The following is a 56,718-nucleotide window of genomic DNA, read 5'->3' on the forward strand; positions in this document are numbered from 1 at the left end:
GATCTGGACGCCCAGGTGCACGCGACCAACCAGCTGCTGGCGCTGGCCCGCGAACGGGACATCCCGGTCATCTTCAGCACCATCGTCTACGACCCGTCACTGCGAGACGCCGGCCTGTGGGTCCGCAAGATCACCTCGAACAAGTGGCTCGTGGAGGACAGCGAGTGGATCGAGCTCGACCCCCGTCTCGACCGTCGTCCGGGCGAGACGGTGGTCGTCAAGAAGTACGCGTCCTGCTTCTTCGGCACCGACCTGGTGTCGCAGCTGCAGGCGCTCGCCGTGGACACCGTCGTGATCACCGGCTGCACCACCAGCGGCTGCGTCCGGGCGACGGCCGTTGACGCCTGCTCCTCGGGACTGCACACCATCGTCGTCGAGGAGGCCGTAGGCGACCGCGCGAGGCTCCCCCACCTCGCGGCTCTGTTCGACATCGACGCGAAGTACGGCGACGTACTGCCTCTCGCGGAGGCCCTCGCGAACCTGCGCGGGCTCACCGAACGCACCTCCCCCACCAGGCCGTCACGGTCCCTGGCCGGTTCCGACAGTCCGAGCCCCATCCCCTGAGGAGCACCATGAGAGTCCGACGTCTACTGACCACCGTCTGTGCGGGGCTGGCCCTGCTGGCCGCCGCGGGCTGCGGAGCCGATGACAGTGGAGGCGGCGGCGACGCCGACACGCTACGCATCGCCAGCAACTCCAACGCCAGCTGCCTGACCACCTGGGTCGCCATCGAGAAGGGCATCTTCAAGGAGCACGGCATCGACGCCGACTACACGAAGGTCGAGAACGTCGGCACGCTGCCGCCGGCCCTCGACAAGAGCTTCGACGTCGTCTTCGTGACACCCGTCCAGGCCATCGCCGCGGTGGCCCAAGGGATCCCCATCACGGAGATCTCCGGCTCCACGCTCGACACCACCGAGAACCCCAACAGCTACCTGATGGTCGCGAAGGACTCCCCCTACAAGGACCTCAAGGACCTCGAGGGCAAGACCATCGGCGTGCTCACCGAGGTCGGCACGCTCCACTACGCGACCTTGAACATGCTCCAGCAGGCCGGCGTCGACCCCGCGTCGATCAAGATCCAGCAGGTCGACGGTCCCACCCAGCTCGACCAACTGCAGGCGGGACGCGTCGACGCGGTGGAGACCCTCGCCCCGTTCAGCCAGCAGCTCGAGCAGGCCGGTGCGACCAGCCTCGGCACTCCGTTCGCCTCCCTGGGCGACGAGGTCAGCGTGATCTGGTGGGCGGCCAGCAACGACTGGGTCGACGAGAACCCGGACAAGGTAACGGCGTTCCAGGACTCGCTCGAGGAGGCCGAGAAGTTCATCGAGGAGAACGACGCCGAGGCGCGCGAGATCCTGCAGAAGTACTCCGGACTGCCCGCCGAGGTCGTGAAGACCTTCCCGCTGCCCGACTACGACGCGAGCGTGCGGCCCGACGACATCGACCGCTGGCTGAAGGTCATGCAGGACGTCGCCGACTTCCAGGGCCAGGTCGACACCAGTCAGCTGACCGCCACTCCCTGACCCGGGGTTCGGTCGGAGCCGGCCACAAATGCGCGTCGCGCCCCCACCCCTCTCGGGTGGGGGCGCGACGGCGTTTATCAAGCAGTGACGGAGTCCGGGACCCGGCCGCCGATCCGCTCGGTGATCCGCATGCCGCACTCGGCGAGGAGCTCGCCGGTGGCCTCCATGTTGTCCTGGGTCAGCTCGGAGGAGAACGCCAGCGTGCACAGCACCCGGCTGACCTTGCCGTGGTGGTCGAACACCGGGGCGGCGACCCCACTCTGGGCGAGGTCGTACTGCTGGAGGCTCAAGCTGTAGCCGCGCTCCCGGGTCTGCTTCATCTCGGCCAGGACCGCGTCGTGGTCGGTGATCGTGTGCGGCGTGAACGCCTTGATGCCGATGCGCTTCTCCGCCTGCTCGAACACGCCGGGCTCCTGCCAGGCGTGGAAGGCGTACATCAGTGCGGGTGCCGAGAACTGGAAGTACTCCCCCACCCCGACGGTGACCCGCACCCCGCGGCGCTGCTCGGCGCGCGCGACGACGACGTACCCACCCGACCCGTCGGGCTCGGCCACGAACACCACGAACCCGAGACGGCGGGTCAGCCGCTCGATCTCCTCGCGGACGATCCCGAGCGCCATGTCGTCGGTGACGCCGGTCAGCGTGAGCAGCTTGGGGCCGAGGGTCCAGCCGGCCCGGGCGCCCAGCGAGCGCACCCAGCCGGCGGACTGCAGGGTGGCCAGGATGTTGTAGCAGGTGCTGCGGTTGAGGTCGAGCTCGTCGACGAGGACACGAGGTGACACGGGGTCGGGCCACTCCGCCGACAGACGCTCGATGATGCGGACTGACGACGCTACGGCCGGGACAATGTTCGCCACGAAGTTCCTGCTCTCTCCTCCAGGCTGCGACTGCAGCGATTGTGTCTCAACGCGGGTCGAGATCGGGGTCAACCGACTCCTCGCCCGGCGCGCCGTCGTCGGCGGCCAGCGCCGAGGCCTCGCCCAGGTCGCCCTGCCACCGCCGATAGAGCTCGTGCTCGACGCCGCACTGGTCCAGCACGCGTCCTGCGACGAAGTCCACCATGTCCTGCAAGCTCTGCCCGCCCGCGTAGAACGCCGGGCTCGCGGGCATCACGACCGCCCCCTCGTGAGCGAGGGCGGACATGTGGTCGAGGGCGGCCGCGCGCAGCGGCGACTCACGGACCACCAGCACCAGCGTGCGCCGCTCCTTGAGGGCCACGTCTCCGGCGCGCTGGATGAGGTCCTTGCTCATCCCCGTGGCGATGCCGGCGATCACGGCGGTCGTGGCCGGGACCACGATCATCCCGCGAGACCGGTAGGAGCCGCTGGACGGGCCGGCCGAGAAGTCGGTCGCCGACCAGTAGGCCATGTCCTTCACGTCACGCCCGAGCCACGCACTCACGTCCTCACGCCACGACCGGTCGCGGACGGCGTACCCGAGCTCGTCGAGCATCGTGAGCCGGCCCGCCTTGCTCACGATGAGGTCCACGCTCTCGCCGGCGTCGATGAGGCCGCGCAGCACGCTGGTCGCATAGGCGACCCCGCTGGCGCCGGTCACTCCGACGACCCACGGGATCCGGCCGGGGCCGGTGGCGGGGGTCCTCATGTCAGCACGTGGGACCAGTCGCGAGCGACCTTGGCGAGGTAGGCCGGGTCGCCCTGGGAGACCTTCGGGAAGGTCGACCGGCGCTCGTAGGGGATGCAGGCGTCGATGATCGCCCTGCTGTTGTGGGGCGTCTCCCCGTCCGGGACCAGCGGGTCGAGCTTGCTGCCCCAGGTACGGCGCAGGATGTCGATGTCCTGGGCCGGGTCGGAGCGCGTGCACATCGCCCACACCACCTCGTCGAGCGAGGAGACGTCGATGTCGTCGTCGACGACGACGACGTAGCGGTTCATGTACGCCGCGGTGGGCAGCTGGGCGGTGAGATGGGCGACCTGGCGCGCGTGGCCGGCGTACTTCTGGGTGATGGCGACGGCGACCAGCAGCCGGCCACCGCCGGACTCGTGCGCCCAGGCCTTCTGCACGCCGTTCACCCCCGCGGCGATGAGGTCGTCCTCGATCATGGCCGACTTCATGATGGTGCGCATGTAAGAGTAGTCGTGCGGCGGCTTCCCGGGAGGCGCCCCGAGGATGATCGGGTCGTCACGGTGGTAGAGCTTGGTGATCTCCATGTTGAGGATGGGCCGCTGGCTGCCGGAGTAGTAGCCGGTCCACTCGCCGAAGGGCCCCTCGTCCCGCAGGTTGTCGGGGGTCAGCCACCCCTCGATGGCGAACTCGCTGCCGGCCGGGATGGGCAGCTCGGTGTCCGTCCCGAGGACCACGGGGACCCGCTCGCCCACGATCGCGCCCGCGTAGTCGAGCTCGGAGATGCCGCCGGGCACCTCGGTGCCGCCCGTGACGAGCAGGACCGGGTCGTGACCGAACGACACCGTCACCGGCGCCTTGCCGTGCAGCTCGAACCACTTGGCGATGTTCTGGGCGCCGTGCTTGCCGGGCACCGCGCTGATCGTGACCGACCGCCCGTCGTCCTGCACCTGCATGCGGTAGCAGCCGCCGTTGACCTGGCCGGTCTCGGGGTCGCTGGTGACGACGAAGCACCCGGTCCCGATGAACCGTCCGCCGTCGTCCTCGTGCCACATCGGCACCGGGAAGTCCAGGAGGTTGATGTCGTCGCCCTCCACGACGTTCTGCAGCAGCGGCGCGTCGTCGACGACGACGGCCGGTAGGTCCGCCGCGGCGGCCGCCCACACCGAGGGCTTGCCCCGCAGGCGGGCCACGACCTCGGCGTCGTCGAGCCCTTCGCCCAGGCGCAGCGTCCGCCCGAGGCGCTGAGCGGAGCCCGTGCTCCCCGTGAGCACCCGGAGACCGGGCCGGTAGTCGGTGATGTTGTCGAAGAGCAGCGCCTTCTGGACCAGTGCGCGGTAGCTCAGCTCGGCGATCGCCCCGAGCTCCTGGTCCCAGTGCGCCCCGTCGACGCGGGTCAGCTCGCCGGTGGCATCGACATCGTCGATCCAGGAGCGGAGACTCAAGATGGGCTCACGGTCGGTCATCGGTCACGTTCCTCACATGTCAAGATCGGGGAGAATGACCACCATATTGCACTTGTTGACCTTGTGAGAAGACATTCAGCCGCCCGATCGTGGCGCATTCAGGCGCGTGAACAGGGGCAGTAAGAACCTGAGGGGCGCCTTGACCCCAGCGGACACCACTCGTAGGCTCTTCCCCACGAGATCGGTTGTTCTCTCTAGAGGTCAATCTTCGGGGATCTCCGAAGCGCCTCACCCAACCGGGGTGCTGGTCGCGAGACGACCACATCCACCACGAGGAGTGCCTGATCACGATGCCTGTCTGGGACAGCGTGGTGCCCGCCGACGAGCTGAGCATGCTCGCCGAGCGAGGCTTCGGCGGAGACGTCGCCCTCGGGCGACGCCCCTGCCTCCTGGTCGTCGACGTCACGGAGTCCTTCCTCGGCCGTCGCCCGGGCGACACCGAGGGCGTCGACTACGCCACCGGCTGTGGCGAGGTCGGGTGGGCACGGCTCCCCCGCATCGTCGAGGTCCTCGAGGCGGCTCGCAGGGCGGGCATCCCGCGGGTCCTCACCAAGGGCTCGCCCGAGGCCGCCGCGGTCGTGGGCGGCGCCATCAAGCTCAGCGGCGACCCGGTCACCGCGCGTCGTACCCACTCGGCCGGATTCCCCGACGAGATCAAGCCGGCCGAGGACGAGTTCGTCCTCGAGAAGACGAAGGCGAGCGCCTTCTTCGGTACGCCGCTCCTGACCTTCCTGCACCAGCAGCGGGTCGACTCGATCATCGTCGTGGGCACCACCACCTCCGGCTGCATCCGGGCGACGGTGGTCGACGCCTGCTCGTACGGCTTCCCCACCATCGCGGTAGAGGACGCCTGCTTCGACCGGTCAGCGTTCGCCCACGCCGCCAACCTGTTCGACATCCAGATGAAGTACGGCAGTGTGATCGAGGCGGCTGCCATCATCGAGCGGCTGGACAACGTAGGAACACCATCATGAACGAGGAAAAGGGACACTCCATGACCATCGACCAGGACGCCGGCCGCGACGTGGGCCCGCCCAGCTTCGACTGCCGCGACCTGGAGGTGACGCTGGTAGGCGCGAGTGGCGCCGCCGTGATCCTCCAGCACGTCGACCTGCAGGTCCGCCAGGGCGAGTTCCTCTCCATCCTCGGCACCTCCGGGTCCGGGAAGACGACCCTGCTGCGGGTGCTCGGCGGCCTCCAGCAGGCCTCGTCCGGTGCGGCCGAGTCCGGCGGCAAGACCATCACGGGTCCGCCGGACGGTGTCGTCACCGTGTTCCAGAACTACGCCCACTCGCTCCTGCCTTGGCGCACGGTGCGGAAGAACGTCGCGCTCGGGATCGAGCGCAACCTGTCGAAGTCGGAGTGCGCCGAGCGCATCCAGGAGGCCCTGTCGATCGTGGGTCTCGAGGCGAGCGCCGACGAGTACCCCTGGCGACTGTCCGGCGGCATGCAGCAGCGTGTGCAGATCGCTCGCGCGCTGGCGATGCGACCCTCCGTCCTGCTCATGGACGAGCCCTTCGGTGCTCTCGACGCGATGACGAAGGCGAGCCTGCAGGACCAGCTCCAGCAGGTCCAGGAGCTCACCGGCACCACCATCGTGTTCGTCACCCACGACGTCGAGGAGGCGGTCTACCTCAGCGACCGCGTCGTCGTACTCAAGGGACGTCCTGCGAACGTGGGCGTCGAGCTCGACGTGCAGCTGGCCCGGCCGCGCCACCAGGTCACGACGAAGGAGCAGCCCGACTACCTCCAGCTGCGCCACCAGATCTACGAGGCACTCGGGCACGGTGTCGGCCATGCGTAACCTCGGCTTCTTGAAGAGGATCAACTTCCTCGGCCTGCTCACCGGCGCGGTGCTCATCGTGCTGTGGCAGCTGGCCGTCGTGTCGGGCCTGCTCGACTTCGACTACCTGCCCAAGCCCACAGAGGTGGCCTCCGGGCTCCGGGAGATCGCCGAGACCGGCGAGCTCGCGGAGAACCTCCAGCACACCCTCACCGCGTCCCTGACCGGATGGGCGCTGGCGGCGGTGGCCGGTGTCGTCGTCGGTGTCGTGCTCGGCCTCTTCCACCCCGTGTGGAAGTACTCCATGGCCAGCCTCGAGGCTCTCCGCGCCCTCCCGATCGTCGCGTTCGTGCCGGTGGCCGTGCTGCTGCTCGGCTTCACGCAGACCATGGAGATCGTGGTGGCGTTCTACGCCGCGCTGTGGCCGATCCTGCTCAACACCCAGGCCGGGGTCCGCAACGTCGACCGCCGGTTGATGGAGGTGGGCGACGTCATGGGGTTCGGCCGCATCGAGCGCCTCTGGAAGCTCGTGCTCCCGGCGAGCACCTCGCACATCGTCGTCGGCCTGCGCCTGGGCCTGTCCATCTCGCTGGTGCTCACCCTCGTCGCCGAGATGGTGGGCAACCCGGCCGGCCTCGGCTACGCACTCATCCAGAAGGGCCAGACCTTGAACCCGGACCAGATGTTCGCCTACGTCATCGTCATCGGCCTGTGCGGGATCGTCCTCAACACCGCGCTGATGCTCCTGGCTCGGATCGGCCTCCGCGGCCAGATGCTCGCGGCGGGTGACGTCGGATGAGCCTGACCAGGAGCTCCGCCACGCGCGAGCCGAACAAGACCGTCAAGCCGGCGCCCACCCAGCTGGAGATGTGGTCGGGCACTCCGGTGCGCGGCATCATCCCGCTCGTGCTCGCCCTGGTCGTCTGGCAGCTGATCGGCGACAAGGAGTCGCCGTACTTCCCGCCGCCCAGCGAGTGGTACTCCGCGACGAAGCCGCTGATGGACCAGGACCTCCTGCTCCCTGCCCTGGGCGCGACGACGCTGACCTTCCTCCTCGGACTGGCCATCGCCACCCTCATCGGCGCCGTCGTCGGCTCCCTGGTCGGCTCGAGCCGGCTCGCCGACCGAGCCCTCGGGCCGACGCTGGAGTTCCTGCGCATCCTGCCGGCCGCGTCGCTGGTGCCCATCGCGGCGCTGATCCTCGGCTACACGATGCAGATGAAGCTCGTCGTCGTCGTGATCCCCGCGCTCTGGCCCATCCTGCTGGCCTGCCGGACGGCGCGGCGCTCGATCAACCCGGTGCTGCTCGACGTGCCCCGCACCCTGGGCCTGACCCGGCTCGAGGGGCTGTTCAAGGTCACCGTGCCCTCGATGCTGCGCCCGGTTCTGCTGGGTGTCCGGGTGGCCGCCCCGCTGGCGCTGATCATCACCATCCTGGTCGAGATCGTGACTCGGATCGACGGCCTCGGCGCGCTGCTCGGCGCGGCGCAGTCCAACTACGCCTCCGCACAGGTCTACGGCCTGCTGCTGATCGCCGGGCTGCTGGGCTTCCTGGTCAACTGGGTCGTGACGAAGCTCGACTTCGCCGTCTCCCGCCGCATGGGCAACTGAGCGGTGCGGATCGTCCGGGTCGACCACGACGGACCGCGGTACGCCGAGCTCGACGAGGACGGCAGCACGCTGCGGCTGCTGCGCGGCGACCCCTTCGGCGAGCTCGACCACTCGGGCGAGACCAGCACCCTGGCGGCGTCCCCGGCCCTCGTGCCGGTGACGCCCACCAAGGTGCTCGCCGTGGGACGCAACTACGCCCGGCACGCCGAGGAGATGGGACTCGCCCTCGGTGACAACCCGTCGGTCTTCCTCAAGCCGCTCCAGACGCTGCTGGCGCACGACGGCGACGTCGTACTCCCTCCCACGGACCTCTCCGGCCACGTCGAGCACGAGGCCGAGCTGGCCGTGGTCATCGGCCGGACGGCCCGCAACGTCAAGGCCGTCGACGCGTTCGACCACATCCTCGGCTTCACCTGTGCCGACGACGTGAGCGCGCGCGACCTGCAGCGCGGCGACCCCCAGCTGACGCGCGGGAAGGGCTTCGACACCTTCTGCCCGCTGGGCATGTTCATCGAGACCGACGTCCGTGACACCGACTACGAGGTCACCTGTCACGTCAACGGCGAGGAGCGTCAGCGGGCCAGCACCGCCGAGCTGATCTACCCGATCCCGTTCCTGATCGAGTGGCTCTCTGCCTGGACGACGCTGGTGCCCGGCGACGTCGTGCTCACCGGCTCCCCCGCCGGCACCGGACACCTGCGTGCGGGCGACCGCGTCGAGATCGCCGTCTCCGGTGTCTCGTCGCTGCGGCACGGCGTCGTCTCCGCCTGACGCGGACCAGCAGGAGCGGGCCCTCAGAGTCTGCGTATAAATGTGCGAACGCCACGGGACACCGTCTCCGGCGTCCCGTGGCGTATCGCGCCCCCTCAAACGGGTCAGCCGGGCAGGCTGATCCGTACGTGCCGTGCGCCCTTGACGCGGCTCGCCTCCCGCACCAGCTCCGCGATGGACCCGGACTGCGCCATCGACAGAGGTGCGCGCTGGGCCTTCGCCCGCTCCGCTCCGCGGAGGTTCTCGATCACGTCGGGCATGAAGAGCGTGGCCATCAGCAGGTCCTCGTCGGTGTGGAACGGTCCGTGCTCGCGCCTGACGTCGTCGAGGATCGGCGGGACCAGGGCCCCGGGACGCTCGGTGACCGGCTCCTCCCCCTGCGAGACCCGGTCGAAGACGTCCGGGTCGATCGGCGCCGGAGTCCGGCCCCAGTAGCCCAGCGCGTACTTGCGGATCTCGTCGGGCACGATCTCGTAGCGACCGTGGATCACGTTGAGCAGCGCCTGGGTGCCGATGAACTGCGAGAACGGCGTCTGGACGTTGGGGTAGCCCATCTCCTGGCGCACCCTCGGCATCTCCTCCAGCACCGCGTCGAGCCGGTCGCCCATGCTGACCTGCTCGAGCTGGGCCTTGAAGTTGGCGAGCATGCCGCCGGGCATCTGGTGCACGTAGATACCGGGGTCGTACTCCGCGATCTGGCCCAGGGGTCGGCCCTCGCGGCGCGCTGCCGCGGTGAAGTACGCCGAGATCTCCTCCAGCGCCTCGTGGTCCACGCCCGTGTCGTGACCCAGCCACGCGAGGCTCCGGGCCATCGACGCGTCCGCGGGCAGGGACGGGCCGTTGGCCAGTGGCGTGGACGCCGTCCAGACGGCGCTGGCGCCGTGCTCGACCGAGGCCAGGTTCGCCGCCGGACCGAGACCCGTGATGCAGTGCGAGTGGACGTAGATGGGTACGTCGCCGGCCACCGCCTTGAGGGCGGGGATGAGGGTCGCGGCCCGCTCCGGGGTCAGCAGCCCACCGGCATCCTTGACGATGAGGGCGTCGACGCCCAGTGCGATGAAGTCACGCGATGCCTGCGCGAAGAACTCGTCGGTGTGCACCGGGCTCACCGTGAACTGGATGGAGCCCTCGGTGCGGAGGCCGGCCTCGCGGGCGGAGCGGATCCCCACCTCGGCCGTGCGCACGTCGTTGTTGGCGGCGGTGATCCACATGTGCTCGATGCCGGCCCGGGCGCACGACGCGTTGAAGAGCTCGACGACCTCGTCGGGGTACACCCGGGAGATGCTGAAGAACATCGCCATCCCCATCATCCGCAGCGGCGTCTGCCGCACCTGGCGCCGGATGAGGCGGATGCGGTCCCAGGGGTTCTCCCCCAGGAACCGGACGCAGACGTCCATGTTGACCGTCGCCATCATCTCGATGGAGTGGTAGCCGGCCCGGTCCATCACCGGCAGGATCGGCAGCATGGTGTCGGTCGTCATCCGGGTGGCCCACAGCGACTGGTTCCCGTCGCGCAGCGATGTGTCGATCAGTCCAACGTTGCTCATGATGACGTCGATCCCTTCCAGTTGCTGTCCACCCAGGTGGTGTGCAGCGTCGAGTTGATGAAGTCAGGGTGGTCCAGCAGCCACTCGTGGAACGGAAGCGTCGTGGGCACTCCGGCGGCCTTGAACTCCCGGACCGCGCGCCGCGCCCGGGCCAGGGCCTCCTCGCGCGTCCTGCCGGAGACGATCAGCTTGGCCAGGAGCGAGTCGTAGAACGGGGACACCAGGTGCCCCTGCTCCACGTGGGTGTCCACCCGGACCCAGGGCCCGGCCGGGGCCCGCCACTCGTCCACCGGGCCGGCAGCGGGGCGGAAGCCCTGGTGCGCGTCCTCGGAGTTGACCCGGAACTCGATCACGTGCCCTTGGGCCCGCACGTCGTCCTGGGTCATCGGCAGCGGCTCCCCCGCCGCGACGCGGAGCTGCAGCGTCACGAGGTCCAGGCCGGTGAGCACCTCGGTGACGGGGTGCTCGACCTGCAGGCGCGTGTTCATCTCGATGAAGAAGTGCTCGCCGGTGTTGGTGTCGTAGAGGAACTCCACGGTCCCGGCACCCTCGTAGCCCATCTTCCGCGCCAGCAGGCTGGCATCGTCGGTGATGCGCGCCCGGGTGGCCGCGTCGAGGACCGGCGACGGCGCCTCCTCCAGCAGCTTCTGGTAGCGGCGCTGAGTCGTGCAGTCGCGCTCGAAGAGGTGTACGACGTTGCCGTGCTGGTCGCCGAAGACCTGCACCTCGATGTGCCGCGCGTTGCCGAGGTAGCGCTCGACGTAGAGGGTCGCATCGCCGAACGCCGCGCGCGCCTCGGCGGCAGACTCGGCCAGCGTCGGGGCGAGCGCCTCAGCCGAGTCCACCCGGCGCAGCCCTCGACCGCCACCGCCGGCGGCGGCCTTCACCAGCAGCGGGAGGCCGACCTCGGCGATGACCGCCTGCGGGTCGACGGAGTCCGCGTCCACGGTGCCGCCCGGGACGATCGGGATGCCCGCTGCCGCCGCCGTCGTCCGGGCGGTCAGCTTGTCGCCCAGCAACCGCATCGTGTCTACCGACGGGCCCACGAAGGTGAGCCCGTTCTCGGTGCAGGCCTCCACGAAGTCGGCGTTCTCGGAGAGGAACCCGTAGCCGGGGTGCACGGCGTCGCAGCCGGTCTCGAGAGCAGCCGTGAGCAGCGCGGGGATGTTCAGGTAGCTCTGCCCCGGGCTGGCCGGTCCGACGCAGACGGTCCGGTCGGCCAGGCGGCTCGCCAAGGAGCCCCGGTCGGCCTCGGAGACGGCGAGCACCGTCTCGATGCCGAGGTCCCGACAGGCCCGCACCACGCGTACGGCGATCTCCGCGCGGTTGGCAATCAGCAGTCGTGTGATCGCCATGGCCGTCAGGAGCCTGCCGGGTCGACGTAGAACAGCGGCTGGCCGTGCTCGACGAGGACGGCGTCGTCGACGCAGATCTCGGTCACGGTGCCGGCCACGTCGGAGGTGACGGTGGTGAACATCTTCATCACCTCGATGGTGCCCACCGCGTCCCCGACGGCGACCTGGGTCCCGACCTCGACGAAGGCCGGCTGGTCGGGGGCCGGACGGCGGTAGAACGTGCCGAGGGCTGGGGAGCGGATCTCCGCCAGCCCCGCGCGATCCGGGGCTCCCGACTGGGCCGGGGCGGCTGCCGGCTCCTGCGCGGGAGCGGACTCCTGCGCCGGCGCGGCCGGGGCCAGGGCTGCCGGAGCGGGCGCCTGGTGGACGGCCGGCGCCGGCGGCGCCGCGGGACGGGCACCCGACGCCTCGACCTGCTCGTTGCGGGAGACGAGCAGCTCGACGGCTCCCACGGAGAGCCTCAGCTCCCGCATGTCCGAGTCGGCGAAGACCCGGACGATCTCCTGGAGCTCTGCGGGCGAGATGGACGTCGTGGGGGTGGGGTCAGTGGCTGACAAGGCTGTCTCCTCCGTCGTTGGGGTGGCCGGATAGTGGGGCTGCGCCCGGGTCGTCGGAGGTCACGACCTCCGCCGCAGTGGCCGCCTGGACCTCCTCGAGGGAGACCCCGTCCGCGAGCTCCAGGAGCTCGAAGCGGCCGGCGCCGGCCGGAGCCAGCACGGCGAGGTCGGTGTAGATGCGCTCGACGACGCCCGGAGCCGTCAGCGGGTAGGAGCACGTGTCGAGCAGCCGGGCCTCGCCGTTGCGGCCGGTGTGCTCCATGGCGATCCAGACGCGCTTGGCGCCGGCGGCCAGGTCGGCTGCCCCGCCCAGGGCGCCCGTGCGCTGGTGGGGCAGCTTCCAGTTGGCGAGGTCGCCCGTGGAGGACACCTGGAAGGCACCCATGACCGTGAGGTCGAGGTGGCCGCCACGGATCAGCCCGAACGACATCAGGGAGTCGAAGAAGGCGCCCCCGGGCACGACCGTCGCTGGGCGCTTCCCGGCGTTGACCAGGTCGGGGTCCACGACGACGCCGTCGGCGGGCGGTCCGCCCATGCCCAGGATGCCGTTCTCGCTGTGCACCAGGGTCTCCGGGTGCGCGACGTGATGGGCGATCAGCGTCGGGATGCCGATGCCCAGGTTGAGCACCCAGCCCCGGCCGATGTCCTGGGCGACGCGCTGGGCGATCTCGTCACGGGTGCGGCCCATCTCAGCTCTCCTCCTGTCGGGGCACTTCCACCACGGCGTCCACGAAGAGGCTCGGGATGGTCACGTCCTGGGGGTTGATCTCGCCGACCTCGACGACCCGGTCGACCTGCACCACGGTGTAGGACGCCGCCATCGCCATGAGCGGGTTGAAGTTGATGCCGGCGGAGCGGCAGACCACGTTTCCGTAGCGGTCCGCGACCGCACCCTTCACCAGGGCCACGTCGGCATGCAGGGCGGGCGCGAGCAGCCAGCGGCGGCCGTCGTGCTCGACGACCCGGTAGTCGGCGGCGAACTCCATGTCGAGTCCCGTCGGGGTGAGGACACCACCGAGCCCGGCGCCCGCGGCGCGGATCCGCTCGGCCAGCGTGCCCTGCGGGGTCAGCTGGAGATCGACCACGCCGTCCTCGATGCCCTGCTTCACCGGACCGGAGCTCGGGCCGACGGGGAAGGAGCAGACCAGGCCGGTCAGCCCGCCGTCGTACATGAAGCTGCCGAAGTCGGCGTTGTTGGCCACCAGGGTGAGGTCGCGCACCTGGCGCGCGGCCAGGGCCTCACGCATAGCGAAGGGGGTGCCGGCATCGCCGAAGCCACCGATCATCACCACCGACCCGTCCTTCACCGGGGCGAGGGCCTCCTCCATGGTGGTCACCTTGCTGAACACCTCGGAGGTGCCGGTCGCGGCGCTCACGACGTCCAGCCCAGGAGTCGGCTGGCGTTGTCGAGGAGCACCTTCTGGCGCACCTCGTCCTTGAGGTCGAGCCGCTCGAACTCCGTCATCCAGCGGTCCGGCTTCAGCCACGGGTAGTCGGACCCGAAGAGGAACTGGTCGGGGATGACGCTGTTCATGTACTGGATCACCTCGGCGGGGATGTACTTCGGCGACCAGCCTGACAGATCGACGTACACGTTGGACTTGTGGCGGGCGATCGCCATCAGGTCGAGGTGCCAGGGCCAGCCGAAGTGGGCGGCGATGATGTTGACGTTCGGGAAGTCCGCCGCCACGTCGTCGACCGACGGCAGTGGGTGGCCGTACTTCAGGTGGAAGCCGCGACCGCCCGGGGAGCCGGCACCGATGCCGGTGGTTCCGGTGTGCACCAGGATCGGCCAGTCGTGCGCGGCGCAGAACTCCCAGAGCGGGTAGAAGCGTCGGTCGCCGAAGCTGAACTGCTGGGTGATCGGCTGCAGCTTGAGACCCTTGAGCCCGAGCTCTGCGCAGCGCTCCAGCTCGGTGAGCGCGGCGGCGCCCTTCCAGGGATCCACCGACGCGAAGCCGATCAGCTGGCCGTCGGACTTGGCGACCAGGTCGGCGATCGCGGTGTTGTCGATGCGCAGGCCGGTGCTGGTCTCCTTGTCCACGTCGAAGATGACCCCGCCGATGTTGCGGCTGCGGTAGTACTCCAGGAGGTCCGAGGTGGCGGCGTCCGAGTCGAACACCTTCTTCGCGTCCTGGATCGCCGCGTCAGGCGGCGTCGTGTGCAGGTGAACGTGTACGTCGATGGCCCGCAGGGACATCAGCGCCTCCTCGGTGTCGTCGGTGGTGTTCTCGATGTTGTCAGGCCGTGTCGGCTGCGTCGGCGGGGGCCGCGGTGGTCAGGCAAGTGCCTGCCGGAGGAACGCCAGCAGGCGCAGGTCGTCCCCGGGCCTGCCGACCAGGCTCGTGCCGACCGGGACGCCCTCGGTCCGCACCCCGGGCACGGTGACCTCGGGGCTGCCCCAGAGGCCGGCGATCGCCCCGAGCGCGAAGACACCGGTCCGGCGCTCCTCGGATCCTTCGTCGAGCCGGTCGAGCGCCGGCGCCGGGGTGGGCGTCGTGGGCAGGCAGAGCACCTCGTCGGGGCCGACACGGTCCTCGAGCACCTGGCAGATCTCGTCGCGGCGACGGCGAGCGTCGTCGTACTCCGTCTGCGTGGTGTGCGCGCTGGCCTCGAGGCGGGCGCGTACGCCGCGTCCGAGCTGCGCCAGACGCGGCGCGCCCCACTCACCGTGGGCTTGCCAGGTCTCGAAGGTCTGGATCCGGTAGCGCACCGCCGCGAGGTCGTACAGGTCGAAGCCGAGGGAGCGCGGTGCGGTCACGCTGGCACCGAACGTCTCGGTCAGGCCGGCGAGGACGTCGGCGGCGACGTCGGCGCGGGCGACCTCGAAGGCCTCGGCCAGCGGCACCAGGATCAACGCGTCCGGAGCCACGGCACTCGAGGCGAGCAGCACCTCGCCGACCCGTTCCAAGGTGGCCGCGTCGCGCGCGAACCACCCGACCGTGTCGAAGGACGGCGCCAGCGGCACGACGCCGCTGGTGTCGCTTCGGGCCCAGCTCGGCCGGACCCCGAAGATCCCGCAGTAGGAGGCCGGCACGCGCACCGAGCCGCCGGTGTCGCTGCCCAGCGCGATGTCCACGTCGCCCGACGCCACGGCCGAGGCCGAGCCGGACGACGAGCCGCCGGGGATGTGGCCGGGCGCCGCGGGGTTGGGCGGCATGCCGTAGTGCGGGTTGGTGCCATGGACACTGAAGGCCAGCTCGTCGCTCACGGCCTTGCCGGCGATGATGGCGCCCGCAGTCAGGAGCGCCTGCACGGCACCTGCGTGGTTCTCGGGCACCTCATGGCTCTCCGCCCAGGCGGGGCTGCCGGCCGAGGTCGGGACGCCGGCGACGTCGATGACGTCCTTGACGGCGACCCGGAGGCCGGTCAGGGGCCCGCCCGCCGGGCCGGGGATGTCCAGTTCGTGGAGCATCCACCGGCCCGGCGGCGTGGTGGGACCGTCTTGTGCGGGTCCCGGAGTCGTCTCGGTCGAGCTCAACTCAGTTCTCGACCACCAGCGAGGCCACGTCGACGTCTCCGGTGAAGCCGCCGACCTCCTTCATGGCGTTCTCCCACTTCTCGAGGTCATCGGGGCGGACGTCGGAGGTGTAGGTCGGGAGGACCGTCTCCTCGACGACCTCCGCCGGGAGACCGGTCTGCTTCTCGAGCACGGCCTTGGCCTCCTCGTCGTTGCCCTCGATGAACTCGCGCGCCTTGTCGAGTCCCTCACGGAAGCAGTCGAGACCGTCGGCGTTCTTGTCGATCCACGTGGGGCTGGCGGTCCAGAAGATGCCCGAGACCTCGGGGGCGATGGACGACTGCGGGTCGAAGATGCTGTGGCCGAGCTTCAGGACGCTTGTCGAGAACGGCGCCAGAGTCTCCACAGCGTCGAGGCGTCCTGCCTCGAGCTGGTCCGCCTGGGCGGGCCCGTCGACCTGGACGACGTTGATGCTGTCGTAAGGGACGCCTGCCTCCTTGAGCCACATCTTGGTGCCGAGGTGCGTGCTGCCCGTGATGGTCTGCACGCCGAGGGTCTTGCCCTCGAGGTCCTTCGCGGACTTGATGTCGCTGCCCTCGGGCACGACCATGAACGTCTGCGGGTTCTCGCGGGTGTTCAGCGTGGCGCCGGCGACCTCCTTGATCCCGATGCCCTGGTCGGCAGCGGTGACCAGCAGCGGCGGAACCGACAGCGCGACGTCGAAGGACTTGCCCAGGGCAGACGGCAGCGTGCTGATGTTCTCGATGAGCGTGTACTTCGCGTCGACACCGCAGTCCTTGAAGAACCCGTGCTCGATGCCCACCCACACCGGCAGCGCGGCGGCGTTCGAGTTGCCGGCGATGCGGACGACAGTGTCGCCGCCACCCCCGCCCTCGTCGGAGCCGCCACAGCCAGCCATCAGGATCGCCGCGGTGACCAGCGAGGTCACCAGGATCGGTTTGCGCATCAAGCACTTCCTTCTTCTAAAGGCCCCAATAGAGGACTTGTAATCTCGACCACAGGACAATAGCGCAGTCCTTGGCACCTGCGTCAAGGAACTGCGCCCACGAACTTCCAGCAGAGGTGACACCGAGTCCTCTATAGCGGACACTTCGGGTTGAAATGTACGACATGGGGACAGTCCGAGACCCCCCGGTCTCACCAGGCGGGCGTCCTATAGATAGGCAGGGCGACGCCGATGCGGACGGATAGCGGTCGTCGTACGCCGGGGCCGACAGCCCGGCCGCGCGGCGCGCGCGTGCGGGTCCATGCCCGAGCACGCCGCATCGCCCTACCTACAGGTGTAGGTAGGGCGGGGTCTGCGGACTCGGCGCGAGGCCGTGGAGACCGCGCTCTCTAGTGGTCTGCCCGGACGACGCCGTGCGTGCCCGATCCCAGCAGCCACAGGGCGGTCCTCGCCTCGACCGGGACTCGGATCGGGCCCGTGCTGGTCGACGCCAGCACGCTGAAGCTCAGCTCCCGTCCGACGCCGGTGGTGACGAGGACCGACATCGGGCGCACGTCCGGCCCGAGCTCGCGACGAGCCGCGTGCTCGTCAGGAAGCTCGTCCACCTGGAGCTCGACGGCCGCCTGGTCGGGGAACTGCAGGCCGAGGATCGTCGCGCCGCTCTCGCTCGTGACGCTCTCGATGCGTGCCGTGGTGTGCGGCAACCGGTCCAGCGACTCGTGGGACCACCGCGGCACCTGCGTCATCGTTCCCAACGTCTTCCCCACCTCGGATCGGACCGGCGACCAGAAAAAACCGTCCTAGACGAGGGCCGGCTCATCCCGTGCTCTCAGCAGCGCCTGGTTGGCGCCCTCCGGAAGCTCGAGAAGGGGCTGCTTGATCTCCTCGACGGTCGGGCCGTACTGCTCCGCGAGCGGCGCCAGGGCGTCCAGGTCGAAGTCGTAGAGCTTCGCCGCGTTCCCCCCGAGGATCATCCGCAGCTCGTCCTCCGGGGTGTCGTGGAAGACCAGGCGCAGGTGTTCACGGGTGAACGGGCCGGTGCCCTCGTCGTGCGGGTAGTCGCTACCCCACATGAACCGGTCGGGCTGCATCGACGTGCGGGCCTCGGCGTCGGCGATGGACGGGAAGCTGGAGCCGACCCAGACGTTCTGGTTGAAGTAGTCGGAGGCGTTGCGCGGCAGGCTCGCCTCCGCGGCGTACCTCAGCTCGCCGATCGACCCGCTCCGGATCATCTCCATGTTCGCGTCGAGCTGCTTGAGCAGCGGCGGGAAGGCCGCGGCGGAGCTCTCGGTCACCACGAACTTCAGGCGCGGGAATCGCTCGAACACACCGGCCAGGATCAGGTGCACGAACGCGCGCAGCCCGTAGAAGCCGACCTCGCTGATCATGATCGACGGCGTGGAGGGGAAGTTCCCGTAGTTCGGGGAGCCCGTCCCCGAGTGGAGGTTCACCGGGACGTCGAGGTCCTGCAGCGCCGCCCAGAGCCGGTCGTAGTCAGGGTGGTACAACGGCTTGACCCAGGTGACGTCGGGGGCGACCGTCGGCAGCAGGACGCCGCCGCGCAGACCGTGCTCCTTGATCCAGGAGGCGTCGGAGATGGCGTCGTCGAGGTCGTTGAGGAAGAACTGGCCGATGCCGGCACGCTGGGCAGGCTTGCGTCCGCAGAAGTCCGCCATCCAGCGATTGTGCGCGTGGATCCCCGCGCGTCGCCGGGCGTAGTCCTCAGCCTTCGGCGGCCCGGCGAAGAGGACGAAGCCCGGGTAGAAGGGCGGAACCGTGTTGGGGAAGACCACCTCGCCCACGACACCGTCGGCGAGCTGGTCGGCGTCACGCCGCTCGTCGTCCCAGTTGCGGACCCGGAGATCGGTGTCGCGGAGGTCCTTCCACGGATTCTTGTAGCGCCCCCGCCAGGCGTCGAACTCCTCTCGCCAGTCTGGGTCGAGGTACTCGCGGTACTGCTCGTGGCTGCCGCCGGCGTGGGTGTCCGCCGAGATGATCGTGTAGTTGGCTGAGCTCATGTCGAGTTCCTCTCGCTGTGGCGCGCCGCGACGATGGCGATGACGCACTCTAACAAGAATCGAACCCTAATTCTAGTTCAATCAAAGATCGCCCTGCTCGTGGGCCACCGTGACGACCTTGATCCCGAGCACGTCGACGACCGTTCCCGCGTCGACGAGCGCGCGGCAGCCGGCAGCACTCCAGCTGTCACCCTCGAGCACCCCGATCCCCTCGACGCCGTGCCCCGCGGTGGTGCCTCGATGTGTCGTCAGCACGAAGTCGGCGCCCTGCTCCCAGCTGAAGCGAGTCGTCGACCACCCGTCACCCTTCTCCACCTCGGTCGCCTCGGCGCCGAGGACGTCGACGAGGACGCGACGAGCACTCCCCCACTCGGGCAGACGCCCGAAGAGGAAGGGGATGCTGGCCGGCGCCACGGTGGCCGGGGGCAGCCAGGACGGCTTGGGGACCTTGAACTGATCGCTGCTGTCGAGCTCACCGGGATCGTGCTCGGCTTCGACGAACTGGACCAGGAAGCCGAGCCCGGTGTCCTTGGGGTGCAGGAAGCCTTCGCGCCAGACCTCGTTGTCCAGGCGCAGCTGGATGGGCTCGAACCCGTTGTCACGAACCGCCGCGATCGTCTCCTCGACGTCCTTCACCTTGAAGGTGACGTGGTGCGGTCGAGCCCGGCCACCGGCCGCCGCGAGGTAGCGGCCGATGAACGACGTCTCGTCCGTGCCGGGCGCCAGGAGCTCTATCCGCATGTCGTCGGCGAAGGCGAGATGACAGGGGTTGAACTCCGGCAGGACGAAGCCGTGCCTCCACGCACCACCGAGGTGGGCGACGAGGTACTCGGTCGCGGGCTGCCACGCCGGTACGGCGATGGCGAGGTGGTCGAGCTCGTAGGCGGTCACGTGCGACTCCTGGCGATAGATTGGAATCTGATTCCATTCTTCTACCGCATCGGGACGCTTTACTCCACCCCGATGTCACCCACCACGAGATCGACCGCTCGGTTGATGATCCGCAGCGCCTCCGCCATGGGCAGCCGCCGATAGGCGTAGCTGGTCAGCACGGACGACAGCGTGGCATTGAGGATCATCACCCGGTCGTCGGCGTCGGCCCCCGTGAGCGGACGCAGGTCGCGCACGAGCGTGTCGTGGTTGCGCGCGGAGAACTCGGCGAACAGCAGCTCGGCCCGCGGGTCCGTCGTCGTCTGCAGCATCGCCTGGACCTTGTAGAACTGGGGGCGTCGCTCGAAGGCCTTGAGCGCCCGGTGAAGCCGCCGACGGATGCGGTCGGCCGCGGTGTCGTCCGGCCCGGAGTTGTCGATGGCGTAGGACGCCGACCACTCGAGCAGCACAGCCGCGTAGAGCTGCTCCTTGGAGACAAAGTAGCGATACAGGGTGCCGAGGGCGACGTCCGCCCGGTCGGCGACCACCCGCATCTGCACCTGCTCGTAGTCGGTGCTCTCGAGCAGGCGGGTCGCGACATCGATGATCCGCCGCCGACGGGCGAGCTGACCGGGCGGCAGGGTGGCGACGTCCAGGGGCGCCGGCGCCTCCACCTTGTCCGATGCCATTGGTCCCTGAGTCCCCTTCTCCGGCGGACGTGGCCACGGTGCACGGGCCACGATGATCGAATTCCAGTTGCATCGTAGCCCCAGGAGCAGCTGCGCCTCGCCGCTACCGCGGCAGTCCGAGCACCCTCTCGGCGATGATGTTGAGCTGGATCTCGACCGTCCCGCCACCGACGAGCGAGCTGGGCAGTGCCAGCACGTCGTGGACGAGCCCACCGGGAGCGTCGTCGAGGCACCCCTCTGCGCCGAGCAGCCCGAGGGCGGCGGTGTGGGTCTGCCGGGCCGCCAGTGCGCTGGCCACCTTCGCCACACTGGAGCCCGCGCCGGGTTCGAGCCCCGAGAGCCGCCGGAGCAGCGCACGCTGGTTGAGGGCGAGCAGTGCGAGGTCGTGTGCCACCGCCCTCCCGAGTACGGCGAGCGCCTGGTCGCGTCCCACCGCGACGGGCTCCTTGCGCAGGAGGCCGAGCAGGGTGTCAGCCGTCCGGTGCCCACCCATTCCCGAGCCGATGCTGAGACGCTCGTTGGCGAGCGTCGTCGCCGTGAGCCGCCACCCCTCGCCCGGCTCTCCGACGACGAGGTCGTCCGGGACGAACACCTCGGTCAGAAACACCTCGTTGAACTCCGCCGCACCGGTGGCCTGCCGCAGCGGCCGCACCTCCACGCCCGGTGAGTGCATGTCGACCAGGAAGTAGGTGAGGCCACGATGCTTGGGCACGGTGGGGTCGGTCCGGGCCAGGCAGATGCCCCAGTCCGCCTCGTGAGCCGACGACGTCCACACCTTCTGGCCGTCGAGGACCCATCCACCGTCCGTCTTCACGGCTCGGGTTGACAGCCCGGCAAGGTCGGAGCCGGCCCCCGGCTCGCTGAACAGCTGGCACCAGACGATGTCGCCGAGCAGCGTCGGCATCGCGAACCGCTCGCGTTGGGCGTCGGTGCCGTGGGCGAGGATCGTGGGCATCGCCCACTCGCCGATCACGGTGCTCGGCTGCGGCAGGTCGCGACGGGCGTACTCCTCGGCGATGACGATCTGCTCCACAGGTGTCGCGAGCAGCCCCCAGGGCTTGGGCCAGTGCGAGGACACGAGCCCGTGCTCGGCCAGGAAGCTGCGTCGAGGCCCGGGTGCCGCTCCCCCGGCCCAGCCCTCCCGGCCGCCGTCGCCGTCCGCATCGATCGTGAGGGCCTCGTCCAACAGGCCGGCCACCCACTCCCGGAAGGCCGGATCCTCCTCCGCCAGCTCGAGCGTGACGTCTCGCTCGTGCCGCAGCGCCACCTCCCCGAGGTGGCGCTCCCATCCGCCGGGCGGGCGGCTCGCCGCGGCGATGCTCATCGCCCGGCGCAGGTAGAGGTGGATGTCGTGCTCCCAGGTGAAGCCGATGCCGCCGAACATGGTGGTCGCCTCGACGACGGTGTTCACGACTGCATCGAGCGCGACCACGCCCGCCGATCCGACCGCGAGCGCCTGTTGGCTGGCCGACTGGGTCAGGCTGCGGGCGGCGTCCCAGGCGGCCGCCGCGGCGAGCTCGCTGTCGATGAACAGGCGGGCGGCCTTGTGCTTGACCGCCTGGAACGAGCCGACAGGCACCCCGAACTGCTCACGGACCTTCACGTACTCGACTGCCGACTCGCGCACCCATCGCGCGACGCCGCTGGCCTCCGCGGCGTAGAGGGCGGCGATCGTCGACTCGGCGGTCGCGGTGTCGATCCCGCTCACGAGCGCGGCGTCCGGGACCTCGAGGTCGCAGAGCTCCAGGCGGCCGAGGTCGCGCGTCAGGTCCGTGCCCTGCTCGGCGACGCGGGTCAGCGTGGCGGCCTCGAGCGCGAACCAGCGCACTGCATCGGCGCCATCGGGCTCCGTCGCGCCCACGAGCACGACCTCGGCGCAGAGCAGCCCCAGCACCGGGACGCTGCGCCCGGTGAGGACCCACCCGTCGTCGAGCCGCCGGACCGACAACCCGGGGCGGGGCGGCACCACCGCCGCGGGAGTACCGTGGGCGAGCCGCACCAGCACCTCGCGCCCGTCGCCCGGAGCTGCCGTCGCGAGCACGGCACTGGCGGTCACCGTCGGCGTGAACGGTCCTGGGAGGAGCGAGTGTCCGGCCTCCTCCACCACGACGGCGAGGTCGACGACGGTGCCGCCCTGGCCGCCGACCGCTTCCTCGAGGTGGATCGCGTGCAGGCCCTGCGCCACCAGCGCGTCCCAGAACGGGGGGCGCTCGCCCCGCGCGAGCAGGTCGAACGCGCCGCGCGTCCAGCTCGTCGCGGCGTGCCGCTCAACGAAGCCGCGGGTGGCCCCGGCGAGCTCATGGTGGTCCTCGGAGATGGGGATGGGCATGGGTCGCCTCCGTCGTGGTTGAGTCGTGTGCTCCGGGCGCGTCACCCGGTCAGGCGCCGCCCTGGGTGAGCAGGCGCCCGTCGCCGAAGGCGCCGTCGCGCGCAGTCAGCGCCTGGGTGAGCCCCTGCTCCCGGGCCGACTCGATGAACGCCTTGAACCCGTCGGTGTGCACGGCGACCGCCGAGAGCTCGGTGCCCGCCCGGATCGCGTCGCGGAAGCCCATGCGGTCCATGGCACGGTGCACGGTGCGCTTGTTAATCTGCAGCACGTCGGCCGGGATCTGCGCGATGCGCCGGGCCATCTCGAGCACCTTCTCCTCGAGCTCCTCAGCCGGGAACGACCGGGTGGCGAAGCCGTACTGGGCGGCCTCGACGCCGGAGAGCGAGTCGCCGGTCAGCATCAGCTCCATGCCCTTGCGCATGCCGACGAGCCAGGCGTGGTACTGCATGTCGGGCGTGCCGAACCGGACCGCCGGATAGCCGATCTTGGCGTCGTCCGCGGCGTAGACGAGGTCGCAGCCGGTGGCCAGCTCCGACCCGCCGGCCAGGCAGTGACCGTGTACCTGCGCGACGACCGGCTTCTTCAGGTCCCAGATGCTGATCCATCCGTCGACGACCGACCGCTGGAACGAGCCCTCGGTGGCGTCGACGCCGTACTCCTCACCGCTTGCGGCGAGGTCGTAGCCGGCGCAGAAGGAGGGGCCGTTTCCACGCAGGATGGTCACCCGCACGTCGGGGTCCGCGTCGGCCTCGCGCAGCGCCGCGAGAATCTCGCGACGCAGTGTCGCGTTCAGCGCGTTGCGCTTCTCCGGTCGGTTGAGGGTCACCCGCCGCACGAAGGGCGCAGGGTCGTCGGTGAGGACGAGCGTGTAGCCCATCAGAACTCCCCTCGGGTGGAGGGGACGAGGTCCGGGGTCGGGTCGACGGCGTTGCTGGGGCGAACGGGAGCCTCGCTCATGCGGGGTGCCAGGTCGCGTTGCTCGAAGATCACCCGGAGCAACCAGAACCGCATGAACCGCTGGGCGCTCATGACGGCGTAGACGACGCCGCCGACGATCGCCAGGGCCGTCCCGAAGCCTCCGAGGATCACCATCTCCAGCTGGTCGCGTACGTCGGTCATGGACGCGGCCTGGTTGAAGGCCACCAGGATGACGACGAGACCGATGACGACCAGGCCGACGCCGAAGGCACCGATGGCCTTGTCCCTCGGGCCCGGACCCGAGTTGGCGCGCAGTCTCTCCAGCTCGGCGCGGAAACCGGTCTCGGCCTGCTCGCTCATCTGGAGAGCACCGCTGCTCGTGGGTGCGGTGTCGGACATGTGGACCTCCAACTGTTGGTTGCGTGCGGATTCTCTTGCGGGCTCAGCCATGCGGGCCGTTCGCGAGGTAGAGGCTCTCGAGCTGCTCGCTGATGTCGCCGGGCAGGCCGCGGGCGACGACCACGCCGTGGTTGAGCACGACGGCCTCGTCGGCGAGTCCGAGGACGTCATGGATGAACTGCTCGATGATGACGATCGCGACGCCGTCGGCGGCGAGGGCGCCGAGATGCCGGTAGAGGTCCTCGACCACCCGGGGAGCGAGCCCCATGGAGAGCTCGTCGACGATCACGAGCCTGCTGTCGAGCGCCACGGCCCGGGCCATCGCGACCATCTGCTGCTCACCGCCCGACATGGTGCCGACGAGCTGGGCGCGGCGGTCTCCGAGGGCCGGGAAGCGAGCGAAGAACCTCTCCTGGACCCCCTTCAACGCGCGGGGGTTCGGGGCGATCAGCCGCAGGTGCTCGTCGACCGAGAGTCGAGGGAAGATGCCGCGACCCTCCGGCACGATGCAGACACCTGCGCGCGCCAGGCCGTCCGGGGAGGCGCCGGTGACATCGACGCCCTCGATGCGCACCTGCCCGTGAGTCGGTGGGACGAGCCCGCTGACCGCACGCACGGTCGTCGTCTTCCCAGCCCCGTTCGGTCCCAGGACGGCGAGGACCCCGCCCCGGCGCACACTCAGCGAGACACCGTGCAGGACCTCCACCACGCCGTAGCCGGCATGGAGGTCGACCACCTGCAGGGCGGGGGGTTCGTCGCTCGCGGCGGGGCGCGCATGTGTTCCGGCAACGGAGGTCATGACGAGGCTCCTGTCGTGTGCTCGGCCCCGAGGTAGGCCTCGATGACCGCGGGCATGTGGCTGACCTCGTCGGGGGTGCCGTCGGCCACCAGCCGCCCCTGCTCGAGCATCGCTATCCGGTCGCACAGCCCCATCACGAAGGACATGTCGTGCTCGACCAGCACGATGGTGAGGCCGTCGTCGGCGAGCTGACGCAGCGTCGCGGCCACCTCCTCGGTCTCGAAGGAGGTCAGCCCCGAGGACGCCTCGTCCAGGAGCAGGAGACGGGGCCCGGTCGCGAGGGCACGCGCGATCTCCACGAGCCGTTGGGTGCCGGTGGCCAAGGAGTCGGCGCGATGCTCGGCGAGCTGCCCCAGGTTGAAGCGAGCGCAGAGCTCGTCGGCCAGGTCCTGGGCACGGCCGGCCCCGCCGCGGCGACCGCGTGCCTCAGCACCGACCAGCACGTTCTCCCGCACGGTGAGCGTCCCGAAGGTCTCCAGTCGCTGGAACGTCCGCGCGATGCCCCGGTGCGCCCGCACGTGCGGTGGCCGGTGCGTGATGTCGCGCCCCTCGAAGAGCACCGAACCCGCGGCCGCGCGCTGGATCCCGGCGATCACGTTGAAGAGCGTCGTCTTGCCGGCGCCGTTCGGGCCGATCAGCCCCACGATCGTCCCGGGCTCGATGTCGAGCGAGACGTCGTCGACCGCGGTGTTGGCACCGAACCTGACGGAGACGTTCCGGACCTGCAGCAGGGCGGTCATCGCGCCGCCACCTCCCTCACGCCAAGGACGCGGTCGAGCGCGGAGAGGCTCGCCGGGTCGAAGGGCCTGTCGACCCCGGTCGCGGGGGCCAGGTCGGACTGCGCGGCGGGGTCCTGGTGGGGCACCGGGAGCTGCCCCTTCCCCCAACCGGTGAGGACGAGTACGGCGAGCCAGCCGAGCGCCACCCCCATCGCGGTCGGGACCAGACCCGGCAGACCCGCGACCACGCCGACGGTGATGCCGCCGGCGACTCCTCCCAGCACCGACAGGACGTGCCACGGTCGGTGGCGGACCAGCTCGACCAGCAGGGGGATCTGGCCGCGCGGGTAGTCGCCGAGCGCGAGGACCGCCAGGGCGGGGCCGAGGAGCTCGATCCCGTGCGTCAGCGTTCCCGGGGCGATGTCCTTGGCGAGCGTGGTGAATACGACGGCCATCAGACCGGCGACGAGCGGGCCGCTGACCGTGCCGACGCCCCAGATGGTCAGGGCGAGCACCACTCCAAGCCCGGCGACCATCGAGAACTGGTCGACGCTGCCGACCCTGGCGCCCTGGACGAGCACGCCGCCGCCCACGCCCGAGATGCCGCCGGCGATCGCGAACACGAAGGCCTTCTGCCGGGCGACGTTGACACCGACGCAGGCCGCGGCGGCCTCGCTGTCGCGCAGCGCCACCAGGCGGCGGCCGACGGCGGTGCGACGCATCCACACCAGTCCGAGTGCGACAAGCAGGTACATCGAGGCCGCATAGATGAGGAACGCCTGGGGCGAGGAGAGATCGATCCCTGCGACCGAGATCGGCGGCAGGCTGCGCATCTCCGCGAAGAACTCCGGTTGGACGAGGATCAGTCCGGTGGCGATCAGCGCCAGCGCGATCGAGCTCAGCGCGAGATAGAGCTCGCGCAGGCGCAGGGCCGGCAGCGCGAAGACCACGCCGAAGGCCGCCGTGCCGAGCGCGGCCGGGATGAGCGCCAAGATCGACCCGCCGGCGTAGTAGGTGATCGCCGCCCCCACCCCGCCCAGCGCGTAGGGGGCCAGCACGGGGATCCCCGCCCAACCCATCAGCGGCACCAGGCCGAGCAGGATCACGCCGATCGACAGAGCGGTGATGAGCCGCGACTGGATCGTCGTGCTGGCCACGAACCCGGCCAGCGTCGCCAGCGCGAGCAGGATGACCGCCCAGCCGAGCACACTCCGGTTGGAGGGGAGTCGCTCCAGGGCGTAGGTGCGTGCCGCCCCGGCCATCTTCACCGTCGGCTGGGGCAGGAAGAGCAGCACCACGAAGAGCGCCAGCGCCGGGATCGCGTTGGGGACGAGGTTCCACCGTCCGCCGAACTCCAGGAACGTCGAGGTGAAGGTGACCAGGAGCCCGAGCAGCAGGGCACCCAGGTAGGTCATGGACAGGCTGCGAAGCCGGCCGAACACCGCAGCGGCGAACGCGTTGACGATGAGCAGGGACAGCGTCTCCGCGCCCATGTTCCCGACCTCGGGCGCGATGAGGATGCCGGCCAGGGCGGCACTCACCGCCCCGATGATCCATGCGGTGGCCGACACGCGGCCCGGCCGTACGCCGTACAGCGCTGCGACGTCCTCGTTGTCGACGACCGCGCGCATCGAGATGCCGAGCCGGGTCCGGCGGAGCAGCACCTGGACCGAAACGGCGAGGACCACGGCCGTCGCGATGGTGATCACCCGGTGCCAGGTCAGGGTCACGTCGGCGATCTCGATGCCGCCCGAGCCACCCAGACCCTGGATTGGGTACGGGTTGTTCGGGTTCCAGATCAAGGTGGCGATCCCGAGGAGCGCGATGAGCACTCCGACCGAGCCGACCAGCTGGGCGACCAGCGGCGCGTGCTTGAGATGGCGCATGACATAGCGCTCGAGCAGGTAGCCGAAGAGCGGCGCGAAGACCCCGATGACCAGGATGAGTGCGAGCGGGACCGGGACGCCCCGGTTCACGCTGATCTCCCAGAAGACGAAGGCGCACACCATGCCCATGGCGCCCTGCGCGAAGTTGAAGATTCCCGTGGCGCTGTGGACGACCACCAGCCCGGTCGCGCTGATCGCGTAGATGCCCGCCACAGGGAGCGCGAACACCAGCAGCTGGATCAGTGACTCGACGGTCACCGGGCGGCCGGCCCAGGTGGATCGAGCGATCAGTCCGAAGACGGTGACCAGGACGACGGCGAGCGCTCCATGGCGCCACGGGATCTTCCTCATGGGTGCTCAGCCCTTGAAGTCAGCGACAGGGTCGACCGTGATCGTGGTCGTGTCGGAGCAGTGGAACGTTCCGGGCTCCTCGGGGAAGGCGCGCTTCCACGAGCCGTCCTCCTGGAGCTGGACCGCGACCACGCACGTGGCGGGGGTCGCCGCGTCGTTGGGGTTGAAGGGAGCCACCATGCCGTCGTTGTCGAACTCCGTGATCGCCTTCAACGCCGCGATGATCGACTCGCGGGTGACCGCGTTGGGCCCTCCCGAGGCAACGACGTCCTCCACCGCCTTCTGGAACAGCCGGGCTGCGACCCAGGACGGCTGCGAGAAGGTGTTGTGGGTCTTGACCTTCTCCGTGAACGTCTGCAGCTCCTCGTTCGTGGACGCCTCCTCGTAGGGCAGGCCGTTCAGCATCGCGACCACGCCCGTCGCTGCGGGGCCGGCGGCCTTCGGGAACGCCGGGTCGTAGCAGGTCGTCTGGCAGACCCACTGGACGCCCTCGAGACCCTGCGCCTGGGCCTCCTTCAGCGCGACGATCATGCTGGGGAACGTGGCGGAGGTGATGGCGAACGTGGAGCCTGCCTCCTTCATGTCCTGGATGAGGGGCGTGTAGTGGCTCTGGGTGTCGGTGCCCTTCGACCCGATCTCGCCGTCCGAGGTGAAGCCTTGGACGGTCTGCAGGGTGCGCCACAACGGGAGGATCGAGCCGATGGTGACCGGTGAGGTGTTGGCGACCATGTACCCGCCGCTCGCGCCCTTGCCGACGAGGGACTCGAGCGCCTCGCCGAACGCGAGGCCCTGGGTGATCTCACGCTCGCCCTGCTTCGGGGGGCAGGCGTCTCCGCTCCCTGGCCCGGCACGGAAGGTGGTGGCGTTGCAGCCGTGCACGGGATTGAGGATGGCGGCCGGGATGTCGGGCAGACCCGTCTTCGCACCGTTCTTGTCGACGCAGTCGGCCACCGCGGTCGCGTCGGCCACGGCGAGCATGAAGCTGCCGACCATCGCGACGCTGTTCTGACAGGCGTCGAGCATGGCGTTGCGCGACTCCGTCGGGTCGATCTTCGTGTCGTAGGTCCTCACCTCGACCTGCCTGCACGCCAGGCCTCCCTCGGCGTTGACCAGGTCGGCCCAGGCCTGGACGGCCTCGACGGAGCCGTTCGCCATGCCCGGGATGGCCTGCGACCCCGTGTCGGCGCCGATGGTCACCGTGAGGGTGTCCTCGGTGACTCCGATCTCGGTCGCCTCGACCGTCTCGCCCTCGCAGGCGCTCGCCGCGGCGGGCTCACCGCCGGCGGACCCGTCATTGCCGAGGCCTCCGTCGGAGTCGTTCCGCTCAGCGCCTCCGCAGCCAGCGAGCAACAACGCCGTCGCGACGACGACTGCTGAAAACCTGGACCCAGCACGCATACTCTGTCTCCCTCTGAAGTGACGGTGGTCACACGTCGTTGGGAAGTGAAACAGGATTCTTATCCTCTGTCTAGCCCCAGTTCGGCTAGGACGCCGGATGAACCCTGGCAGGGCGCCTTGGAGCCTCGTGAAAGAACTAGATTCTAGTATAAGATGAAGCCTCTGGGTAGCGAGGAGGCGAGACGTCATGGGCCTGATGGGCGTGGCAGCGATCGCGGGGATGTTCGAGCTCCCCCCACGGCGGAGACCTGTTGGGGGCTCCGAGTTCACGATCGAGCAGTACGCCCGGCTCGCCGGGGCGGTGGTCGCCGACGCCGGTCTCGACGGCAGGGTGGTCGACGGGCTGGTCACCGGCCATCTCGGCGAGTCCAGCACGTTCGTGCCCTCGACGATCGCCGAGTACCTGGGCATCCCCGCCAACTTCGCCGAGATCGTCGACCTCGGTGGCGCCAATGCCGTGGGCATGGTGTGGCGGGCGGCTGCTGCCGTGGAGCTCGGCATCTGTCAGGCGGTCCTGTGCGTGATCCCCGGCAGCTGGGACGTGCCGACGTCACCCCGAAAACCCGTGCCGGGGCTCGAGGAACGCTCCTGGTTCGGTGCCTCCAGCAACCTCTACGGTTCGCCGCAGGCGGAGTTCGACGTGCCCTTCGGCAATCTCGGTCAGAACGCGCCGTACGCGCAGATCGCCCGGCGCTACGGCGAGGTCTACGGCTACGACGACAGGGCCATGGCCAAGATCGCGGTCGACCAGCGCACCAACGCCTGCGCGATGCCGGACGCGGTCTTCCACGGTCAGCCGATCACGGTCGAGGACGTCCTGGCCAGTCCGCTGATCGCCGACCCCCTGCACAGGCTGGAGATCGTGATGCCCTGCCAGGGCGGCGCGGCCGTGCTGGTGACGAACGCCGACCTGGCCCGGAGGTCCCGCAACCGACCGGTGTGGATCAAGGGCTTCGGGGAGCGGGTCCCCTACAAGACTCCGACGTACGCCGACGACCTGCTCGTCTCCCCCATCAAGCACGCCGCCGCGCAGGCGTTCGCGATGGCCGGCCTGGCCCCGGACGACGTCGACATGGTCTCCCTCTACGACTGCTACACGATCACGGTCCTGATGAGCCTCGAGGATGCCGGCTTCTGTGAGAAGGGCAAGGGCATGCAGTTCGTGCGGGACCACGACCTGACCTTTCGCGGGGACTTCCCGATGAACACCGCCGGGGGTCAGCTGTCGTTCGGTCAGGCCGGGTCCGCCGGCGGCATGCACCACGTGTGCGACGCGACCCGACAGCTGACCGGACGCGCCGGCGAGGCCCAGGTGGCCGACTGCGACATCGCCTTCGTCTCGGGCAACGGCGGCATCATGAGCGAGCAGGGCGCGCTCGTCCTGCAGGGCGACTGACGACCTTCGAGAAGGAGAACGATCAATGACGACAGGACGCCCCCCGAAGCCGATGCCGGTGCCGACGCCCACCAGCCGGCCGTACTGGGACGCCCTCGCGGAGCACCGCGTGCGCATCCAGTACTCCCCCTCACTCGAGGAGTACGTCTTCTACCCGCGCGTGGTCTCGCCGGGCACCCTGGCCGACGACCTGGAGTGGCGCGAGATCTCGGGTCTCGGACGTCTCTACACCTACACCGTGGCGGAGCGGCCGGTCTCACCGCACTTCGCCGACGACGTCCCCCAGTTGCTCGCCGTGGTGCAGTGGGACGAGGGCCCCCGATGCACGACCGAGCTCGTGGACACGACCGTCCACGAGCTCGAGATCGGGATGAGGGTGGAGCCGGTGTTCTGCGACTACCCCGAGGACGGCGTCACGATGCTGCGCTACCGGCCGCAGCGCTGACGTCCGTGCGGCCCGGCCGCCAGAACACGGCCAGCAGCAGCACTCCCCCGCCACCTCCCAGCGCCACGGTGCCCAGGATCTGCCACCAGCCGCCGGCCAGGATGCCGAGCACGTGGTCGAGCGAGAGGCTGCCCGCGCCGAACCCGCCGATCACCACGCTGCACATCGACAGCACCAGGACGTACTCGTAGCCCTCCCCGGGCCTGAAGACGAAGAACCCGTTCCTCAGATGGTTGGTGATCAATGCGACGACCATCGTCCCCAGCAGCGCCGCGGCCGCCAGTGGTGTGAGCAGGCCGACCGCGAGCATGGCGCCGGCGCCCAGCTCGGTGATGCTGGCCAGCCAGGCGTGCAGCCGGCCGGGGCGCATCCCCATCGACTCGAACCATCGAGCGGTGCCGTCGATCCTGCCACCGCCGAAGACGTGGTTCCATCCGTGCGCGATGAACACCCCGGCGATGGTGAGGCGGAACAGGAGCAGCAGGAAGTCGGCCCACTGACCGGGGTCGCCGTCCATGACGTGATCCTTTCTGTAGGTCTGTGGCTAGTCGCGAGGAAGACCGAGCACGTGCTCGGCGATGACGTTCAGCTGGATCTCCGACGTCCCGCCGCCGATGAGGCCGGGGGGAACCGACAGGTAGGCCTGGGCCGCTCCGCCGTCCGCGCCCGTCAGCACGGCTCCTTCCGCACCGGCCCACGACAGCGCGGACCGCCGTACGTCGACCGCCACCCACGACGAGACGAGCTTGAGCACGCTGGACTCCGCTCCTGGCTGCAAGCCGTTCAGCTGCCGCAGGAGAACTCGGGCGGTCAGCGCCTCGTAGGCGTTGGCCTCGGCCGTCAGCCGCCCCACGTCACGGCACACCGCGCCTCCGTCCGCCTCGACCCCTCGCGCCAGCTCGGCCGGGTTGTCGCGGAACCCCGACGAGCCCGAGCCGATGCTCACCCGCTCGTTGCCGAGGGTGGTGCGCGCCAGGCGCCAGCCTTCGCCCGACTCCCCGACCTGCATCTCGTCGGGGATGAAGACGTCGTCGAAGAAGACCTCGTTGAAGAGGTAGCCGCCGTTCGCCTCGCGCAGAGGCCGCACCTCCAGTCCTGGGGAGTGCATGTCGACCAGGAAGTAGCCGAGACCACGGTGCTTGGGGGCGTCGGGCTCGGTGCGCGCGAGGCAGATCGCCCAGTCGGCGGACGCCGCACCGGAGGTCCACACCTTCTGGCCGTTGAGCAGCCAGCCGCCCTCGGTCCTGACCGCCGTGCTGCGCAGCGAGGCCAGGTCTGAGCCTGCCCCTGGCTCGCTGAACAGCTGGCACCACTCGATCTCGCCACGCAGCGTGGCAGCGACGAAGCGCTCGCGCTGCAGGTCGGTGCCGTGGGCGAGGATGGTCGGCAGCGCCCATTCGCCGATCACGGTGCTCGGTTGCGGGATGCCGACCCGGTCGAACTCCTGCTTGATGATCACCTGCGAGACCGCGTCCGCAGAGCGGCCATACGGCGGCGGGTAGTGCGGGGCGACCAGGCCGGCGGCGGCGAGCAGCCCACGGCGTTCAGTCTCCGGCTCGGCACGGACCCGGTCGAGCACGGCCGACACCTCGGCGCGGAGCCCGTCGGGCTCCTCGCCCAGGTCGACCACCCGGGACCGCACGAGGTGCGAGGCGATCTCGCCGAGCCGTTCCTCCCAGCCGTGCGAGGGCCCGAGCAGGCTGTCCAGGGAGATGGCGCGTCGCCAGTAGAGATGGGTGTCGTGCTCCCAGGTGTAGCCGATGCCGCCGAAGAGGGTGACCGTCTCCAGGGCCACGTCGACCGCGCTCGGCAGGCACACGGCCACCGCGGCCGCGCCGGCGAATTCGGCCTGCGCGTCGTCCTGGTCGGCCGCGACAGCGGCGTCCCACGCAGCCGCTGAGAGCAGCTCCACCTGGCTGAACAGCCGGGCACACTTGTGCTTGATGGACTGGAAGGATCCGATGGTCCGACCGAACTGCTCGCGCACCTTCGCGTACTGCAGCCCGGACTCCTGGCACCACCTCGCGACGCCGGCCGCCTCGGCCGCGAAGAGCGCCGCCATCAGCGAGCGCAGCTGCGACGTCGTAGCGAGCAGCACCTGGTCGTCGGTCACGTGGTGCCCGCCGAGCACGACGCGACCGATGTCCCTGGTCAGGTCCACGCCCTCCGCCGGCTTCACACTGAGCGACTCGGCAGCGTCGCTGTCACTGAGGAACCACACGTCGCCGTCGGCGGCTCGGGCACACAGCAGCAGGACCTGCCCACTGAGCGCACCGAGCGCCGGTGCGCTGACGCCGTCCACCAGCCACCCGTCATCGGTCCGCACTGCGGTCAGGCCGTCGGGAGTGGAGAGCAGTCCGGCCGGCATGCCTTCCACGAAGCGCGGCAGCACCCGGTCGGTGAGGGCGGGTGCGCCGTACCGCGCGACCGCCGCGCTGACGACGCAGGTCGGGAGCACGGGTCCCGGGACGAGGGCCCGGGCCATCTCCTCGAGGACGACAGCGAGGTCCAGTACGTCGCCGCCCCCGCCGCCGACCTCCTCGGGGAGGTGCACGGTGAGGTATCCCTGGGAGCAGACCGCCTTCCAGACCGTCGGCAGGTCGCCCGCGGCCAGCGCGTCGAACTGGTCGCGGGTCCCCTGGCTGTCGACGTCACGGGTGGAGAAGCCGCGGACGGCTTCGGCAAGCGCGAGGTGGTCCTCCGTCAGTGCGATGCCCATCCCGACCCCCTAGGCGTCGAGCTTGAGCACGCGGCGGGCGTTCTCACCGAGGAACTTGGGCCAGACCTCGTCCTTGAAGGGCACGTGAGGCATGTCGGTGAAGATGCGCTCCAGGCTCAGCCCCATCGGGAAGTAGCCGGCGTAGATGATCTTGTCGGCGCCCCGGGTGTTGGCGTAGTTGATGATCTCCTCGGGGTAGTGCTTGGGGGCGAACGCCGAGGTGGAGTAGTAGAGGTTGGGCCACTTGAGCATGAGCTTCCACGCCAGCTTCTCCCACGGCTCGCAGCCGTGCCGGGTGACGAAGACCAGGTCTGGGAAGTCGTACATGACGGTGTCGATCCGGGAGACCTCCTGGACCGCGAACTTCAGGCGGGGTCCGGGGATGCCCGCGGTGCAGAAGATCGGGATGTCGAGGTCGACGCAGGTCTGGTAGACGGGGTACATCTGCGGGGCGTCGATGGCGACCTGCGGGAAGGTGCCGGCCGGGAAGACCCCGGTCGCCTTGATGCCGAACTCCTCGTAGTCGCGGCGCAGCTGGCGCACGGAGCCGGTGACGTCGTTGGGGTCGCTGATGTCGCTGGACGGGATGAACCTGTCGGGGTGCTTCTTCAGCGCGAGCCGCGAGGTCTCGTCCGACACGCCGACGAGGCCCCGCTCGATGCCGTACTTGTCCATCTCCCGGAGCGTGACCGCGACCGGGTCGCCGTCCGGCAGGTCCTTCGGCACCTGCTTGAACATGTACTCGGCCGGGAACTCCATCTCCTCGGAGCCCTTGTCGCGGGTCTGCTTCCGGATGAAGTCGTACTGGGCGAATCCCTCGTGGGGGAACCCGATCATCGTGTCGATGATGGGGATTCCGGCTGGCATGGGCATGCGGTGCCTCCTTGAGATGGGGGACGTCCGAGCACCCGGACATCCCGCATGACTATGAAACCAGATTACAGTTTCGTCAAGCATGGGAGGGGGTCTGACCCTCCTCAGCGGCGCTCCGGGCCTGATAGAACTGCGTTCCACACACCAAGGAGGAGACATGTCAGCAGCGGGAATGCTCGACCATCTGGCGATCGGTGTCGTCGACTGGAGCGACGGCTTCGACGTCTACGCCGCCGAGCTGGGCGGCGCCTGGTCGCACGGCGGCGACGCCGGCGAGTTCGCGCCGTACCAGCTCGTCTACCGGCACGGCTTCCGGCTGGAGTTCATCGCCCCCGGCTCCCAGCAGGGCTTCATGCACCGGTTCATCGATCGCGACGGTCCCGGCGCGCACCACATCACCTTCAAGGTGCCGTCCCTCGAGCGAGCACTCGACGAGGTCGCAGAGCTCGGGATCGAGCCGCTGGGCGGGCGGACCGACGTCCCGTTCTGGCAGGAGGCCTTCCTGCACCCGAAGACCAGCGCGCTCGGCACGCTCATCCAGCTGGCCGAGGTCGACGACGAGCTGCTCAGGTCCCAGATCAGGGACTCCCCGCGCCCGCCCGGGTTCCCCGAGGAGCAGCGGCCACAGCGGACGATCGCCTGGGTCGGCCTCACCACCTCCGACATGGCCGTCGCGCGAGCACTCCTGCTGGACACCCTCGACGGCACGGTCGAGGCGTTCGGAGACGACTGGATGCTCGCGAGCTGGGGGCCCGGCCGACGACTCCTGGTCCGCAGCGGCTCCGCCACCCCGGGCGGCGCGGCCCTGTGGGCGGACGCCCCGCTCCTCGGCGTCGCGCACGTGGTGGTCGAACCGTCGGAGACGACGCCCGACCAGCTCTCCAGCGGCTCGGCGCCGGCGCGACGACTCCCCCACGACCCCCGCACCCGGGTGCCCGTCTGGATGGCGACCGACAGATTGGATGCTCCAGGACCCTTGTAAGATCGGGAATTCAGTTCTAGTTTGTCGCCATGACCGCACTCTCCTTCAAGTTCTTCGACTGCGACAACCACTACTACGAGGCACGTGACGCGTTCACGCGCCACATGGAGCCCGAGTTCCGCAAGCGCGCGATCCAGTGGGCCCAGATCGACGGCAAGACCCGCCTCCTCGTCGGCGGCAAGGTCAACAAGTTCATCCCCAACCCGACCTTCGACCCGGTCGCCGCCCCCGGCGTCATGGACGAGTACTTCCGCGGCCGCAACCCCAAGAACGCCGACCCCGGCCAGCTCTTCGGCGAGCTCGAGCCGACCCGGCCGGAGTACCAGGACCGCGACGCCCGCATCAAGCTGATGGACGAGCAGGGCATGGAGGGCTGCCTCATGCTCCCGACGCTGGGAGTCGGCATGGAGCAGGCCCTCGTGCACGACCTGCCGGCGCTCCAGGCCGCCGTGCGCGCCTTCAACCGCTGGATGGACGACGACTGGGGCTTCGCCTACCAGGGCAGGATCTTCACGGCGCCGTACATCACCCTCTCGGACCCGGTCGGTGCCGCGAAGGAGCTCGAGTGGGCCCTCGAGCGTGACGCCAGGTTCATCGTGATGACGCCCGGTCCCGTCATGACGGCCACCGGCTGGAAGGCTCCGGCCGACGAGTACTTCGACCCCTTCTGGCAGCTGGCCAACGACTCCGGCATCACGGTCTCGTACCACAGCGGCGAGACGCCGTACACGAAGTACCTCTCCGCCTGGGGCGAGAGCGAGTTCACCGAGGCGTTCCGGGCGAACGCCTTCCGCAGCCTGGTGTCGGCGGACCCGATGCAGGACACCATCGCCAACCACCTGGCCCACGGCCTGTTCCACCGGTTCCCCAACCTTCGGATCGCCACGATCGAGGTGGGCTCCGCGTGGGTGTTCCACCTGTTCGAGAAGCTCCACAAGACCTACGGTCAGGTGCCGCACCTGTTCCCCGAGGACCCTCGCGAGACGTTCAAGCGCCACCTGTGGGTCTCGCCGTTCTACGAGGACGAGCTGGCGAGCCTGCTCCGGCTGCTCGGTCCGGACCACATCCTCATGGGGTCCGACTACCCGCACGTCGAGGGCCTCGCCGAACCCGCCTCCTACATCAAGGATCTGAAGAACTTCGACTACACCGACGAGGAGTGCGAGAAGGTCATGCGCACCAACGGCACGTTCCTCGCGACTCGTCGACCCGCCTGAGGGAGAGCCACACCATGCTGCTCACCAAGGCAAGCCTGTGCGGTCTGCTGCTCGAGGAGGGCGAGGAGGACCTGGCGGTCCTCCTCGCCCGCTCGGGCATTCCCGAGCTCCTCGACACGGAGCGGGACGCCCAGGCCCTGGCGACGATCGGTCTCACCCCGGAGGACCTGATCCCCCTGCTCCCCGCGATCGACGTCGACCCCGCGCGTGCCGCCGTCCTCTCTGACGAGGAGGCCGCGGCGATCAAGCGCACCATCTCCCACCGGTGGGCGTCCCTGGTGGACGTCTGGCTGGGCGGGACCCCCGGAGCCGCCCAGTCACCCCAGCAATGAAGGCGTCCACACGAGCCGAGTCGGACACAACGCATAGAAGTGGATGTCGTGACATGTCCCAGCCCACACCCTCACACCTCGACTGGCGGGGAGCCGAGCTGCTCCCCCAGGACGTCCGCACGGCCCTGCTCGGGCCGGGCGCGCCGTTCGAGCTGGTCACCGAGCAGGTGCTCGGCCACGACCACCTGGTGTTCAAGGAACGTCCCCGGACCCTGCGAGGCATGCTCGATGAGCAGGCATCGGCCTCCGCGGACCTCCCGCTCCTGATCTCGCCCGACCGCGCCTGGACCTACGCGGAGGCCCTGCAGGACATCGATGCGATGGCCCTCCTGCTGCAGCGGCGGTACGGCATCGGCGTCGGCGACAGGGTCGCCATCGTGGCCACGAACTCCGCCGAGTACGCGATCCTCATCTGGGCGATCGTGACCTCCGGGGCCATCGTCTCCAGCCTCAACGGCTGGTGGACCACGCCCGAGCTCGAGTACGGCATCGAGCTCAGCAAGCCGGCCCTGGTCGCCGGCGACGAGCGCCGCCTCGCCCGGCTCGAGCCGGGCTCGGTGCCGGACGGCGTACCGGTCAAGCTCCTCGACGACCTCCACTCGGAGGCGATGGAGTACCGCGGGAGCGCCCCGGCGCCCCCGGACATGACGGAGGACACCCCGGCGGTCATCCTGTTCACCAGCGGGACGACCGGGCGCCCCAAGGGTGCGACGCTCTCGCACCGCAACATCATCAACTTCGCGATGGTCAACCGGCTCGGGGCGGCGATGGCTGTGGCGGTGACGCCGGCCCCACCGGCGCCCGCCGGAACCCCCAGGCCGCAGGGGGCGACCATCGTCTCCAGCCCGATGTTCCACGTGTCGGGCATGGTGGCCACGTTGATCACAGCGGCCGCCTTCCCGTCGAAGCTGGTCTTCCCGCCCCCTGGCGCGTGGGAACCCGAGACCTGGCTCGCCCTCACCAGCCGGCACCAGGTGACGATGTGGTCCGGAGTGCCGACCCAGTTCCTGCGGCTGCTGCGCCATCCCGACCTGGGGTCCTACGACATCTCCTCGGTGCGCACCATCGGAGGCGGGGGCGCGGTCTTCGCGCCGGAGCTGGTTCGGGAGATGCACGCCAAGCTCCCCGACGTCAGGCTGAGCTGCGGGTTCGGCATGAGCGAGACGGTCGGTCTCGGCACGCTCACCGGCGGGGACCTGTTCGTGAACACCCCCGAGTCGGTCGGCGCGGCTCAGCCCACGACGCAGATCGAGGTGCGCGATCCCATGGGCTCGATCCTCCCCGAGGGGAGCATCGGTGAGATCCACATCCGCACGCCGTCGGTCTTCGTCGGCTACTGGGACAACCCCGTCGCCACCGCGGACGCCCTCGACGAGAACCGGTGGTACCGCACCGGGGACTTCGGCCGCATCCAGGACGGGCTGCTCTTCCTCGAGAGCCGGCGCAGCGACATGATCCTGCGCGGCGGGGAGAACATCTACCCGATCGAGATCGAGAACCGGCTCGTCGAGCACCCCGACATCGAGGACGCGGCGGTCATCGGCATCGAGCACCCGGAGCTGGGGCACGAGCCCAAGGCGTTCGTCGTACCCCGGGCGGGCTCCGACGTCTCGGCCCAGGACATCGTCGAGTGGTGTGCCGCCGCGCTCGCGCGGTTCAAGGTGCCTGCGGAGGTCGAGTTCCGCGCCGCACTCCCCTATACGCAGACCGGCAAGGTGATGAAGCACCAGCTGGCCCGCGAGCAGCGGGCGAACGCCGGCTCCTGATGGCGTCGGACGCCTCGGCCCGGGTCGGGGCCCCGGCCCTGCGACCTGCGGCGGCGCAGCACCCCCGCTCGACCCGGGGACGACTGGTCACGCCGGTGCTCGCCACCGGGAGCCTGGTCGTGTCGCTGACGCAGACGCTGGTGGTTCCGGTCCTCCCGACCCTGCCTGCGACATTGCAGGTCAACGCCAGCACGGCCAGCTGGCTGGTGACCGTCACCGTGGTGGTGGCGGCCGCCTGCAACCCGGTGCTCGGCCGGCTGGGCGACCAGTTCGGCGTACGCCGGATGATCCTCACCGCTCAGGCCATGTTCGTCATCGGGTCGCTCATCTGCGCCCTCACCTCGAACATCGCGGTGCTCATCGTCGGTCGCGGTCTGCAAGGGGTCTCGACGGCGGCGATCCCGCTGTCGATCAGCCTCATCGCGCGGTTGCTGCCTCCCGAGGCACGGACCGCGGGCATCGCGCTGGTCAGCGCCATGCTGGGCATCGGCGGCGCGATCGGCCTCCCCCTCGCCGGCGTCATCGCGCAGGCGTGGGGATTCCACGGCCTCTTCTGGGTCGCCGCCGCGATCGGCCTGCCGACCATGGTCGCCACCCGGCTTCTCGTGCCGGAGGTCCGTGCGGCCGGCGCCCGGTCACCCGTCGACATCGCCGGCGGGGTGCTGCTGCTGGTCAGCGTCACCTGCCTGCTCGTGCCGCTGAGCCGCGGCACCCAGTGGGGCTGGACGGCGCCGGAGACGCTCGGCCTTCTCGGCGTCGGGGTGCTGGGGGCCGTCGTCTTCGTGTGGTTCGAGCTGCGCCGGCGCTTCCCGATGGTCGACGTCCGGCTCGCCAGGAGCCGGTCCGTCGCGCTGACCAATGCAGCCTCCGTCCTGGTCGGCTTCGGCCTCTTCGTCAGCTTCCTCGGCACGACGGCAGTCCTGCAGGCGCCCCGCTCGACCGGCTACGGCTTCGGGATGTCGGTGCTCGAGGCAGGGCTCTACCAGCTGCCCGGCGGCCTGGTGATGGCGCTGCTGTCACCGGTCGCGGCTCGGATCATCGGCTCCCGGGGCGCCCGGGAGGCCATGCTGGCCGGCACGCTGATCCTCAGCCTCGGCTTCTGCCTGCGCGTCTTCCTCGACGAGAGACTGTGGGAGGTCGTCGGCTGCGCCGTCGTGATCGCGTGCGGCACCGCGATCGCCTATGCGGCGATGCCGTCGCTGATCCTGGCGGCCACACCGGCGGGCCAGCAGGCCGCGGCGACCGGACTCAACGCCCTCGCCCGGCTGCTCGGCACGAGCCTGTGCAGCGCGGTCTTCGGTGCGCTGACGGTCGGCTCGGCCGTAACCGACCTGCCCACAGGGGCGGCGTACACCCTGTTCTTCGTGCTGGGCGCGATCACCTCGCTGGTGGCGGTGGCCGCCGTCTTGGCGATCGACGCGGCACCCGCCAAGACATCAACCTGAGAGGACGAGCGTGACCACCACCCTCATCACCGACGAGATGCTCGGCGCGGTCGGCACCGAGCTCGGCCGGCAGGTCAGCCATCCGGTCTCCAACTCCGACATCCGGCGCTGGGCCATCGCCGTCTACTGGCCCGAGCCGCCCCCAGCCCGCTTCCTCGCCACGGAGGAGGACCTGGTCGCCCCGGAGGAGTTCAACCCGTTCGCGTGGTCCGTCGCCTCCTCCTCGCACTCCCGCTCCGGCAGCCTCACCGACGGCGTCGAGGGCGCGCTCGGCATCCCTGGCCCCAGCCTCGCCAACATCCTCAACGGCGGGATGGAAGTCGCCTACGGGACCCCGATCCGCTGCGGGGACGTGATCACGTCGGTCAACCGCCTCGCGGCGTACTCCGAACGGTCCGGAAAGCTCGGCAGCATGCTCTTCACCTACACCGAGGACGTCTGGACCAACCAGGCCGGCGAGCACGTCAGGACGCTCCGCTCCACCACGATCCGCTACTAGGAGGACCGCATGCTCCACGACGTGAAGGCCGGCGACGAGCTGCCCCGCTTCGTACGGCGTACCGGCTTCGAGAACTGGAACCGCTACGCCGCAGTCAACGACGAGTTCGTCCCGATCCACATGGACGACGCCGCCGGGCGCGCGGCCGGCTACCCCGGGGCGTTCGGGATGGGGAACCTGCAGTGGGCCTACCTCCACAGCATGCTTCGAGACTGGCTCGACGGCGAGGGCAGGATTCGCAGGATCGCCTGCCAGTTCCGCAACCCCAACATGCAGGGACAGGTGGTCACCGCCCGCGGCGTGGTCGAGTCCGTCTCCGCGAGCGACGGTGGCACCGCCGTCGCGCTCCGGGTGTGGACCGAGGACCAGGACGGGACGGTGCTGGCCCCGGGCACCGCGGAGGTGTGGCTCCCGACGGCCTGACGGCAGCTGCTACGCGCCAGGACGATACGTCTCGGGCCTGCTGAAGGCCCTGAGCATGTGGTGTGGCGGCATGCGTCCGGGGACGTCCTTGCCGGCCTGCACGTCGCGGAAGAAGGTCGAGAAGCCCTCGATCTCCTCGGCGGTCCCGTCAGCGAGATCACGGAAGCCCATCGACCAGTCCGGGAAGGTCCGGTCGTCGACCGTGTCCTCGAGCTCGACGACGACACTGTGATGACGGTCGTCCGCGCAGATCCTGTCGAAGGTTGCGCGGACCGCGTGTTCGTCGCCCTCGAGCACCTGGGCGAAGTTGCCGCGGTGGAAGATGAGCATGCCCGTGATGCTGTCGTCTGTGTTCCGAGCACGGCTCTTGGAGAGCAGCTCACGCAACGCCTGGTCATCGAAGGCCACGGCCGCGGAGCTGAAGTAGGTGATCGTGAGCAAGGCATCCTCCAAGGGATCCGATGCGGTACGACGCCAGTCGGCAGCCGTCCACCCCACCCATCATGCCTAGCCGCGGCCTGCAATGTGTGCAGTCGGAGGAACTGCGCCGATTTCAGCGGCGCAGCGGCGGCGAGACAGTCGTAACGCGCCGTGCTACTTCGCGGTCAACCCAGCAGATCACACTTCACCTGTCCGTGCAGCAGACCCGATCCCGCGTACGTGCCAGTCGCGTGACGTGTGGTCAGTGGCATTCAGCTACGAGTGCGCGTGAGATTTAGGTCAACCAGATGGTCAGGATAAGGATCACGACACCCACGAACAAAGCCGATCCGGTAGCGACCGTCCACGGGTGATTCCACCAAGGCGCCGAGTTGACTTCTACCGACGACGCGGCTGGCGTGGGCGCCACAGGCGCGGGCAACGCGGCCTCCACGGCTGAGGCGTGCGCAACACTTGGATTCGACTGAGCGTGAGTGATCTCGGCTAACAGCAACTCTGCTAACCCAATCGATTCTGACTCATCCTCGGACTCCACAGAGATGACGATGTTCGGATGCCATATGCCAGTGTCCGCTTTGTCGAGGTAGGTGGCCCAAACAGACACCGAGCGAATACGCGCCCCCTTGGTGGTCTGACTGCGGGCCGACATCCACACGGACTCGAGCTCGTAGCGGGAAGCGCCTGCGGCCTGTCGAGCCAACGCGACGGTGTCCTCTGTGGACGTACCACCCTCGTCATGCACATCTACGTCCCAGGTAGTGCGAACTCCCGACTCGCTGGTGAAGCGAGAACGGAAGACAGCTTCGGCGCTCGTGAACATTGCCCAAAGGTCGTCTTCGGGGTTCAGGAGCACCTGACGTGTTTGCTTGTGAACTCGGGGCATCAGGCGAGTAAGCCTACTTTCAACCACCGATGCGCAACGGGATCGACACCAGTTCTGCTGGGACGACCAGGACCGTGCCGATTGTCGACGTGTGTCAAGACTGTGTCAGAGAACGAAGCGACCCCCGCACCGATGAACGGGGCGGGGGTCGTTTTGTGCCGCTGACCTGCGGAAACTCGGTGGGCGATACTGGGTTCGAACCAGTGACCTCTTCGGTGTGAACGAAGCGCGCTACCACTGCGCCAATCGCCCCTACTGTGCGGTGCAAAACCTTAGCCCATGCCCGCCGCGAACTCACATCCCGGGCGGTTCCAGCCACGCAATGCGGGGATCTCCGCAAGAAGTCTTCAGAAAGCCGCGTCATGGACCGATGTTGACGGCGTCTCGCCTTCGTCAGGGGGACTTCGAACAAGGGGAACGGCCGTGGGACATCTCTTCGAGCGACGCGCGACGGGAGCCGTCGAGCAGGACATCACTATGGAGTGCGTCGACTCGCGTGGACGCGCGCAGGCACTCGACACCGTCTTCTCCTATGAGCAGTCCGATCCGTACGCCGTCACGATCAGGTTCCTGACCCGCGCGGGCGACCTGCCCTGGACGTTCAGCCGCGACCTGCTCAGCCACGGCCTCACCGGCCCGGCCGGCGAGGGCGACGTCCGCATCGCTCCCGGCATCGGTGACGACGGCCGCGCGCTCGTCAACATCGAGCTCAGCTCCCCCGACGGGCGGCTGACCACCCAGGCCCGCACCCACGACGTACACCGCTTCGTCACCCGGTCGCTCACGCTCGTGCCGCCCGGCACCGAGAGCCAGCACCTGGACCTCGACGACGCGATCAACAGACTTCTGGCCCGCTGAGTCGGTGGGCGCGTCTCCCGTCATGGGGTCCGGAGACGCGCTCACCGCCCCTGGTCAGGGATCGACGTCCTCGCGCTCCTTGCGGAGCCACACCTCGCGCGCCTCGCGGGTGACCGGACCGGGAGCCTCGAGGTCCCTGTCGTCCCAGCGGTGCACTCCCTGCACGTCGCGGGTCGTCGACACGAGGAACACCTCGCTCGCCCGGTCGATCACGTCCATCGGCTCGTCGACCTCGCGGCCGCCGTACCACTCGAGGACGAGCTGGCGCGTCACCCCGGCCAGGCAGCCGCTCTCGAGGGTCGGCGTGCGGAGCTCGCCGTCGACGACGTAGAAGACGTTGGAGCCCGTGCCCTCGCACAGGTGTCCGGCCAGGTTGCCGAAGATGGCCTCGGTAGCCCCCTGCTCGGCCGCGTGCGCGAGCGCGACGACGTTCTCGCCGTACGACGTCGTCTTGAGGCCCGCCAGGGCCCCTCGCTCGTTGCGCGGCCAGGGCACGGTGGCCACCGCCGTCGTGGCCGGCCACTCCTTCATCGGGGCGGCGACGATCGCGACGGTCGGCGGTGCGTCCCCACGGCCGCTGCCCAGGGGCGCGGGCCCGCCGGTGTAGGTGATGCGGATCCGGCCCAGCGGCAGGTCCTGCCCGTCGAGGACTTCGGCGACGCCGCGGCGTACGGCGTCCAGGTCGGGCTCCGGGAGCCCCAGACCGGCGGCGGACCGCTGGAGGCGCCGGAGGTGCCTCGTGAGGGCGAACGGCTGCCCGTCGAGCACCTTGATCGCCTCGAACACACCGTCGCCCACGGTGAGCCCGTGATCGGTGACGGCGACCGCCGGAGCGCTCGCATCGGCCAGCAACTTCCCGTTGACCCAAGCCCGCATGAAGCCACCTTAGGGAACGACACTGGTCGAACACGCCCGCATAGGGGTGATTTTGGTGCCCGGTTGGCCATCGGCTACTGTTCTGCTCGCACCAACGGCCGGGAAACCGGTCGGGAAGCGCAGGCGGACATAGCTCAGTTGGTAGAGCGCAACCTTGCCAAGGTTGAGGTCGCGAGTTCGAGTCTCGTTGTCCGCTCGGAGAGGTCTCTCCCGCAGGTGGCCTTCCTTGGAGGGCTTGCACGGTGGGTTGGCCGAGAGGCGAGGCAACGGACTGCAAATCCGTGTACACGGGTTCAAATCCCGTACCCACCTCGATGAAACTGTAAGACCTGGGCGATTGGCGCAGCGGTAGCGCGCTTCCCTGACACGGAAGAGGTCACTGGTTCAATCCCAGTATCGCCCACACTATAACCGCAGGTCAGAGGCGGTTTTCTGAAATCGAAACTGACGCGAGGAACATACGAGGAACAAGGAGCGGCCAGTTCTGGCCGCTCCTGTCCTGGTTTGGCGCCACTACCTGGCAGTTGAGAAGCGAGCGCGGCAGGGCCTCGAACCCAAGATCTCGTCAGCACCGGTATCGTCTTGGCCGCTAGAGGGATCGGCTGTACTCGAGGCAGAAGACACCGACCCTGCATGGCAGTCGCGATTATGATCAATGGCTGAACCCAAGCTCAAGCCGACCGCCTTTTCCGGGACGAGGCCTTCAGTTGGACCGTTGGGGGCCACTGGCACCGACAGTGCGTTTACCTCCCAGATGCGGCGCGACGGAGCTTCCTGTCGTCGGCGGGGACCTCGCGGCACAACTCGGCCAGATCGCACTTGGTGCACTTGTCATCCCAGATCGGGAGCCTGGGCAAGTCGTTCTCACGGAGTGAGTCGCCGGCGTCTTTGATGCGCCCGCGGACAGCAGTGAGGAGCGGATCCTCGACGAGCTCGCGGATCGTCTTGCCTTGCTCGTCAAGGTTCAGCACCTCGATCAGATCAGCTCGCTGACCGGTGAGCTCTTCATACCCGACTGCGTAGACGTGCAACTGATCCCGGGTGACGTCTTCGTCCTGAGCGCGAGCGGTGGACTTGAAGTCAACGATGGCCAACTCATCACTGTCGAGGCGCCTGACCAAGTCGATCCTGCCGTCTACCGTGATGCCCGGAGCAACGTGCACCTGGATCTGCTTTTCGCTGTGGACGGTGCGTTCGAGGTCGGCCCCGTGCTCATTGAGATACCGCTCCACAGCCTTGATGGCAGCAGCCCTTAACGTCGCCTTCAACGCTGGATAGGCGTATGGCGCATGCAGGTGTCGGTCCACTAGTTCCTCGGCCGCGGCCGCAGTCAGCAGGTCCCCCTCCAGCGCGCGCTTATGGGCCTCGGCGAGAGCGTCGTGGAGTCCCTTCCCGTACCCGAGCGCCTCATGTAGCGGCGGGTTGAAGCCGTAGAGGAACCTGAGCTTGAACTGGTAAGGGCACTCGAAGAGGTACTTCAACTCCGAGAACGACAACGTGACGTTCGCGATCTCTCGCTTCGCATGCGGCTCCAGCGATGGGGCCGGCGCTCCCGGATCCCGGGTTAGGAACCAGCTCTGCCTTGCGCAGTGATCGAAGAACGCCGATCGCCGCCCATAGAGGCGGTTGCCCGGAACCGGCGAGTACGACACAAACAGGTACTTCTGCGCACGGGTTACCGCAACGTAGAACAGACGAGTCTCGTCCTCGATGGTTCCCCTGTAGCGATCCGGACCCGCGACTGCAGTGTCAGGAATGACGTGGAACAGGCCGAGACCGCCTTGGCGTTTCGCGGGAAATCGGTTGCTACGAAGGCACGGGACGAACACGACCGGCCACTGCATGCCCTTGGCCTGGTGGACCGTCGAAATGACGACGGCGTCAGGCGCGGCATACCCCACGTCGGCATCGGCGTCGGCGTAGTAATCGGGTGCTTGGAACTCCAGCCAAGCAGCAAACGACTTGTACTTCTGGGCGGGGTCGGTGTTAAAGTAGATCGCCTCGAAGTCCGAAATTGCCTGGCTGAACTTCCCGAGTTGATAGAAGACAAGTTCGGCGCGAGCGGGGTCCCCAGGCACGGTGTCCTCGCGGAGCCGCAGTGCTTCGAGAAACTCGAGGTAGAGCCGCTGGATGTTGTAGACGCCCCACCTCTCACCGCGATCGAAGTCGCGGCCCTCGTTCAAGACCCTCATCGCCGCTGCCCAATCGCCAGTGGCTGGGACCAAGTCGGCGTCCTCAAAGAGGCTGCGAAGTGCCGCTGCGTCGATCTCGGCCACCACATAGCGGAAGACCCCGACGATCGCATGGATCTCGGGGCTGTCGAAGAGACGATTCAGACCCTTGATGACGTAGGGGATCTGCCTGCTTCTCATCTCGTCGACGAGGGGGCCGGCGTCCCGAGCTACCGAGCGAAACAGCACGGCACAGTCGGACCATGAAAGTCCTCGGGGCTCGGCGTCAGGCCCGTCCGTGAACGCGACTCCGCGCATTGCCTGAAGGCGATCGCAGATCGACGCAGCCTCGGCCTCGGGATCCGTGAACTCGAGGGCCAGTAGGTCACCGCGGTCGAACCCTTGGTGCCCAGACGCGACCATCGCCTTCGGGAGGCGGGCGCCGATTGGGATGAGCTCGGCTACCGATCGACCAACCTCGACGACACCCTCGCTAGATCGAAAGTTGTCGTCCAGCGTGACCTGTCGGACCCCGGCGTATCGGTCCTTGAACGTCACGATGTTGCCGACGTCACTCCCGCGCCACTGGTAGATCGTTTGGTCATCGTCTCCGACCACGCAGAGGTTGGCGCCAAACTGTGTCATGCCCTTGACGACGCGCTCCTGAAGCGGGTTGACGTCTTGGTACTCGTCGACGACTACGTAGCGAATGTCATCGCTGATGTGTTTCTGAACAAGTCGCGCTGCATCATCCTCGTCCGGGTCACCCTCTAGGAATTGCACTGCAAGGTTGATCATCTCGGTGAAGTCGAAGTACAAGTTGTCATAGAGGAGATTCATGTAGTCCCAGTGCGACTTGAGAACGCCCGCCGGAACGAGTGACTCGTCGACGGTGTCTTCTCTGAGCACGCTGGTCGCCTGCATGTATAATTTCGAGTGCACGAATCTGCGCAACCGTGGCGTCCCCGCCGAGAGAGTCGGACATTCGGCGAGACCCGACTTGCGACTGTTGCGGTCGACGAGGAGCCGGTTTGTGATGTCTGTCAGGACCGAAAACTTGAAGGTCTCGGGTACTAGTCGTTGCACCAGATCAAGGGCGTAGCCGTGCATGGTTCCGAGGTACATCTCCGCCATGCCCTGCGTGCTGACGCCCTCGGCTTCCAGCACCGTATGGATGCGCTCCTTGAGTTCAGCCGCCGCCTTCTCTGTGAATGTGAAGGCGATGACGTTCCGCGGCTCAACGCCGGGCTGCTTCAGGATTTCGGCAACGCGTTGCGAGATGACCTGCGTCTTGCCGGACCCGGCACAGGCAATGATCTGCAGGGGCTCGTCCAAACAAGCGATGGCAGCGGCCTGTGCAGCGGTGTACGCCGTCATTTCGGCACCTTGGCCAGGTGCTGAGCCGCCGACTCGTTCGCAGCCTGAACCTTCCCGAGTCGTTCGTTCAACTGTTCGGCGAGCCAAACTAGGTCGGCGCTGTCATGCGCCTTCATGAGCGTTGGCAACTCCTCGAGCGCACGTTGCTTCCAGGCCTCGCTGAACTCGTAATGCCACACGCCATCGCACTGTCGCTTCGCCGTCACAGCGATGGGCTCCCCGAGTTGATCGATGATCTTCGCCGCGATGCTATGAGGAATCAGGTCTTCAATCTCAGCCTGATGGTTGTGTTTACACCTGCCGGCCCACGTGCCAAGGCTCACGATTTCCCGAGTCTTCGACCAGCCGAAAGCCTCAAGTTGCCCCTGAGCACGCTTGCCCTCGTCATCGAAATCGAGCACTGCGACGACAGGCAAGTCGGTTGCCGCACGCGCGAGCACAGCCTGGACGATGATCCGTTTCGCACCTCCTGCATCGATGATGTGGAGACCGTCCATCAATTCCGACCGGCCGGCGGCCTCGCACGCGGTACGTATGAAGACCCCGTCGGTGTAGCCCTCAGTGATTACGACGCCCCTGCATCCAACTGGGATATTCAATGATCGGTCGAGAACCGCAGCCATGCCTGCGTCGCGGTACAGAGAACCGAGTACCTGAGCGTGACTGCTATCTCCCGCGGCAGTACGGATCCGGCTCGATCCACCGTCCGTCGCCTTCCCTACTTCTGTCACGAGTGCCTCTGCATCGCGCGAGATGACGTATGGCGAATGAGTGGTCACCAAGAGCGTCACATCAGCGCGCTTTGCCAGAGCCCCAAGTTCGTCACGGATCGCCTCCTGCGCTCCAGGGTGAAGGAACGCCTCCGGCTCCTCGACCGCGAGCACGAGCGAGCGTCTACTTTGCTCGGCAAGGTACTGCAGCATGGCGACGAGCACCCCACCACGCAGGCCGGTGCCCTTGTCGGAGAGCCCGGTCATGATGACGTCGCCCAAGCGGACGTCCACCGACGAGAGTGTTCGTTCAACCGTAGGAACATCGGGAACGAGTTCGGCGAGTGTCACCTCGGGGAAGATGACTGAGACCCGGTCGCGCACCTGCATACGCAGCGGCTCCAGAAGCTTCGTTTGGAGGTGCTGCAGGTACTTGCTGCGCGCCTCCTCCGCCTCGGCCAGCGCGTCACCAAGATGATCGCCAATTACTAGCTGCAAGATGTCGCGGAACTTGCCACTCAGTAGAGACTCCAAGTCTTCTCCACTGTGGATGACCGCGAAACGAACGACGCTCCGCATCTGCTCTTCGAGCTTCTTGTGCTCGTCACTGTCCGCCGGAAGTGACGCAGCTCCAGCGCCTCGAGCGCCGAACGTTGTCTGGCGAACGCCACCGGCGAACGAGGCCACGATCCTGACCTCGCGATCAACGGCATACGTCTTGCCGGCCTTCCCCCTTTTGACCGCAAGCTCATACTTCTTGGCCCGTCGAAGCAGTGTCGACTCCGGAGCAGTCGTACCGATATGGAAGGTGAGGGTGATTCGCGTGACGCGAGGTTGACCTACGCCCACGGTCGACGCGGGTCGATCGCGGTCTGCCATGTACTCAGCGTCAGGATCCAGCACCAGCTCAATGGCCCGGATCAGATTCGACTTCCCGCTGTTGTTAGGCCCGACGAAGTAGTTCACGCCAGACGTCAGGTCGAAATCGTGTTCACCGACGAAGCTTCGAAAGTCCTTGATGCGGACATGGGTCAGTTTCATACCTCGAAGACCTTCATGACTTCGTCGCCGTAGTCGTTGATGACCTTCACTGCGATCTTGTTGCCCTCGGAGGGCGTTGGGAAGGGCCGCGAGACTGTCTGATACATCGACTCCCACGCGTCCTCGTCGACGTCGGCCTTGAGCGCCGTCTTCAGCCTTCTGTAAGGATCGTTGCCACCCGTGAAGTAACAGTGGCGGACGAAGAACGACTCACCGTTGTAGTCGGTGTCGATCATCCAGAGGGCGATCTGGCTGGTGTCGTTGCTCCGCACCTCACCCGTCGTCGGGTCGTAGATGTCAACACCCTTGAGATCGACGACGTAGCCGTCGGTGGTCTTGCTGATGTCGATGTCTGGCTCACCGAAGACCGTAAAGAGGTTGCCCGCTCCCGTCTTCTTGAGTTCCTCCCCCATGAGAAGGTCAGCGTTCATCCGCACCATCAGCACCGGAAGCTTGCCCAGCAGGCGTGCTCCCTCGACCTGGGCGAAGCCCTCGTCGGACGCCTCTACGGTCACACCATCGGACTCGGTCACGTTCATGACATTCGGGTCAAACGCGAAGCCGAGGATGCACAGGAGGTCGACATCGTCAGCCCTGATGGCTTCCTTGGCAGCGTTCTTCACGTAGGACGAGCTGACCGTGCCGTACTGCGGACCCACCGCGATGGCCACACGCGCGGGCTTCGCGTGATCGCCTGTCGGAACCTGTTCGCCGATGGCTTGGATGTACGAGCCGGCGTAGGTCTCGAATGCGGCAAATTTGATCCGCTCGGCCTTGGTGCCGTTCTGGATGCCGGCCTTGGCTAGGTTGTCGAGGATGGATTGCTCGAAGTTCGGCGCATCGGCGTCCTTCGCCGCCTCGGTCTCGGAAATCGGCTCATCCCAGTCCTTGAAGGAGAGCGCCCGGTGGGGGCTTAGCGATTCGACGCTGAAGGGTCCAGCGACCCGGACCTTCTTCGTGTCCTCAAATGGTTTGTCGTACAACACCTCAAATTCAGCGTGGCGCTTGATCGCCGCGTCGATTTCCTCGCGCTTCATCCCCTCCTTGATGTCAGGGTTGTTCGTAATCGACTTGAGCATGATGTGAGGAACTCGCTCATAGACGAAACCGTGTCGAATGTCGTTGCTGAACTCCACCCGAGGAAGAACCTGAGCAGTCAGGGTCTGCTCCTTCTTGTGACCTTCAGCTGAATCGGACAGGAGGTACCACGGGTAGCGCGAGCCCATGATCCGTTGACGGGCAAGCGCCAACGCCACTCGTGAAGTATCGACGGTGATCCACCGGCGTCCCCATTGTTCAGCCACGATGGCCGTTGTTCCCGACCCGCAGGTTGGGTCGAGCACGAGGTCTCCCGGGTCGGTGCACATGAGCATGCATCGCTCGACGATCGTTGTGCCGGTCTGAACCACGTAGATCTTGTCCGAACCGCTGCCCTGCTGAACGTCTTCCCAAAGATTGGTTACCGCGACGGCCGGAAAATCGTCTACGTATCGAACGTAGCGAATATTGTTTCCTGCGATTCCAACGCGACCGGCCGCGAGGAGTCGGTTCATCCCAACCTCGCTGGTCTTCCATCGCGCAGTCATCGACGGGCGGAATGTGCGCCCGTCGACCTCGACCGGGAACCACGACGCCGCGCCATCGCCCTTTTCGCGTCCCGCGCTTTGGCTCGTGAGAATCGTCATCTGAAGTCGCCTGCCTGGTGCCTCGCCCCGGGCGAGCCCAGCCCTTTCCTCGGCAGTCATTCGTCGACGCGTTCCGTCTGCCAACTCGACGATGTCGTACCCGGGGACTTCCTGCGACAGGTTCTTCACCTTGTAGAGCTGCCGAAACTTCGCAACCTCGCGGTTCTTTGCGTACCAGATCACGAAGTCCGTAGTGGCGCCCAGGAACTCCGTCGTCGCACCGCTCGCCTTCTTCAGTGTGATGATGCTGATGAAGTTCTCTGGCCCAAAGACTTCATCCATAAGTGATCTGACGAGGTGGACGTTGTCGTCACCGATCTGCAGGAAGCAGCTACCACTTTCGCTCAGGATCTCGTGGCTCGCGAGTAGCCGGTCTCTCAAGTAGGCGAGGTACGAATGGATCCCCAACGCCCAGGTATCCCGGAAGGCCTTGATCTGCTCGACCTCGCGGGCCGCGTCCTCAAGTTTCCCGTCACGGACATCCCTGTTTCGCACGGAAATCTGCCAGTTGGAGTTGAATTTGATGCCGTATGGCGGATCGATGTAGACCATTTGGACCTTGCCACGGAGCTTCTCCCGTTCGGCTAGCGAGGCCATGACCTGAAGGCTGTCACCGAGGATCATTCGATTCGACCAGTTGGCGTCGTGCTCATAGAACTCAACCTGTTGGAGGTCGTCGAGGCCGTCGAAGGAGTCGAATAGGGCGAGTTCGGGCTCGTCCTCGGGCCTCGCGGCAGTGCGCCGGAGATTCTCGATCAAGACCCGCGGGTCGATCTTCTCCTGGATGTAGATCGGCGGGGCGTCCGTGACGAGGTCCTCGTCGTAGTTCCCTAGGTCATCAGCAGCCGGGTACTTCCCGCGCCACACGAGCTGAGGGTCAAGCGACTCGTCCCGGGTGTAGCGGACCTGGCGGATCTCCTCGAGCACCGGGCTGTCGTGGAAATCAATCGCGTCGGCGGTGGGGATGTTGGTCCGCTTCTCGTCGTGGGTGATCGAACTGACGGGGGTCTGGCCCTTGGGGACGTTACGCGCCACGAGCGCTCCTATCTGCGTGCGTCTCGTTGAAGTCAAGAAGGTCAGGGTCGCCGATGATCGGCGCGTCGTCGTACAAGGCCTGGATGGCGTCAGCGATCCGGACCTTGAAGCTATTGGGGTCTGTCATCTCGATGTATCCCCATCGTCCGAAGCCGCCGTGGTTGTTCACGGCGACGCACCAGGAGTCGCGAGCCGTTGTGGCCTTCTGCTGCGTCGGACCGGGGCTCTTCTGGCTGCCGGAGACTTCGATGATGAGGGTGCGCTCGACGTCTGAGTCACCGTGCTTGTTAAGTCGTACGAGGAAGTCGGGAATGTAGGAGTGACTGCGGCCCTTGTGGACGTACGGGATCGTGAAGCCGAGGTGGTCGTTCTTGACGAAGGCGTGAACGTTCTTGTTCAGCTCAAGCTCGCTGGCCATGAGCTGCTCCCAGGTGTTGCCGTCCTTGCCATCGAGGGTGACGTGGGAGACCTCGGACTTTTCAACTCTGACCACTCGCTTCCGGGTGATGAAGTCGACTTCGCCCGTGGACCCCTCCGGATCGAAACGGTTGATCATCGGGCGGAGCCGCTCACGTCGGTTGCCGACGTGCCGAGTGATGGCGTTCCACACCTGCTCGGCCGCCAGCACCCGGGCCTCGGTGATCGTCATCAGGTAGCCCAAGGTGTAGTCGCCCTTTAGTTCAACTCGCTGCTCGATCCAGTCCTGACAGATCTGCACCAGCTTCGGAAAGAGCCACGGTCGCTTGTCGCCAGCCGACGTGAACTGCTCGTCCAGGATGCGCTTTGCCAGCGCGAACGCCACCTGCTGGGGTCGGTACGTTGTCGGGTCGCCGTCCTCGAACTCGCGTTGTCCGACCACGCCACCCATTTCTACCCATGTGGGCACGGTGTTCGGGCCAATCTCGAAGACCGGAGCCTTCTCCAGATCGAGCCAAATGTCCTGGTCTGGCAGTTCCACCCGATACCCGTCAAGCTTCGGGAAGCTGATCCGCAAGTGCTCGCGGCCCTCGAGTGCACACACTTCGATCGATGGCTTGGGCGGAGCTGGGTCAACGGTGGGCTTGTCGCTCGAGATGAACTGAAATGGGATGCCGTAGACGTTGGCGTACTCCGGTTCGAAGTACCCCTCGTCGTTGGTCGCATAGTTGCGGCGCCGCAAGCCACGGCCGACGACCTGCTCGCACAGCAGCTGGCTGCCGAACGCTCGGACTCCGAGGATGTGGGTGACCGTGTTGGCGTCCCAGCCTTCGGTGAGCATCGAGACACTGACGACGCAGCGGACGTCTGCGCCGAGCTTGCCCTGCTTTCCGACGGTGTTCATGACCTCGCGGAGGAGGTCTTCATCGGTGAGCTTCTCGGCATCAGCGCCAGGGTTGCGCTGGCGGTACTCGGCCTTGAATTTTGTGATTTCGAGACCGGCTGCCTTCTTGAAGTCGTCCTTGAGCGCCTCGCCAGACTCAAGCTGCGCTGAGTCAATAAGGATGCTGAAAGGACGTGCGACCGGTTGGCCATCGACGACGTTGCTGAACAGCGGAAGGTTGCCTGCCCTGTGCGCCAGGATCTCGCCGTCTTCGACGATCGCCTCCCCAGCGATCCAGTCGTAGACCAGCTTGCTCACCACGGTGTTGGGACAGACGACAATGAAGACGGGCGGGGTCTGGCCGGACTGGCTTAGTTCGGTCTTCCAATGCCGATAGGCCTTCTCGTAGCTGCGGTACAGGCTGCGCAGCGCGCCCTCGAGTTCCTTCGGCGGCAGCCAGTCCTTGACCTTGTCCTTGGCTGCGCGCTTCGGGAGGAGTTGTCCGACGTAGTCCCAAAGCCGCAGGTAGGTGACAAGGTCCTCGTCAGCGTCGTCGTCGACGGGGGTCCTTGGGACCTTCACGATGCCGGCCTCGATCGCATCCATCAAGGAGAAGTCGCTAACGGTCCACGGGAAGATGTAGCCCTCGTTGTATCCACTGCCCGACAGGTAGAACGGGGTTGCCGAAAGATCCCACACCTGTTTGATGCCGACGCGCTTGGCGATGGCCTCCAGCCCTTTGAACCAGACGCCCGCATTCTGGTTCTCGGCCTGCTGCTCCTTGTCGCGCTTCTCCCCCGTCTGGATTGGGCGTGCGAGGTAGCAGTGATGCGCCTCGTCGTTGAGCACCATGATCTGCTGCTTGTCACTGCCCAGGTCCCGAAGCACGCGGCTGACCATCGCCTGGGGCGTTTCCTTGAATGGGTCGACCTTCTTGTCGCCCTTGAGGAGGAGCCGCGTGTTTCTTGCGATGCCCTTGATCTCCTTGGCATCCCTGAGCATGAACGAGTGGTAGTTGGTGATCACGATTCGCGCGCTGTCGAGGCCACCCTTGAGGTCCGAGGGGACCAGGTCACGCAGGTCGTAGTAGTTCTCGCCGTCTTCGGGGAAGAGAACGCGGAGTCGGTCGCGGATGGTGATGCCGGGCGCGACAATCAGGAACCGGTTGGTGAAGCGAGCATCGCGCGGCGCGTACTGCTTGTTGAGGGTCTGCCAGGCGATGAGCATGGCCATGACGATGGTTTTGCCCGAACCGGTAGCCATTTTGAGGGCAGCACGTGGCAGCCCGTTGTTGTGGGCTTCGTTCTCCGGCTCGAGGCGCTTGCGCCAGTCCGTCGGCCACTCCTTGCGGCCTGCGACTTCGGTGAGGAAGATCGCCGTCTCGGCCGCCTCACGTTGAGCGAAGATGACCCGGTTCTCTCGGGTCGGGTCGGCCCAGTGCTGCAGGAGCTTCCGGGAGATCGGGGTGACACCGGCGTACTGCCCGTCGCGGCGCCACTTGTCAACGTCGCGGCGGATGTCGTTGATCAGGCTGTTCTTCTCACGCCGCTCACGGGTCGCATCGAAGTCGAAGCCCTCCTGTTCAGAGCCGTCTCCGCCCTTCTTACCCTTCCGGCTGACCGCGATCGGAATGAACGACTCGCTCGGACGTCGGCCATCCCGGATCTCTCCTGTCGGTCCCTGAGGGCCGATGGCGTAGTGGCGATCTGGCTGCTCGTAAGGCGTGTTGAGGATGGGATTGTCAATCGTCCCCGTCATGCGCACCCATTCCTGTCGACTCCTTTGAAGTCCCACCCTAGTGAGATCGGGCGCCTCGCGGGTCCCTTCCGCTGACGCAGGCCCGTCAGATCGATGGGGCAAGCGACCGATAGCCCGCGGTCTCCGATGACGTCAGGTGCCAGCCCTGGCAGGCTTGGCATGGGTAGGCGCGACACTCTTGCCTGCGGGTCTCGGTGTGTTCCCCGATGGCCAACCGGCGGGCCGCCACAGCGTGGTGGAGTGCCGCCACAGCGTGGTGGAGTGCCTCCACAGCCTCGGTCTGGTCGCGGAACCGGCGCTTTTCGCAGCCCGGGCACCGTGCGAGATGACGACGAGTGTGTGATGCCACGGTCCGGACTCCCTCATTGACGCGGTCCCGAGAGTGGACACACCACACAATGCACGGCACTACCGACAGAACCGAGCGAGGCAGATTCGCCTGCGGTCCGCGCCTGGTCCCACTAGCCTTGCCCCGAGGGAATGAGGACGACTCGGATGACCAATGGACTCGAAGGCTTGACCAGCCTCTCCAGGTCGTCTGATCACCTCGGCAATCTCGCGAACGTGCTCAAAGACCTCGGCGGTGGCGGAACACTGCTGCACGAGTTGACACAGAACGCGAACGACGCCCGAGCGAGTCAGGTTCGCTTCACCGCCACCGATCGCGAACTAGCAGTGTGGAACTCAGCCGTCTTCACCGATTGCGGGCGCCAGGAGCTTCGGCAATGTCCATGGAAGGTCAGGGACGGACGGCGCAGCTGCGACCTTCACTCGTTCAGGCAAGTCGCCGGCCGGCACAAGGCAGGCGACGATGCCACGACCGGTGCGTTCGGCGTGGGCTTCACTGCGGTCTACCAGGTCACCGACCACCCAGAGCTGGTGACCGGCGGCAGTCACTTGGTCCTCGATGAGTCCCGTGCCGAGGACGACCGTATCGAAATCTGTTACCGGGCATGTGGGCGTGACCACGCGACAGCCGGAACGACCTTCTACCTTCCGTGGGCGCGGCAGCAGACGGCGCTGCGGACCGAGCTCGGTGCGTCCGCGCTCGGCGACGACGAGATTTCGAAGCTAACAGACGAGATGGTCGCGGCTGCCGGCCCCGCACTCGTGTTTCTTGAACACGTCGAGCGCCTAGATGTGGTCGTCGCCGGTGTTCCCACCATCGTCACGCGCGCTACTGATGGAAATCGCGTCGTTCTGTCGACAGACGGTAGCCGAAGCGAGTGGCTCCTTCTGGCCGACAACGCAGCGGGCTCGGACGAACTCAAGGAACGGTTCGACCAGGGCCGCTCGCGATCGGATCTCGTCCAGGTGGCGGTGCCTATGGATGGCGAGGTCATTGGTCGGATCTACGCGGATCTACCAACCGAGACGCCGAGCGGTTGGAGTGGGCACATCAATGGGACGTTCTTCCCGCGCCAGGACCGGAAGGGCATCGAGTTCGACGGGGCAGGTTTTCGGGGGCGTTGGAACGACCTGC

The 56,718-nt window shown here is 67.9% G+C and carries 49 protein-coding genes and 4 tRNA genes (2 of these 53 cut by a window edge); 21 read left to right on the top strand and 32 right to left on the bottom strand.

From position 1 onward, the window contains the following. Both ACP7BP_RS17655 and ACP7BP_RS17660 read left to right on the top strand, forming a co-directional pair. Positions 1-564: the 3' portion of an isochorismatase family protein gene (locus tag ACP7BP_RS17655; RefSeq protein WP_426246476.1), read on the top strand. The gene continues 156 nt to the left of window position 1, outside the view; 564 of the gene's 720 nt are visible here — the last part of the coding sequence; its start codon lies off the left edge, out of view; the stop codon is at positions 562-564. Positions 565-572: 8 nt separating this feature from the next. Further along, positions 573-1,526: an ABC transporter substrate-binding protein gene (locus tag ACP7BP_RS17660; protein ID WP_426246477.1), complete on the top strand. Its 954-nt coding sequence runs from the start codon at positions 573-575 to the stop codon at positions 1,524-1,526. Between the two features lie 77 nt (positions 1,527-1,603). On the opposite strand, the gene ACP7BP_RS17665 is transcribed toward ACP7BP_RS17660, so the two are convergent. Genes ACP7BP_RS17665 through ACP7BP_RS17675 form a run of 3 tightly spaced genes read right to left on the bottom strand, consistent with a single transcriptional unit; the run spans position 1,604 to position 4,576 of the window. Beyond that, a complete protein-coding gene (locus ACP7BP_RS17665) occupies positions 1,604-2,383 on the bottom strand; it encodes an IclR family transcriptional regulator (protein WP_426246479.1) in 780 nt (259 codons plus the stop codon). Between the two features lie 46 nt (positions 2,384-2,429). Continuing rightward, complete coding sequence (locus ACP7BP_RS17670; RefSeq protein ID WP_426246480.1) at positions 2,430-3,131, bottom strand: UbiX family flavin prenyltransferase; 702 nt, start codon at positions 3,129-3,131, stop codon at positions 2,430-2,432. After that, entirely contained in the window at positions 3,128-4,576 is a 1,449-nt protein-coding gene (locus ACP7BP_RS17675; RefSeq protein WP_426246482.1) for a UbiD family decarboxylase, read from the bottom strand. The genes ACP7BP_RS17670 and ACP7BP_RS17675 overlap by 4 nt, the downstream gene beginning before the upstream one ends. Positions 4,577-4,866: 290 nt before the next feature. Here ACP7BP_RS17675 and ACP7BP_RS17680 point away from each other — a divergent pair, with 290 nt between their 5' ends. Genes ACP7BP_RS17680 through ACP7BP_RS17700 form a run of 5 tightly spaced genes read left to right on the top strand, consistent with a single transcriptional unit; the run spans position 4,867 to position 8,741 of the window. Next, positions 4,867-5,550 carry an isochorismatase family protein gene (locus ACP7BP_RS17680; RefSeq protein ID WP_426246483.1) on the top strand — a complete coding sequence of 228 codons (684 nt, stop codon included), beginning with the start codon at positions 4,867-4,869 and terminating at the stop codon, positions 5,548-5,550. Beyond that, positions 5,547-6,380, top strand: a complete 834-nt coding sequence (locus ACP7BP_RS17685) for an ABC transporter ATP-binding protein (RefSeq protein ID WP_426246485.1) — start codon at positions 5,547-5,549, stop codon at positions 6,378-6,380. Before ACP7BP_RS17680 ends, ACP7BP_RS17685 begins: the two co-directional genes overlap by 4 nt. Continuing rightward, entirely contained in the window at positions 6,373-7,158 is a 786-nt protein-coding gene (locus ACP7BP_RS17690) for an ABC transporter permease (RefSeq protein ID WP_426246487.1), read from the top strand. The genes ACP7BP_RS17685 and ACP7BP_RS17690 overlap by 8 nt, the downstream gene beginning before the upstream one ends. Further along, positions 7,155-7,970, top strand: a complete 816-nt coding sequence (locus ACP7BP_RS17695) for an ABC transporter permease (protein WP_426246489.1) — start codon at positions 7,155-7,157, stop codon at positions 7,968-7,970. The genes ACP7BP_RS17690 and ACP7BP_RS17695 overlap by 4 nt, the downstream gene beginning before the upstream one ends. Positions 7,971-7,973: 3 nt before the next feature. Beyond that, positions 7,974-8,741, top strand: a complete 768-nt coding sequence (locus ACP7BP_RS17700; protein ID WP_426246491.1) for a fumarylacetoacetate hydrolase family protein — start codon at positions 7,974-7,976, stop codon at positions 8,739-8,741. A gap of 104 nt (positions 8,742-8,845) precedes the next feature. Here the strand turns inward: ACP7BP_RS17700 and ACP7BP_RS17705 are convergent, their stop codons facing one another. The 19 genes from ACP7BP_RS17705 to ACP7BP_RS17795 form a co-directional block, all read right to left on the bottom strand. Further along, positions 8,846-10,288, bottom strand: a complete 1,443-nt coding sequence (locus ACP7BP_RS17705; RefSeq protein WP_426246492.1) for a pyruvate carboxylase subunit B — start codon at positions 10,286-10,288, stop codon at positions 8,846-8,848. Beyond that, positions 10,285-11,643: an acetyl-CoA carboxylase biotin carboxylase subunit gene (locus ACP7BP_RS17710; protein WP_426246493.1), complete on the bottom strand. Its 1,359-nt coding sequence runs from the start codon at positions 11,641-11,643 to the stop codon at positions 10,285-10,287. Before ACP7BP_RS17710 ends, ACP7BP_RS17705 begins: the two co-directional genes overlap by 4 nt. A 5-nt stretch (positions 11,644-11,648) precedes the next feature. Continuing rightward, complete coding sequence (accB, locus tag ACP7BP_RS17715) at positions 11,649-12,200, bottom strand: acetyl-CoA carboxylase biotin carboxyl carrier protein (RefSeq protein WP_426246495.1); 552 nt, start codon at positions 12,198-12,200, stop codon at positions 11,649-11,651. Continuing rightward, positions 12,187-12,888: a 3-oxoacid CoA-transferase subunit B gene (locus ACP7BP_RS17720; RefSeq protein ID WP_426246497.1), complete on the bottom strand. Its 702-nt coding sequence runs from the start codon at positions 12,886-12,888 to the stop codon at positions 12,187-12,189. Before ACP7BP_RS17720 ends, accB begins: the two co-directional genes overlap by 14 nt. Position 12,889: 1 nt before the next feature. Then, complete coding sequence (locus ACP7BP_RS17725) at positions 12,890-13,576, bottom strand: CoA transferase subunit A (RefSeq protein ID WP_426246498.1); 687 nt, start codon at positions 13,574-13,576, stop codon at positions 12,890-12,892. Next, on the bottom strand, positions 13,573-14,400 hold the full coding sequence (locus tag ACP7BP_RS17730; protein ID WP_426246499.1) for an amidohydrolase family protein: 828 nt from the start codon (positions 14,398-14,400) through the stop codon (positions 13,573-13,575). The genes ACP7BP_RS17725 and ACP7BP_RS17730 overlap by 4 nt, the downstream gene beginning before the upstream one ends. 78 nt (positions 14,401-14,478) lie before the next feature. Continuing rightward, complete coding sequence (locus ACP7BP_RS17735) at positions 14,479-15,615, bottom strand: amidase (protein WP_426246500.1); 1,137 nt, start codon at positions 15,613-15,615, stop codon at positions 14,479-14,481. Positions 15,616-15,682: 67 nt separating this feature from the next. Continuing rightward, entirely contained in the window at positions 15,683-16,627 is a 945-nt protein-coding gene (locus ACP7BP_RS17740) for an ABC transporter substrate-binding protein (RefSeq protein WP_426246501.1), read from the bottom strand. A 389-nt stretch (positions 16,628-17,016) separates the two neighbouring features. Continuing rightward, positions 17,017-17,373: a hypothetical protein gene (locus ACP7BP_RS17745; protein WP_426246502.1), complete on the bottom strand. Its 357-nt coding sequence runs from the start codon at positions 17,371-17,373 to the stop codon at positions 17,017-17,019. A 54-nt stretch (positions 17,374-17,427) separates the two neighbouring features. Next, positions 17,428-18,645 (bottom strand): amidohydrolase family protein, encoded by a 1,218-nt coding sequence (locus tag ACP7BP_RS17750; RefSeq protein ID WP_426246504.1) that lies wholly within the window; start codon positions 18,643-18,645, stop codon positions 17,428-17,430. A gap of 81 nt (positions 18,646-18,726) precedes the next feature. After that, positions 18,727-19,536: a VOC family protein gene (locus ACP7BP_RS17755; RefSeq protein ID WP_426246506.1), complete on the bottom strand. Its 810-nt coding sequence runs from the start codon at positions 19,534-19,536 to the stop codon at positions 18,727-18,729. A 59-nt stretch (positions 19,537-19,595) separates the two neighbouring features. Beyond that, positions 19,596-20,204 carry a TetR family transcriptional regulator gene (locus ACP7BP_RS17760; protein ID WP_426246508.1) on the bottom strand — a complete coding sequence of 203 codons (609 nt, stop codon included), beginning with the start codon at positions 20,202-20,204 and terminating at the stop codon, positions 19,596-19,598. Positions 20,205-20,307: 103 nt separating this feature from the next. After that, positions 20,308-22,533, bottom strand: a complete 2,226-nt coding sequence (locus ACP7BP_RS17765) for an acyl-CoA dehydrogenase (RefSeq protein ID WP_426246510.1) — start codon at positions 22,531-22,533, stop codon at positions 20,308-20,310. A 49-nt stretch (positions 22,534-22,582) separates the two neighbouring features. Beyond that, positions 22,583-23,410 (bottom strand): enoyl-CoA hydratase-related protein, encoded by an 828-nt coding sequence (locus ACP7BP_RS17770; RefSeq protein ID WP_426246512.1) that lies wholly within the window; start codon positions 23,408-23,410, stop codon positions 22,583-22,585. After that, a complete protein-coding gene (locus tag ACP7BP_RS17775) occupies positions 23,410-23,850 on the bottom strand; it encodes a hypothetical protein (protein ID WP_426246513.1) in 441 nt (146 codons plus the stop codon). Before ACP7BP_RS17775 ends, ACP7BP_RS17770 begins: the two co-directional genes overlap by 1 nt. Positions 23,851-23,893: 43 nt before the next feature. Beyond that, positions 23,894-24,649, bottom strand: coding sequence for an ABC transporter ATP-binding protein (locus ACP7BP_RS17780; protein ID WP_426246514.1), 756 nt, complete (start codon positions 24,647-24,649; stop codon positions 23,894-23,896). Next, positions 24,646-25,389, bottom strand: coding sequence for an ABC transporter ATP-binding protein (locus tag ACP7BP_RS17785; RefSeq protein WP_426246515.1), 744 nt, complete (start codon positions 25,387-25,389; stop codon positions 24,646-24,648). Before ACP7BP_RS17785 ends, ACP7BP_RS17780 begins: the two co-directional genes overlap by 4 nt. After that, positions 25,386-27,605 (bottom strand): ABC transporter permease, encoded by a 2,220-nt coding sequence (locus tag ACP7BP_RS17790; protein ID WP_426246516.1) that lies wholly within the window; start codon positions 27,603-27,605, stop codon positions 25,386-25,388. Before ACP7BP_RS17790 ends, ACP7BP_RS17785 begins: the two co-directional genes overlap by 4 nt. A gap of 6 nt (positions 27,606-27,611) precedes the next feature. Then, positions 27,612-29,003, bottom strand: coding sequence for an ABC transporter substrate-binding protein (locus ACP7BP_RS17795; RefSeq protein ID WP_426246518.1), 1,392 nt, complete (start codon positions 29,001-29,003; stop codon positions 27,612-27,614). 187 nt (positions 29,004-29,190) lie between these two features. Between ACP7BP_RS17795 and ACP7BP_RS17800 the strand changes: the two genes are divergently transcribed. Both ACP7BP_RS17800 and ACP7BP_RS17805 read left to right on the top strand, forming a co-directional pair. Further along, positions 29,191-30,399, top strand: coding sequence for a thiolase family protein (locus ACP7BP_RS17800; protein WP_426246519.1), 1,209 nt, complete (start codon positions 29,191-29,193; stop codon positions 30,397-30,399). Positions 30,400-30,424: 25 nt separating this feature from the next. Then, positions 30,425-30,844 (top strand): Zn-ribbon domain-containing OB-fold protein, encoded by a 420-nt coding sequence (locus tag ACP7BP_RS17805; protein WP_426246521.1) that lies wholly within the window; start codon positions 30,425-30,427, stop codon positions 30,842-30,844. Here ACP7BP_RS17805 and ACP7BP_RS17810 read toward each other — a convergent pair. Genes ACP7BP_RS17810 through ACP7BP_RS17820 form a run of 3 tightly spaced genes read right to left on the bottom strand, consistent with a single transcriptional unit; the run spans position 30,813 to position 34,436 of the window. Further along, positions 30,813-31,361 (bottom strand): DoxX family protein, encoded by a 549-nt coding sequence (locus tag ACP7BP_RS17810; RefSeq protein WP_426246522.1) that lies wholly within the window; start codon positions 31,359-31,361, stop codon positions 30,813-30,815. The two genes, ACP7BP_RS17805 and ACP7BP_RS17810, sit on opposite strands and share 32 nt — an antisense overlap. Before the next feature lie 27 nt (positions 31,362-31,388). Further along, positions 31,389-33,563 carry an acyl-CoA dehydrogenase family protein gene (locus ACP7BP_RS17815; protein ID WP_426246524.1) on the bottom strand — a complete coding sequence of 725 codons (2,175 nt, stop codon included), beginning with the start codon at positions 33,561-33,563 and terminating at the stop codon, positions 31,389-31,391. 9 nt (positions 33,564-33,572) lie between these two features. After that, on the bottom strand, positions 33,573-34,436 hold the full coding sequence (locus ACP7BP_RS17820; protein ID WP_426246526.1) for an amidohydrolase family protein: 864 nt from the start codon (positions 34,434-34,436) through the stop codon (positions 33,573-33,575). Between the two features lie 157 nt (positions 34,437-34,593). On the opposite strand from ACP7BP_RS17820, the gene ACP7BP_RS17825 reads away from it, so the two are divergent. Genes ACP7BP_RS17825 through ACP7BP_RS17855 form a run of 7 tightly spaced genes read left to right on the top strand, consistent with a single transcriptional unit; the run spans position 34,594 to position 41,100 of the window. Continuing rightward, positions 34,594-35,418 carry a VOC family protein gene (locus ACP7BP_RS17825; protein WP_426246528.1) on the top strand — a complete coding sequence of 275 codons (825 nt, stop codon included), beginning with the start codon at positions 34,594-34,596 and terminating at the stop codon, positions 35,416-35,418. Positions 35,419-35,447: 29 nt separating this feature from the next. After that, entirely contained in the window at positions 35,448-36,635 is a 1,188-nt protein-coding gene (locus tag ACP7BP_RS17830) for an amidohydrolase family protein (protein ID WP_426246530.1), read from the top strand. A gap of 14 nt (positions 36,636-36,649) precedes the next feature. Beyond that, positions 36,650-36,967 (top strand): hypothetical protein, encoded by a 318-nt coding sequence (locus ACP7BP_RS17835; protein WP_426246532.1) that lies wholly within the window; start codon positions 36,650-36,652, stop codon positions 36,965-36,967. A 53-nt stretch (positions 36,968-37,020) separates the two neighbouring features. Next, entirely contained in the window at positions 37,021-38,733 is a 1,713-nt protein-coding gene (locus ACP7BP_RS17840; RefSeq protein ID WP_426246534.1) for a class I adenylate-forming enzyme family protein, read from the top strand. After that, positions 38,733-40,178, top strand: coding sequence for an MFS transporter (locus tag ACP7BP_RS17845; RefSeq protein ID WP_426246536.1), 1,446 nt, complete (start codon positions 38,733-38,735; stop codon positions 40,176-40,178). Before ACP7BP_RS17840 ends, ACP7BP_RS17845 begins: the two co-directional genes overlap by 1 nt. A gap of 10 nt (positions 40,179-40,188) precedes the next feature. Then, complete coding sequence (locus tag ACP7BP_RS17850; RefSeq protein WP_426246538.1) at positions 40,189-40,677, top strand: FAS1-like dehydratase domain-containing protein; 489 nt, start codon at positions 40,189-40,191, stop codon at positions 40,675-40,677. 9 nt (positions 40,678-40,686) lie between these two features. Then, a complete protein-coding gene (locus ACP7BP_RS17855) occupies positions 40,687-41,100 on the top strand; it encodes a MaoC/PaaZ C-terminal domain-containing protein (protein ID WP_426246540.1) in 414 nt (137 codons plus the stop codon). Positions 41,101-41,109: 9 nt separating this feature from the next. Here ACP7BP_RS17855 and ACP7BP_RS17860 read toward each other — a convergent pair whose 3' ends face one another. Continuing rightward, positions 41,110-41,541, bottom strand: a complete 432-nt coding sequence (locus ACP7BP_RS17860) for a BLUF domain-containing protein (protein WP_426246542.1) — start codon at positions 41,539-41,541, stop codon at positions 41,110-41,112. Positions 41,542-42,604: 1,063 nt separating this feature from the next. Continuing rightward, a tRNA-Val gene (locus ACP7BP_RS17865) sits at positions 42,605-42,676 on the bottom strand. Positions 42,677-42,847: 171 nt separating this feature from the next. Between ACP7BP_RS17865 and ACP7BP_RS17870 the strand changes: the two genes are divergently transcribed. Next, positions 42,848-43,282 carry an SsgA family sporulation/cell division regulator gene (locus tag ACP7BP_RS17870; RefSeq protein WP_426246543.1) on the top strand — a complete coding sequence of 145 codons (435 nt, stop codon included), beginning with the start codon at positions 42,848-42,850 and terminating at the stop codon, positions 43,280-43,282. A 54-nt stretch (positions 43,283-43,336) separates the two neighbouring features. On the opposite strand, the gene ACP7BP_RS17875 is transcribed toward ACP7BP_RS17870, so the two are convergent. Then, on the bottom strand, positions 43,337-44,158 hold the full coding sequence (locus tag ACP7BP_RS17875; protein WP_426246544.1) for an aminotransferase class IV: 822 nt from the start codon (positions 44,156-44,158) through the stop codon (positions 43,337-43,339). A gap of 123 nt (positions 44,159-44,281) precedes the next feature. On the opposite strand from ACP7BP_RS17875, the gene ACP7BP_RS17880 reads away from it, so the two are divergent. The 3 genes from ACP7BP_RS17880 (at position 44,282) to ACP7BP_RS17890 (ending at position 44,561) form a co-directional block, all read left to right on the top strand. Next, positions 44,282-44,354 (top strand) — tRNA-Gly (locus ACP7BP_RS17880). A 45-nt stretch (positions 44,355-44,399) separates the two neighbouring features. Continuing rightward, positions 44,400-44,470 (top strand) — tRNA-Cys (locus tag ACP7BP_RS17885). Between the two features lie 19 nt (positions 44,471-44,489). Further along, positions 44,490-44,561 (top strand) — tRNA-Val (locus tag ACP7BP_RS17890). A gap of 340 nt (positions 44,562-44,901) precedes the next feature. Here the strand turns inward: ACP7BP_RS17890 and ACP7BP_RS17895 are convergent. Genes ACP7BP_RS17895 through ACP7BP_RS17910 form a run of 4 tightly spaced genes read right to left on the bottom strand, consistent with a single transcriptional unit; the run spans position 44,902 to position 55,235 of the window. Then, positions 44,902-47,706 (bottom strand): ATP-dependent helicase, encoded by a 2,805-nt coding sequence (locus tag ACP7BP_RS17895; protein WP_426246545.1) that lies wholly within the window; start codon positions 47,704-47,706, stop codon positions 44,902-44,904. After that, positions 47,703-49,457: an ATP-dependent nuclease gene (locus ACP7BP_RS17900; RefSeq protein WP_426246546.1), complete on the bottom strand. Its 1,755-nt coding sequence runs from the start codon at positions 49,455-49,457 to the stop codon at positions 47,703-47,705. The genes ACP7BP_RS17895 and ACP7BP_RS17900 overlap by 4 nt, the downstream gene beginning before the upstream one ends. Further along, positions 49,454-52,177, bottom strand: a complete 2,724-nt coding sequence (locus ACP7BP_RS17905; RefSeq protein ID WP_426246548.1) for a site-specific DNA-methyltransferase — start codon at positions 52,175-52,177, stop codon at positions 49,454-49,456. Before ACP7BP_RS17905 ends, ACP7BP_RS17900 begins: the two co-directional genes overlap by 4 nt. Beyond that, on the bottom strand, positions 52,167-55,235 hold the full coding sequence (locus tag ACP7BP_RS17910) for a BPTD_3080 family restriction endonuclease (protein WP_426246549.1): 3,069 nt from the start codon (positions 55,233-55,235) through the stop codon (positions 52,167-52,169). Before ACP7BP_RS17910 ends, ACP7BP_RS17905 begins: the two co-directional genes overlap by 11 nt. 495 nt (positions 55,236-55,730) lie before the next feature. Between ACP7BP_RS17910 and ACP7BP_RS17915 the strand changes: the two genes are divergently transcribed. Then, on the top strand, positions 55,731-56,718 hold the 5' end (the start) of the coding sequence (locus ACP7BP_RS17915; RefSeq protein WP_426246550.1) for a protein NO VEIN domain-containing protein. 3,452 nt of this gene lie beyond the right edge of the window; the window shows 988 of its 4,440 coding nt (coding positions 1-988); it begins with the start codon at positions 55,731-55,733; its stop codon lies off the right edge, out of view.

Origin of the sequence: Nocardioides sp. LHG3406-4, from assembly GCF_049897745.1 — a bacterium.
Lineage (GTDB): Bacteria > Actinomycetota > Actinomycetes > Propionibacteriales > Nocardioidaceae > Nocardioides.

Bases quoted from the DNA above. Each gene is read 5' to 3' on its own strand.
- ACP7BP_RS17660 (WP_426246477.1), top strand. From the start codon at position 573: ATGAGAGTCCGACGTCTACTGACCACCGTCTGTGCGGGGCTGGCCCTG.
- ACP7BP_RS17670 (WP_426246480.1), bottom strand. From the start codon at position 3,131: ATGAGGACCCCCGCCACCGGCCCCGGCCGGATCCCGTGGGTCGTCGGA.
- ACP7BP_RS17675 (WP_426246482.1), bottom strand. From the start codon at position 4,576: ATGACCGACCGTGAGCCCATCTTGAGTCTCCGCTCCTGGATCGACGAT.
- ACP7BP_RS17680 (WP_426246483.1), top strand. From the start codon at position 4,867: ATGCCTGTCTGGGACAGCGTGGTGCCCGCCGACGAGCTGAGCATGCTC.
- ACP7BP_RS17685 (WP_426246485.1), top strand. From the start codon at position 5,547: ATGAACGAGGAAAAGGGACACTCCATGACCATCGACCAGGACGCCGGC.
- ACP7BP_RS17690 (WP_426246487.1), top strand. From the start codon at position 6,373: ATGCGTAACCTCGGCTTCTTGAAGAGGATCAACTTCCTCGGCCTGCTC.
- ACP7BP_RS17695 (WP_426246489.1), top strand. From the start codon at position 7,155: ATGAGCCTGACCAGGAGCTCCGCCACGCGCGAGCCGAACAAGACCGTC.
- ACP7BP_RS17705 (WP_426246492.1), bottom strand. From the start codon at position 10,288: ATGAGCAACGTTGGACTGATCGACACATCGCTGCGCGACGGGAACCAG.
- ACP7BP_RS17710 (WP_426246493.1), bottom strand. From the start codon at position 11,643: ATGGCGATCACACGACTGCTGATTGCCAACCGCGCGGAGATCGCCGTA.
- ACP7BP_RS17720 (WP_426246497.1), bottom strand. From the start codon at position 12,888: ATGGGCCGCACCCGTGACGAGATCGCCCAGCGCGTCGCCCAGGACATC.
- ACP7BP_RS17730 (WP_426246499.1), bottom strand. From the start codon at position 14,400: ATGTCCCTGCGGGCCATCGACGTACACGTTCACCTGCACACGACGCCG.
- ACP7BP_RS17735 (WP_426246500.1), bottom strand. From the start codon at position 15,615: ATGCTCCACGAACTGGACATCCCCGGCCCGGCGGGCGGGCCCCTGACC.
- ACP7BP_RS17740 (WP_426246501.1), bottom strand. From the start codon at position 16,627: ATGCGCAAACCGATCCTGGTGACCTCGCTGGTCACCGCGGCGATCCTG.
- ACP7BP_RS17745 (WP_426246502.1), bottom strand. From the start codon at position 17,373: ATGACGCAGGTGCCGCGGTGGTCCCACGAGTCGCTGGACCGGTTGCCG.
- ACP7BP_RS17750 (WP_426246504.1), bottom strand. From the start codon at position 18,645: ATGAGCTCAGCCAACTACACGATCATCTCGGCGGACACCCACGCCGGC.
- ACP7BP_RS17760 (WP_426246508.1), bottom strand. From the start codon at position 20,204: ATGGCATCGGACAAGGTGGAGGCGCCGGCGCCCCTGGACGTCGCCACC.
- ACP7BP_RS17765 (WP_426246510.1), bottom strand. From the start codon at position 22,533: ATGCCCATCCCCATCTCCGAGGACCACCATGAGCTCGCCGGGGCCACC.
- ACP7BP_RS17770 (WP_426246512.1), bottom strand. From the start codon at position 23,410: ATGGGCTACACGCTCGTCCTCACCGACGACCCTGCGCCCTTCGTGCGG.
- ACP7BP_RS17775 (WP_426246513.1), bottom strand. From the start codon at position 23,850: ATGTCCGACACCGCACCCACGAGCAGCGGTGCTCTCCAGATGAGCGAG.
- ACP7BP_RS17780 (WP_426246514.1), bottom strand. From the start codon at position 24,649: ATGACCTCCGTTGCCGGAACACATGCGCGCCCCGCCGCGAGCGACGAA.
- ACP7BP_RS17785 (WP_426246515.1), bottom strand. From the start codon at position 25,389: ATGACCGCCCTGCTGCAGGTCCGGAACGTCTCCGTCAGGTTCGGTGCC.
- ACP7BP_RS17790 (WP_426246516.1), bottom strand. From the start codon at position 27,605: ATGAGGAAGATCCCGTGGCGCCATGGAGCGCTCGCCGTCGTCCTGGTC.
- ACP7BP_RS17795 (WP_426246518.1), bottom strand. From the start codon at position 29,003: ATGCGTGCTGGGTCCAGGTTTTCAGCAGTCGTCGTCGCGACGGCGTTG.
- ACP7BP_RS17800 (WP_426246519.1), top strand. From the start codon at position 29,191: ATGGGCCTGATGGGCGTGGCAGCGATCGCGGGGATGTTCGAGCTCCCC.
- ACP7BP_RS17805 (WP_426246521.1), top strand. From the start codon at position 30,425: ATGACGACAGGACGCCCCCCGAAGCCGATGCCGGTGCCGACGCCCACC.
- ACP7BP_RS17810 (WP_426246522.1), bottom strand. From the start codon at position 31,361: ATGGACGGCGACCCCGGTCAGTGGGCCGACTTCCTGCTGCTCCTGTTC.
- ACP7BP_RS17815 (WP_426246524.1), bottom strand. From the start codon at position 33,563: ATGGGCATCGCACTGACGGAGGACCACCTCGCGCTTGCCGAAGCCGTC.
- ACP7BP_RS17820 (WP_426246526.1), bottom strand. From the start codon at position 34,436: ATGCCCATGCCAGCCGGAATCCCCATCATCGACACGATGATCGGGTTC.
- ACP7BP_RS17825 (WP_426246528.1), top strand. From the start codon at position 34,594: ATGTCAGCAGCGGGAATGCTCGACCATCTGGCGATCGGTGTCGTCGAC.
- ACP7BP_RS17830 (WP_426246530.1), top strand. From the start codon at position 35,448: ATGACCGCACTCTCCTTCAAGTTCTTCGACTGCGACAACCACTACTAC.
- ACP7BP_RS17835 (WP_426246532.1), top strand. From the start codon at position 36,650: ATGCTGCTCACCAAGGCAAGCCTGTGCGGTCTGCTGCTCGAGGAGGGC.
- ACP7BP_RS17840 (WP_426246534.1), top strand. From the start codon at position 37,021: ATGTCCCAGCCCACACCCTCACACCTCGACTGGCGGGGAGCCGAGCTG.
- ACP7BP_RS17845 (WP_426246536.1), top strand. From the start codon at position 38,733: ATGGCGTCGGACGCCTCGGCCCGGGTCGGGGCCCCGGCCCTGCGACCT.
- ACP7BP_RS17855 (WP_426246540.1), top strand. From the start codon at position 40,687: ATGCTCCACGACGTGAAGGCCGGCGACGAGCTGCCCCGCTTCGTACGG.
- ACP7BP_RS17875 (WP_426246544.1), bottom strand. From the start codon at position 44,158: ATGCGGGCTTGGGTCAACGGGAAGTTGCTGGCCGATGCGAGCGCTCCG.
- ACP7BP_RS17895 (WP_426246545.1), bottom strand. From the start codon at position 47,706: ATGACGGCGTACACCGCTGCACAGGCCGCTGCCATCGCTTGTTTGGAC.
- ACP7BP_RS17900 (WP_426246546.1), bottom strand. From the start codon at position 49,457: ATGAAACTGACCCATGTCCGCATCAAGGACTTTCGAAGCTTCGTCGGT.
- ACP7BP_RS17910 (WP_426246549.1), bottom strand. From the start codon at position 55,235: ATGACGGGGACGATTGACAATCCCATCCTCAACACGCCTTACGAGCAG.